General features: G+C 47.8%; 64 protein-coding genes, 1 pseudogene and 1 riboswitch (1 of these 66 running past the window's edge). Of the genes and pseudogenes, 46 read left to right on the top strand and 19 right to left on the bottom strand.

All coding sequences use genetic code 11. The features are described 5' to 3' along the window. The 7 genes from ACTL32_RS18475 to ACTL32_RS18445 all read left to right on the top strand — a co-directional run. Window positions 1-1,296: the 3' portion of a Na+/H+ antiporter NhaC family protein gene (locus tag ACTL32_RS18475; RefSeq protein ID WP_441342813.1), read on the top strand. 279 nt of this gene lie to the left of the window's left edge; 1,296 of the gene's 1,575 nt are visible here — the last part of the coding sequence; its start codon lies off the left edge, out of view; the stop codon is at window positions 1,294-1,296. Window positions 1,297-1,497: 201 nt separating this feature from the next. Continuing rightward, the gene (locus ACTL32_RS18470; protein WP_441342812.1) at window positions 1,498-3,018 is read left to right on the top strand and encodes a sodium-dependent transporter; all 1,521 of its coding nucleotides are present in this window, start codon (window positions 1,498-1,500) and stop codon (window positions 3,016-3,018) included. 14 nt (window positions 3,019-3,032) lie between these two features. Beyond that, the gene (locus tag ACTL32_RS18465; protein ID WP_204893088.1) at window positions 3,033-3,149 is read left to right on the top strand and encodes a methionine/alanine import family NSS transporter small subunit; all 117 of its coding nucleotides are present in this window, start codon (window positions 3,033-3,035) and stop codon (window positions 3,147-3,149) included. Between the two features lie 152 nt (window positions 3,150-3,301). After that, on the top strand, window positions 3,302-4,225 hold the full coding sequence (gene lipA / locus ACTL32_RS18460) for a lipoyl synthase (protein WP_441342811.1): 924 nt from the start codon (window positions 3,302-3,304) through the stop codon (window positions 4,223-4,225). 18 nt (window positions 4,226-4,243) lie between these two features. Then, the gene (locus ACTL32_RS18455; protein WP_377340051.1) at window positions 4,244-4,564 is read left to right on the top strand and encodes a YutD family protein; all 321 of its coding nucleotides are present in this window, start codon (window positions 4,244-4,246) and stop codon (window positions 4,562-4,564) included. 73 nt (window positions 4,565-4,637) lie between these two features. Further along, entirely contained in the window at window positions 4,638-5,096 is a 459-nt protein-coding gene (gene hepT / locus ACTL32_RS18450) for a type VII toxin-antitoxin system HepT family RNase toxin (protein ID WP_441342810.1), read from the top strand. Beyond that, window positions 5,083-5,847: a TIGR01457 family HAD-type hydrolase gene (locus ACTL32_RS18445; protein WP_441342809.1), complete on the top strand. Its 765-nt coding sequence runs from the start codon at window positions 5,083-5,085 to the stop codon at window positions 5,845-5,847. Before hepT ends, ACTL32_RS18445 begins: the two co-directional genes overlap by 14 nt. 37 nt (window positions 5,848-5,884) lie before the next feature. Here ACTL32_RS18445 and ACTL32_RS18440 read toward each other — a convergent pair whose 3' ends face one another. Further along, window positions 5,885-6,121: a YuzB family protein gene (locus ACTL32_RS18440; protein ID WP_204893093.1), complete on the bottom strand. Its 237-nt coding sequence runs from the start codon at window positions 6,119-6,121 to the stop codon at window positions 5,885-5,887. Window positions 6,122-6,272: 151 nt separating this feature from the next. Here ACTL32_RS18440 and ACTL32_RS18435 point away from each other — a divergent pair, with 151 nt between their 5' ends. Both ACTL32_RS18435 and ACTL32_RS18430 read left to right on the top strand, forming a co-directional pair. Beyond that, window positions 6,273-7,340, top strand: a complete 1,068-nt coding sequence (locus ACTL32_RS18435) for an NAD(P)/FAD-dependent oxidoreductase (protein WP_441342808.1) — start codon at window positions 6,273-6,275, stop codon at window positions 7,338-7,340. Between the two features lie 221 nt (window positions 7,341-7,561). After that, a complete protein-coding gene (locus tag ACTL32_RS18430) occupies window positions 7,562-7,750 on the top strand; it encodes a hypothetical protein (protein WP_441342807.1) in 189 nt (62 codons plus the stop codon). A 119-nt stretch (window positions 7,751-7,869) separates the two neighbouring features. On the opposite strand, the gene ACTL32_RS18425 is transcribed toward ACTL32_RS18430, so the two are convergent. Further along, window positions 7,870-8,196 (bottom strand): YuzD family protein, encoded by a 327-nt coding sequence (locus ACTL32_RS18425; RefSeq protein ID WP_441342806.1) that lies wholly within the window; start codon window positions 8,194-8,196, stop codon window positions 7,870-7,872. A gap of 83 nt (window positions 8,197-8,279) precedes the next feature. On the opposite strand from ACTL32_RS18425, the gene ACTL32_RS18420 reads away from it, so the two are divergent. From ACTL32_RS18420 to ACTL32_RS18405, 4 genes are all read left to right on the top strand, one after another. Further along, a complete protein-coding gene (locus ACTL32_RS18420; protein WP_204893096.1) occupies window positions 8,280-8,516 on the top strand; it encodes a NifU family protein in 237 nt (78 codons plus the stop codon). Window positions 8,517-8,621: 105 nt separating this feature from the next. Next, entirely contained in the window at window positions 8,622-8,984 is a 363-nt protein-coding gene (locus ACTL32_RS18415; protein WP_441342805.1) for a HesB/IscA family protein, read from the top strand. Between the two features lie 171 nt (window positions 8,985-9,155). After that, window positions 9,156-10,178 carry a tyrosine-type recombinase/integrase gene (locus ACTL32_RS18410; RefSeq protein WP_441342804.1) on the top strand — a complete coding sequence of 341 codons (1,023 nt, stop codon included), beginning with the start codon at window positions 9,156-9,158 and terminating at the stop codon, window positions 10,176-10,178. A gap of 105 nt (window positions 10,179-10,283) precedes the next feature. Further along, complete coding sequence (locus ACTL32_RS18405) at window positions 10,284-11,114, top strand: helix-turn-helix domain-containing protein (RefSeq protein WP_441342803.1); 831 nt, start codon at window positions 10,284-10,286, stop codon at window positions 11,112-11,114. Window positions 11,115-11,148: 34 nt separating this feature from the next. Here the strand turns inward: ACTL32_RS18405 and ACTL32_RS18400 are convergent, their stop codons facing one another. After that, entirely contained in the window at window positions 11,149-11,574 is a 426-nt protein-coding gene (locus ACTL32_RS18400; RefSeq protein WP_441342802.1) for a hypothetical protein, read from the bottom strand. A 156-nt stretch (window positions 11,575-11,730) separates the two neighbouring features. Then, window positions 11,731-11,976: an XRE family transcriptional regulator gene (locus tag ACTL32_RS18395; protein WP_441342801.1), complete on the bottom strand. Its 246-nt coding sequence runs from the start codon at window positions 11,974-11,976 to the stop codon at window positions 11,731-11,733. A gap of 326 nt (window positions 11,977-12,302) precedes the next feature. Between ACTL32_RS18395 and ACTL32_RS18390 the strand changes: the two genes are divergently transcribed. The 19 genes and pseudogenes from ACTL32_RS18390 to ACTL32_RS18300 form a co-directional block, all read left to right on the top strand. Continuing rightward, window positions 12,303-12,632, top strand: a complete 330-nt coding sequence (locus tag ACTL32_RS18390) for a hypothetical protein (protein WP_441342800.1) — start codon at window positions 12,303-12,305, stop codon at window positions 12,630-12,632. Window positions 12,633-12,738: 106 nt separating this feature from the next. Beyond that, on the top strand, window positions 12,739-12,921 hold the full coding sequence (locus tag ACTL32_RS18385) for a hypothetical protein (RefSeq protein WP_441342799.1): 183 nt from the start codon (window positions 12,739-12,741) through the stop codon (window positions 12,919-12,921). A gap of 299 nt (window positions 12,922-13,220) precedes the next feature. Beyond that, window positions 13,221-13,397, bottom strand: a riboswitch (cobalamin riboswitch). A 376-nt stretch (window positions 13,398-13,773) separates the two neighbouring features. Then, window positions 13,774-14,235 carry a hypothetical protein gene (locus ACTL32_RS18380; RefSeq protein WP_441342797.1) on the top strand — a complete coding sequence of 154 codons (462 nt, stop codon included), beginning with the start codon at window positions 13,774-13,776 and terminating at the stop codon, window positions 14,233-14,235. Between the two features lie 302 nt (window positions 14,236-14,537). Continuing rightward, the gene (locus tag ACTL32_RS18375) at window positions 14,538-15,734 is read left to right on the top strand and encodes a hypothetical protein (RefSeq protein WP_441342796.1); all 1,197 of its coding nucleotides are present in this window, start codon (window positions 14,538-14,540) and stop codon (window positions 15,732-15,734) included. A gap of 12 nt (window positions 15,735-15,746) precedes the next feature. Then, window positions 15,747-15,917 carry a hypothetical protein gene (locus ACTL32_RS18370; RefSeq protein WP_441342795.1) on the top strand — a complete coding sequence of 57 codons (171 nt, stop codon included), beginning with the start codon at window positions 15,747-15,749 and terminating at the stop codon, window positions 15,915-15,917. Window positions 15,918-15,957: 40 nt separating this feature from the next. Beyond that, a complete protein-coding gene (locus ACTL32_RS18365; RefSeq protein WP_441342794.1) occupies window positions 15,958-16,719 on the top strand; it encodes a hypothetical protein in 762 nt (253 codons plus the stop codon). 92 nt (window positions 16,720-16,811) lie between these two features. Further along, complete coding sequence (locus ACTL32_RS18360; RefSeq protein ID WP_441342793.1) at window positions 16,812-17,054, top strand: helix-turn-helix transcriptional regulator; 243 nt, start codon at window positions 16,812-16,814, stop codon at window positions 17,052-17,054. 145 nt (window positions 17,055-17,199) lie between these two features. Next, complete coding sequence (locus ACTL32_RS18355) at window positions 17,200-17,418, top strand: hypothetical protein (RefSeq protein WP_441342792.1); 219 nt, start codon at window positions 17,200-17,202, stop codon at window positions 17,416-17,418. A gap of 43 nt (window positions 17,419-17,461) precedes the next feature. Next, window positions 17,462-17,665, top strand: coding sequence for a hypothetical protein (locus ACTL32_RS18350; RefSeq protein ID WP_441342791.1), 204 nt, complete (start codon window positions 17,462-17,464; stop codon window positions 17,663-17,665). Further along, complete coding sequence (locus ACTL32_RS18345) at window positions 17,655-18,542, top strand: LPO_1073/Vpar_1526 family protein (protein ID WP_441342790.1); 888 nt, start codon at window positions 17,655-17,657, stop codon at window positions 18,540-18,542. Before ACTL32_RS18350 ends, ACTL32_RS18345 begins: the two co-directional genes overlap by 11 nt. Window positions 18,543-18,693: 151 nt before the next feature. After that, window positions 18,694-18,948 (top strand): hypothetical protein, encoded by a 255-nt coding sequence (locus ACTL32_RS18340; protein ID WP_441342789.1) that lies wholly within the window; start codon window positions 18,694-18,696, stop codon window positions 18,946-18,948. 249 nt (window positions 18,949-19,197) lie between these two features. Further along, window positions 19,198-19,569 carry a hypothetical protein gene (locus ACTL32_RS18335; RefSeq protein WP_441342788.1) on the top strand — a complete coding sequence of 124 codons (372 nt, stop codon included), beginning with the start codon at window positions 19,198-19,200 and terminating at the stop codon, window positions 19,567-19,569. Between the two features lie 80 nt (window positions 19,570-19,649). Continuing rightward, entirely contained in the window at window positions 19,650-20,291 is a 642-nt protein-coding gene (locus ACTL32_RS18330; protein ID WP_441342787.1) for a hypothetical protein, read from the top strand. Beyond that, a complete protein-coding gene (locus tag ACTL32_RS18325) occupies window positions 20,288-20,473 on the top strand; it encodes a hypothetical protein (protein WP_441342786.1) in 186 nt (61 codons plus the stop codon). The genes ACTL32_RS18330 and ACTL32_RS18325 overlap by 4 nt, the downstream gene beginning before the upstream one ends. Window positions 20,474-20,665: 192 nt before the next feature. Further along, window positions 20,666-20,959, top strand: a complete 294-nt coding sequence (locus ACTL32_RS18320; RefSeq protein ID WP_441342785.1) for a hypothetical protein — start codon at window positions 20,666-20,668, stop codon at window positions 20,957-20,959. After that, window positions 20,959-23,052: a phage tail protein gene (locus ACTL32_RS18315; RefSeq protein WP_441342784.1), complete on the top strand. Its 2,094-nt coding sequence runs from the start codon at window positions 20,959-20,961 to the stop codon at window positions 23,050-23,052. Before ACTL32_RS18320 ends, ACTL32_RS18315 begins: the two co-directional genes overlap by 1 nt. A gap of 101 nt (window positions 23,053-23,153) precedes the next feature. Continuing rightward, window positions 23,154-23,540 (top strand): phBC6A51 family helix-turn-helix protein, encoded by a 387-nt coding sequence (locus ACTL32_RS18310; RefSeq protein ID WP_441342783.1) that lies wholly within the window; start codon window positions 23,154-23,156, stop codon window positions 23,538-23,540. A 458-nt stretch (window positions 23,541-23,998) separates the two neighbouring features. Next, a complete protein-coding gene (locus tag ACTL32_RS18305; protein ID WP_441342782.1) occupies window positions 23,999-24,577 on the top strand; it encodes a recombinase family protein in 579 nt (192 codons plus the stop codon). Window positions 24,578-24,866: 289 nt separating this feature from the next. Further along, window positions 24,867-24,965 (top strand): annotated as a pseudogene (locus ACTL32_RS18300) (iron-sulfur cluster assembly accessory protein); the annotation flags it as partial. A 117-nt stretch (window positions 24,966-25,082) separates the two neighbouring features. Here the strand turns inward: ACTL32_RS18300 and ACTL32_RS18295 are convergent. Next, window positions 25,083-26,702 (bottom strand): bifunctional metallophosphatase/5'-nucleotidase, encoded by a 1,620-nt coding sequence (locus ACTL32_RS18295; protein ID WP_441342781.1) that lies wholly within the window; start codon window positions 26,700-26,702, stop codon window positions 25,083-25,085. A 485-nt stretch (window positions 26,703-27,187) separates the two neighbouring features. Here ACTL32_RS18295 and ACTL32_RS18290 point away from each other — a divergent pair, with 485 nt between their 5' ends. The 4 genes from ACTL32_RS18290 to ACTL32_RS18275 all read left to right on the top strand — a co-directional run bounded on the left by ACTL32_RS18290 (window position 27,188) and on the right by ACTL32_RS18275 (window position 29,826). Beyond that, the gene (locus ACTL32_RS18290; protein WP_204893098.1) at window positions 27,188-28,402 is read left to right on the top strand and encodes an NAD(P)/FAD-dependent oxidoreductase; all 1,215 of its coding nucleotides are present in this window, start codon (window positions 27,188-27,190) and stop codon (window positions 28,400-28,402) included. A gap of 54 nt (window positions 28,403-28,456) precedes the next feature. Next, window positions 28,457-28,954, top strand: coding sequence for an NUDIX domain-containing protein (locus ACTL32_RS18285; RefSeq protein ID WP_441342780.1), 498 nt, complete (start codon window positions 28,457-28,459; stop codon window positions 28,952-28,954). 148 nt (window positions 28,955-29,102) lie between these two features. Beyond that, window positions 29,103-29,222 carry a YuiA family protein gene (locus ACTL32_RS18280; protein ID WP_441342820.1) on the top strand — a complete coding sequence of 40 codons (120 nt, stop codon included), beginning with the start codon at window positions 29,103-29,105 and terminating at the stop codon, window positions 29,220-29,222. Window positions 29,223-29,496: 274 nt separating this feature from the next. Next, window positions 29,497-29,826 (top strand): YuiB family protein, encoded by a 330-nt coding sequence (locus tag ACTL32_RS18275; protein WP_441342779.1) that lies wholly within the window; start codon window positions 29,497-29,499, stop codon window positions 29,824-29,826. Between the two features lie 49 nt (window positions 29,827-29,875). Here ACTL32_RS18275 and ACTL32_RS18270 read toward each other — a convergent pair whose 3' ends face one another. Further along, window positions 29,876-30,349, bottom strand: coding sequence for a divergent PAP2 family protein (locus tag ACTL32_RS18270; protein ID WP_441342778.1), 474 nt, complete (start codon window positions 30,347-30,349; stop codon window positions 29,876-29,878). A 147-nt stretch (window positions 30,350-30,496) separates the two neighbouring features. Here ACTL32_RS18270 and ACTL32_RS18265 point away from each other — a divergent pair, with 147 nt between their 5' ends. Further along, complete coding sequence (locus ACTL32_RS18265) at window positions 30,497-31,990, top strand: leucyl aminopeptidase (protein ID WP_441342777.1); 1,494 nt, start codon at window positions 30,497-30,499, stop codon at window positions 31,988-31,990. A gap of 45 nt (window positions 31,991-32,035) precedes the next feature. Here ACTL32_RS18265 and mnhG read toward each other — a convergent pair whose 3' ends face one another. The 8 genes from mnhG to ACTL32_RS18225 all read right to left on the bottom strand — a co-directional run bounded on the left by mnhG (window position 32,036) and on the right by ACTL32_RS18225 (window position 39,229). After that, window positions 32,036-32,365, bottom strand: coding sequence for a monovalent cation/H(+) antiporter subunit G (gene mnhG / locus ACTL32_RS18260; protein WP_441342819.1), 330 nt, complete (start codon window positions 32,363-32,365; stop codon window positions 32,036-32,038). Between the two features lie 13 nt (window positions 32,366-32,378). Continuing rightward, entirely contained in the window at window positions 32,379-32,660 is a 282-nt protein-coding gene (locus ACTL32_RS18255) for a Na(+)/H(+) antiporter subunit F1 (RefSeq protein WP_441342776.1), read from the bottom strand. Beyond that, window positions 32,657-33,136, bottom strand: coding sequence for a Na+/H+ antiporter subunit E (locus ACTL32_RS18250; protein WP_441342775.1), 480 nt, complete (start codon window positions 33,134-33,136; stop codon window positions 32,657-32,659). The genes ACTL32_RS18255 and ACTL32_RS18250 overlap by 4 nt, the downstream gene beginning before the upstream one ends. Window positions 33,137-33,142: 6 nt before the next feature. After that, window positions 33,143-34,624, bottom strand: a complete 1,482-nt coding sequence (locus ACTL32_RS18245) for a Na+/H+ antiporter subunit D (protein WP_441342774.1) — start codon at window positions 34,622-34,624, stop codon at window positions 33,143-33,145. Continuing rightward, entirely contained in the window at window positions 34,617-34,964 is a 348-nt protein-coding gene (locus tag ACTL32_RS18240; protein ID WP_441342773.1) for a Na(+)/H(+) antiporter subunit C, read from the bottom strand. Before ACTL32_RS18240 ends, ACTL32_RS18245 begins: the two co-directional genes overlap by 8 nt. Continuing rightward, entirely contained in the window at window positions 34,964-35,386 is a 423-nt protein-coding gene (locus ACTL32_RS18235) for a Na(+)/H(+) antiporter subunit B (RefSeq protein WP_441342772.1), read from the bottom strand. Before ACTL32_RS18235 ends, ACTL32_RS18240 begins: the two co-directional genes overlap by 1 nt. Further along, window positions 35,373-37,787 (bottom strand): Na+/H+ antiporter subunit A, encoded by a 2,415-nt coding sequence (locus tag ACTL32_RS18230; protein ID WP_441342771.1) that lies wholly within the window; start codon window positions 37,785-37,787, stop codon window positions 35,373-35,375. Before ACTL32_RS18230 ends, ACTL32_RS18235 begins: the two co-directional genes overlap by 14 nt. Before the next feature lie 212 nt (window positions 37,788-37,999). Continuing rightward, a complete protein-coding gene (locus ACTL32_RS18225) occupies window positions 38,000-39,229 on the bottom strand; it encodes an MFS transporter (RefSeq protein ID WP_441342770.1) in 1,230 nt (409 codons plus the stop codon). A gap of 130 nt (window positions 39,230-39,359) precedes the next feature. Here ACTL32_RS18225 and ACTL32_RS18220 point away from each other — a divergent pair, with 130 nt between their 5' ends. Together ACTL32_RS18220 and ACTL32_RS18215 are read left to right on the top strand one after the other, a co-directional pair. Continuing rightward, the gene (locus ACTL32_RS18220; RefSeq protein WP_441342769.1) at window positions 39,360-40,076 is read left to right on the top strand and encodes a peptidylprolyl isomerase; all 717 of its coding nucleotides are present in this window, start codon (window positions 39,360-39,362) and stop codon (window positions 40,074-40,076) included. Window positions 40,077-40,226: 150 nt separating this feature from the next. Continuing rightward, a complete protein-coding gene (locus tag ACTL32_RS18215) occupies window positions 40,227-40,487 on the top strand; it encodes a DUF1871 family protein (RefSeq protein ID WP_441342768.1) in 261 nt (86 codons plus the stop codon). A 496-nt stretch (window positions 40,488-40,983) separates the two neighbouring features. Here the strand turns inward: ACTL32_RS18215 and ACTL32_RS18210 are convergent, their stop codons facing one another. Together ACTL32_RS18210 and ACTL32_RS18205 are read right to left on the bottom strand one after the other, a co-directional pair. Continuing rightward, window positions 40,984-41,199, bottom strand: a complete 216-nt coding sequence (locus tag ACTL32_RS18210) for a helix-turn-helix domain-containing protein (protein WP_204893112.1) — start codon at window positions 41,197-41,199, stop codon at window positions 40,984-40,986. A 99-nt stretch (window positions 41,200-41,298) separates the two neighbouring features. Continuing rightward, window positions 41,299-42,633, bottom strand: coding sequence for a sodium-dependent transporter (locus tag ACTL32_RS18205; RefSeq protein ID WP_204893113.1), 1,335 nt, complete (start codon window positions 42,631-42,633; stop codon window positions 41,299-41,301). 149 nt (window positions 42,634-42,782) lie between these two features. On the opposite strand from ACTL32_RS18205, the gene ACTL32_RS18200 reads away from it, so the two are divergent. Together ACTL32_RS18200 and yugI are read left to right on the top strand one after the other, a co-directional pair. Next, window positions 42,783-45,368, top strand: coding sequence for a hypothetical protein (locus ACTL32_RS18200; protein WP_441342767.1), 2,586 nt, complete (start codon window positions 42,783-42,785; stop codon window positions 45,366-45,368). 87 nt (window positions 45,369-45,455) lie between these two features. Then, entirely contained in the window at window positions 45,456-45,827 is a 372-nt protein-coding gene (yugI, locus tag ACTL32_RS18195) for a S1 domain-containing post-transcriptional regulator GSP13 (protein WP_204893115.1), read from the top strand. Between the two features lie 52 nt (window positions 45,828-45,879). Here the strand turns inward: yugI and ACTL32_RS18190 are convergent, their stop codons facing one another. Beyond that, on the bottom strand, window positions 45,880-47,193 hold the full coding sequence (locus ACTL32_RS18190) for a sigma 54-interacting transcriptional regulator (RefSeq protein WP_441342766.1): 1,314 nt from the start codon (window positions 47,191-47,193) through the stop codon (window positions 45,880-45,882). 139 nt (window positions 47,194-47,332) lie between these two features. Here ACTL32_RS18190 and pruA point away from each other — a divergent pair, with 139 nt between their 5' ends. The 4 genes from pruA to ACTL32_RS18170 all read left to right on the top strand — a co-directional run bounded on the left by pruA (window position 47,333) and on the right by ACTL32_RS18170 (window position 52,737). Next, the gene (gene pruA, locus ACTL32_RS18185; RefSeq protein ID WP_441342765.1) at window positions 47,333-48,877 is read left to right on the top strand and encodes an L-glutamate gamma-semialdehyde dehydrogenase; all 1,545 of its coding nucleotides are present in this window, start codon (window positions 47,333-47,335) and stop codon (window positions 48,875-48,877) included. A gap of 78 nt (window positions 48,878-48,955) precedes the next feature. After that, window positions 48,956-50,149, top strand: a complete 1,194-nt coding sequence (locus ACTL32_RS18180) for an ornithine--oxo-acid transaminase (protein ID WP_441342764.1) — start codon at window positions 48,956-48,958, stop codon at window positions 50,147-50,149. 84 nt (window positions 50,150-50,233) lie between these two features. Then, window positions 50,234-51,478 (top strand): Glu/Leu/Phe/Val family dehydrogenase, encoded by a 1,245-nt coding sequence (locus tag ACTL32_RS18175; RefSeq protein ID WP_204893119.1) that lies wholly within the window; start codon window positions 50,234-50,236, stop codon window positions 51,476-51,478. A 95-nt stretch (window positions 51,479-51,573) separates the two neighbouring features. Next, window positions 51,574-52,737 (top strand): iron-containing alcohol dehydrogenase, encoded by a 1,164-nt coding sequence (locus ACTL32_RS18170; RefSeq protein ID WP_441342763.1) that lies wholly within the window; start codon window positions 51,574-51,576, stop codon window positions 52,735-52,737. Window positions 52,738-52,776: 39 nt separating this feature from the next. Here the strand turns inward: ACTL32_RS18170 and ACTL32_RS18165 are convergent, their stop codons facing one another. Both ACTL32_RS18165 and ACTL32_RS18160 read right to left on the bottom strand, forming a co-directional pair. Then, a complete protein-coding gene (locus ACTL32_RS18165; protein ID WP_441342762.1) occupies window positions 52,777-53,772 on the bottom strand; it encodes a cation diffusion facilitator family transporter in 996 nt (331 codons plus the stop codon). Between the two features lie 12 nt (window positions 53,773-53,784). Next, window positions 53,785-54,516, bottom strand: coding sequence for an MgtC/SapB family protein (locus ACTL32_RS18160; protein ID WP_441342761.1), 732 nt, complete (start codon window positions 54,514-54,516; stop codon window positions 53,785-53,787). Between the two features lie 115 nt (window positions 54,517-54,631). Here ACTL32_RS18160 and ACTL32_RS18155 point away from each other — a divergent pair, with 115 nt between their 5' ends. Next, a complete protein-coding gene (locus tag ACTL32_RS18155) occupies window positions 54,632-55,534 on the top strand; it encodes a DMT family transporter (protein ID WP_441342760.1) in 903 nt (300 codons plus the stop codon). Window positions 55,535-55,727: the final 193 nt, after the last annotated feature.

Raw genomic sequence — 55,727 nt, 5'->3', positions numbered from 1 at the left:
TTCGCCGATTGGGCTTCTGCGCGCATCAAGACCCGCCGCGGCGCCAAGGTCTTGACGGTCGTGCTCGGCATGGTGATTTTCATCGATGACTATTTCAATGCATTGGCGGTTGGGCAAGTCGCACGTCCGATTACTGACCGTTATAAAGTGTCGCGGGCAAAACTGGCCTACTTCATCGATTCTACGGCAGCGCCGGTCTGCGTCATCTCACCGGTATCGAGCTGGGGAGCCGCGATCATTGGAATCGTCGCCACAATTCTTTCAGCGCAATCTTATGTTCAGATGTCGGCGCTTGAAGCGTTCATCTGGATGGCACCGATGAACTTCTACGTCATTGCGACGCTGGCCATCGTCATTTTCGTCGCCATCCGCGACGTCGACTTCGGGGCTATGAAAAAGCATGAAACGCGCGCAATCACGACTGGGGAATTATACGATGCAAACAAAACCATTCCAGGGGAAATGAAAGAAGAGTTCCCGGCGCACTCGCATGGAAAAGTGACGGATCTGCTCCTGCCGATCCTCTTGCTGATTGCCGGTACGATCGGGGCGATGGTCTGGACCGGCTACCAGAATGCCGGACAAACATGGGACGTCTGGGCGATCTTCGAGAATACGGATGTACCCACATCCTTGATGGCGGGCGGCCTTTTGGGTGCTGTCGCATCCATCCTGTTGTATGTGCGCCAATTCAAGCAAAATGAAACGGCGAAAGCATCCTGGGTCGGCAAAGGGATTGTCGAAGGACTTCGCTCAATGATCGGCGCTGTGCTGATCCTGATTTTTGCTTGGGCACTCAGCTATTTGATCGACGCATTGGAAACCGGCGCGTATCTGGCGGATGTGGTGACAAAGAATAATATTCCGACCGAAATCCTGCCGGTGCTGCTGTTTCTTTTAGCCGGAATCATGGCTTTCTCGACGGGAACTTCATGGGGCTCTTTCGGGATCCTGCTGCCGATTGCCGGCAACATCATGGGGCAGGCAGCGCCTGAACTTCTGCTGGCAACATTGTCAGCTGTTCTTGCCGGCGCTGTTTTCGGAGACCATTGCTCGCCGATTTCCGATACGACGATCCTGTCTTCTACAGGGGCAGGAAGCAACCATATGGACCACGTATTGACCCAGTTGCCATACGCTTTGACTGCAGCCGCAATCGGATCAGTGGGGTATATCGTCATAGGCTTTACCGGTTCTCTGCTATGGTCATTATTAGCAGTTGCGGTCATTTTAGCAGTATTATTTATCGCCTGGTCAAAACGTACTACAATTCTTGAAAAACAAGCAAATAACTAGCAAATATTGAAAGCAGAGGAATTTTCCCTCTGCTTTTTACTATTCTAGCAATAGTTTTTTATAAATATTTTCCGGAATTATCTTTACTTTCAAAGGCAGCATCGTTATACTATTTTTAGATTAGTCAATAATCTGAAAATAAACAAACTTCCTATTTTTCTGTAAGAAAATTGGAAGTAGACAAACAAAGGGGGAAGAAAGATGGAACGTTCGCAATGGGGTACACGCGCCGGATTTATTATGGCGGCTGTCGGCTCAGCGGTAGGTTTGGGGAACATTTGGCGTTTTCCATATGTAGCCTATGAAAATGGTGGAGGAGCATTCTTTATACCGTACTTATTCGCTCTGTTAACCGCAGGGATACCAATTCTAATTATGGAATTCACCATCGGGCACAAATACCGCGGATCGGCACCGTTGTCATTCTTCAGAATGAGTGGCAAGAAATTGGAATGGATGGGCTGGTGGGCGATATTCGTTTCGTTCGTCATATCCACGTATTATGCAGTCATTATTGCTTGGGCGATGCGCTACACGATTTTCTCAATCAACCAGGCATGGGGATCAGATACGCAAGATTTCCTCTTTAATGACTTCCTTCAATTGACTGTAACGCCAGGGCAAACCGGAGGAATTGTATGGGGCGTCTTAATTCCGTTAATCCTGGTATGGGCGATCGCCTTAGGGATTTTATTGGGCGGAGTCAAAAAAGGGATCGAAATGGCAAACCGGATTTTCATCCCGACTTTGGTCGTCATCTTCTTGATCGTCGTTATCCGTGCTGTCACGCTTGACGGAGCAGCTTTAGGATTGGATGCATTCTTCAAACCGAATTTTGATGCCATCATGGACCCACAGGTGTGGGTAGCGGCATACGGACACATTTTCTTCAGTTTGTCCATCGCATTTGCCATTATGATCACTTATGCAAGTTACCTTCCGAAAAAATCGGATATCACGAATAACGCATTCATCACAGGATTTGCGAACTCGGCATTCGAATTGCTTGCCGGTATCGGGGTGTTCGCAGCACTGGGCTTCATGGCGAACCAGCAAGGCGTTGCGGTTGCGGATGTTGCAGCAGCTGGCGTAGGTTTGGCATTCGTTGTCTTCCCGCAGATCATCAATGAGTTCCCTGGATTCAATGGCCTGTTCGGCGTCTTGTTCTTCTTGTCCTTGACGCTTGCCGGATTGACTTCATTGATTTCCATTACAGAAACATATGTTGCCGGCTTCTCTGAGAAATTCGGCATTTCGCGCAACAAAGCCGTCATTTTCGGCGGCGGGCTAGCAGCATTGATTTCCGTTCTTTTTGCCACTCAAGGCGGATTATTCTTCCTTGACGTAGCCGATTACTTCATCAACCAGTTTGGTGTTGCGGCTATCGGATTAGTGGAAGTCATCTTGATCGTTTGGGCATTCCGCAAAGTGGATGGTCTACGGGACCATGCCAATGGAATCTCGGACATCCATCTGGGCGGCTGGTGGAAGATCTGCCTGGGCTTCATTACGCCAATCGTTTTGGGCTATATGATGTTCGGTTTGTTGAAAACCAACCTTCTAAAAGAGTTTGATACCGAGACTGGAAACTATGAAGGCTACTCGGATACATTCATCATGCTGGGCGGCACTAGCGTCGCACTTGGTGCCATCGTGCTGGGAGTTCTTATGTCCCTTGGCAAATGGCATAAAGACCATGCAGAATTCGACGAACACAAATAAGGAGGGTTCACCATATGTCTATTGAAGCGATCGTTGTTATGATCATCGGAATGGTTGTTATCTGGGGTGGCCTGGGTGCAAGCATTGCACACGCTGTCAGCAAGAGCAAAGCGGCTAAAAGAGCTGCTTAATAATTGAAGGGCCCGGAAGCATCCGCTTCCGGGTTTTTCTTTGTTCTTCCTGCTGCCTGGAGGAAGGGCTTATTGTGGGCAGGTGGGCTTTATGGTACATTTGGAAAGGAAAAGAAAAACAGAGATGACCATGAAGAATGGGGATGATGCGCATGTCAACAAAACAGGAACATCTAAGAAAGCCCGATTGGTTGAAGATCAAGCTCAATACGAATGAAAACTATACCGACCTGAAGAAAATGATGCGGGAGAATAATTTGAATACCGTCTGCGAAGAAGCGCGGTGCCCGAATATCCATGAATGCTGGGGGACCCGCAGAACAGCCACTTTCATGATTCTCGGTGCCGTGTGCACGCGGGCATGCAGATTCTGTGCGGTGAAGACCGGCCTGCCGAACGAACTGGACCTGCAGGAGCCTGAACGCGTCGCCCAGTCAGTGAAACTCATGAACCTGAAGCATACCGTCATCACGGCGGTGGCACGCGATGATCTGAAAGACGGCGGATCGGCTGTTTTCGCGGAAACCGTAAGAGCCATCAAACGTGAAAATCCGTTCACAACCGTGGAAGTGCTGCCTTCCGATATGGGAGGCATCTACGAGAACCTGGAACGTCTCATGGAAGCGGAACCGGACATCCTGAACCACAACATCGAAACGGTGCGCCGTTTGACGCCGAGAGTCCGTGCCCGCGCTACTTACGACCGTTCGCTGGAATTCCTTAAGCGTGCCAAAGAGATGCGTCCGGAAATCCCGACAAAATCATCCCTGATGCTCGGATTGGGTGAGACGCATGAAGAAATCTTGGAAGTGATGGATGATCTCCGCGCCAACGATGTGGATATCATGACCATCGGACAGTATCTGCAGCCTTCCAAAAAGCATTTGAAAGTACAAAAATATTACTCGCCGAAGGAATTCAAAGAACTTTGGCAGATAGCCATGGACAAAGGGTTCTCGCATTGCCAGGCAGGTCCGTTGGTCCGCAGCAGCTACCATGCCGACGAGCAGGTGAACGCAGCGGCGAAGGAACGCCAGCGCCTTGGAGAGATAGAAGCAGCTGCCACAAACAGCTAATGGATGGTGAGAAGGAACATGATATTAGACCAATGGGAATATGAAGTGCTTATTGATTACCGGGAAGGCTTCCAAGAGGAAGCGCTGAAGGGCCGGTACAGTGAAATCCTTTCGAAGTATGACTATATCCTGGGAGACTGGGGATACGGCCAGCTGCGGTTGAAAGGCTTTTTCGAAGACACGAACCATAAAGCCACATACGATACGAAGATCAGTACGCTGCAGGATTACCTTTACGAATACTGCAATTTCGGCTGCGCTTATTTTGTAATCAAGAAAGTCGGCAAAGCACCGGCGCCGATTGAAGAACCCCAGCAAACCCCTGAAGCGGAAGCATAAGCCGCCGGGGGTTTTTTGGTGCGCATATGATATGATAGAGGATGACAGCATTCAGTTAATGGAGGGTTTTCAGATGTACTTTATTGATCGCAGAAACATAAATGAAACAGTGGATTATATGAATTCGTTATTGGAGCTTTATGAGGAAAAAACGGAGTGGGCATCATTGACCGAACAATTGGCATTGGAGCGCCTGGCCAATAATATTGTCGAATCCATCATCGATGTCGGCAATTCGATGATTGACGGGTTTATTATGCGGGATCCTGGGAGCTATGACGACATCGTCGACATTTTAGGGGATGAAAAAGTCATCACCGTAGAAATGGAAGGGCCGTTGAAAAAAGCCATCGGTTTGCGCAAGATGCTGGTACGGGAATTTATGAAAGTGGACCATAACGAAATACAGAAAGTGCTGGACGAGTGCCTGCAACAGCTGAAGGAATTCGGCCCGAAAGTCGGACATTATTTGGAGCACGAGCTGGGCCCTGTCTCCGCATTTCTTCCGGAGGCGAAAAATGAAGAGTTATAGAGCCTATTGTTTGGATCTGGACGGGACAGTCTACCGGGGCACCGAAGCTATTTCATCTGCAGCAGCATTTATCCACCGCCTGCAGCAGAAAGGCATCGAACCCTTTTATGTAACCAATAATGCATCGATGACCCAAAAGCAATTGCATAGCAAACTTCTGCGTTTCGGCATAGAAGCAGAAGAGTCCAATATCATTTCATCGGCAGTGGCAGCGGCGAAGTACATCAAGCGCTGGTATCCGGGCCAGAATGTCTATATGATCGGTTCGGACGGCCTTGAACAAGCGCTTGCGCAGGAAGGCATCGAGCGGGTTGAACAGGATGCGGAAATTGTCCTGATGGGGATCGACCCTGCCGTCAATTACGAAAAGCTTGCGACGGCTTGCCTGGAAGTAAGAAAAGGAGCGGTCTTCCTGTCGACCAACAAAGATTTGGCGTTTCCGTCCGAACGCGGATTCCTGCCCGGGAACGGGGCATTTACGACATTGGTGGCAGCTTCGACTGACGTAGACCCGGTATATATCGGAAAGCCGGAACGGCACATGCTCGAAGCGATCCTTCATGAACATGGCTTTGAGAAAAGCGAAATGGTGATGATCGGGGACAATTATGACACGGATATCCTGGCCGGCATCAATTACGGCATCGATACTATCCATGTCAACACCGGCGTGACGCCGATGGACCAGGCCATCGAGAAAGAGATACCGCCTACCCATGCATTGGAGAATCTGGATTTTTGGGAGATCTAGATTTTCGGGCAAGAAAAAAAGCCGTTTTAGCAACGGCTCAGAACAAAGGATTTTCTTCTATAAACTCATGGACCTTTTCGGTCAATTCATCCGGAGTGTCCGCTTCAACAATTTCGCCGTTCACCAGGGCGTAAAGGCCTTGGCCGCACTTGGTGCAATAGCTGAGACAGCCGTATTCCAAGACATCGAGGTTAGGATCGCGTTCAAGTTTCTCAAAAGATTCCTGCGCTCCGTTTGCGATGTTGCTGATGCAAAATTCAACAATCGGTTTCATTCAAGTCACCTCACTACACCGAAATCCTACTCTTTTTCAAGCCGATAGTCAATCATTTGATTTCATGGGAATCTATTGTGAAAGTTATCACAATCAGCTATACTACTATTTGAGAAATTAAAGGGACAGACGAATTACAAAGGAGATATTTATGCGAAAATTAGTCTTGCTCGGAGGCGGATATGGGAATATGCGGATTCTTCTCCGCTTATTGCCGAACAATTTGCCGCTTGATACCGAAATCATCCTGATCGACCGGACACCATTCCATAGCATGAAAACGGAATTTTACGCGCTTGCTGCAGGAACGGCTTCAGACCATGAAGTACGGGTGCCTTTCCCGGAAAGCGACCGGCTGAAGATCGTCAATGGAGAAATAACCGAAATCAACCTGGAAGAGAAATGTGTGTATCTCGATAACGGCGAACAGATCGGATATGACGATCTCGTCATCGGCCTTGGCTGTGAGGACAAATACCATAATGTGCCTGGTGCGGATGAATTCACTTACAGCATCCAGACCATCGGCAAATCACGGGAAACGTACAAGACATTGTTGGGCCTTCCATCTGGTGCTGTCGTTGGAGTCGTCGGCGCCGGCCTGAGCGGTATTGAGCTTGCCAGTGAATTGCGCGAAAGCCGCCAGGACCTGAACATCAAATTGTTTGACCGCAGCCCGCGCATTCTGCGTGACTTCCCGGAACGCTTGAGCAATTTCGTGAAGAAATGGTTCGATAACAACAACGTCGATGTGGTGTCGAATTCGAACATTACGAAAGTGGAACCGAACATGCTTTATAACCACGAGGAAACCATTCCTGTCGATGCAGTGGTATGGACAGCAGGCATCCAGCCGGTCAAGCCTGTCCGCGATCTTGGCGTGGAATGTGACAATACCGGACGTGTGGTCATCAACCAATACCACCAGCTGCCGAATGACGAAAATGTCTATGTAGTAGGCGACTGCGCGGCCTTGCCGATGGCACCGTCTGCACAGCTTGCTGAAGAGCAGGCAGAGCAGATTGTCAAAGTGCTGAAATCGGTTTGGAGAAATGAACCGCTGCCAGAGAAAATGCCGGAGATCCAGCTGAAAGGCTTTCTTGGCTCGCTCGGCAAGAAACAAGGCTTCGCTTATCTTGCAGACCGTACGGTCACCGGGCGCATTGCGCGCTTGATGAAGTCCGGCGTTCTGTGGATGTATAAATGGCATAACGGATGACAAAAAGCGCCCGATTCCGGGCGCTTTAAACTGTAGACAAAGTTTAATTATGATGAATAGGGATGTATAAGCCCGACGGGGCTGGCCACTTCGCTTTCCGTGGGCTCGGCTTCAGTCTCCTCGTCACTGCGTTCCTGCGGGGCCTTCAGCTCGAGCTGGTCCCACTGGAGTCTCGTGGCCAGCCCTGTCGGGAGCGTCACCTGTATCTAAAAAGTATTAAGATGCTTATCCAGCTTTGTATGGCTGGCCTTAAGCTGCTGGCTCAGGATCCGAAACGGAAGGCGGCGAGCAAATTGGCCGAAGGCAGTTCGGCCAATTTGTTTGCGACGAAGCAGCGCAGCGATGCAGGAGCACCGGTTTTGCCTGCGCGAGCCCGCGGAAAGCGTCCGCCTGAAGTGGAGGATCCGTGATAGCTTTGCCTAAATGAATCTTCTTTCTTAAAGAGGAATATATATTCTTTTGTCTACAAGCTGAAGCGCCCGATTCCGGTCGCTTTTTTTAATGGCTTTATTCATTAGTTAAGATCAGTTTATTCAGCGGCCTGGAATCCGTGCTTTTCCAGTTCCTTATAAACCGGCTTTAATTGGACATAGCCTTCTCCTACGACTTCGCCTTCTACGAGGACGAGGGGATAGAAAAACTCATCATCAAGGATGCGCTGGGCATAGTCTTTTTGGTGTTCCTCCACTTGCGGTTTCTCAATATCGATATAGGTAATTGAAAATGGCTGGTCCTGGTATTTGCGGGAAATGGCGGCTTGCAGCCACTCGTATGTGTCGACCGATGAGGGAGCGTTGACACAGCTGGCGCAGATTACATCGGTTCCGTAAACTTCTATGGAAATTTCTTTCGGCATTTTGCTAGACCTCCTGTGAATTCATTAGTGGCTTTTTCCTCTCAATCACATTATAATGATTATAATGAAAGGAGTCGATATAAATGACTGAAGCAATGATGGAAGACCAAGTAATGGAAGTCCTAGATAAATTGCGTCCATTCCTTTTGCGTGACGGCGGCGACTGTGAATTGGTCGATGTTGAAGACGGAATCGTAAAACTTCGCTTGTTGGGGGCTTGCGGCAGCTGCCCAAGTTCGACAATCACATTGAAAGCGGGAATCGAGCGCGCTCTGATTGAAGAAGTACCGGGCGTCGTGGAAGTAGAACAAGTATTTTAATGTTAAGGAACCTTCGAGGTTCCTTTTTCTGTATATCGGTTCGGGACCTAATTGCTTGTTCCGTCCGTGAAAGACTTGATATGATAATGGCAGGAGGGGATACGTATGACACAAATTGTTGAAATTACAGAAGCAGCTTCTTTCCAAGTGAAAGAGATGATGCGCCACAACGACGAAGAGGATTCGTTCCTACGAGTGGCAGTAAAAGGCGGCGGCTGCAGCGGTCTGACTTACGGCATGGGCTTTGAGAAAGAGCAGACACCGGAAGATGACGCGTACGAGCAATTCGGCATCCGCATCCTGGTGAACAAAGAAGATGCTCCCATCTTGAAAGGGACTGTAGTGGACTACAAGCAGTCATTGATGGGCGGCGGCTTTACGATTGAAAATCCGAACGCCATCGCTTCTTGCGGCTGCGGCACATCATTCCGTACCGCGCAAAAAGCAGGCACACCGGAAAACTGCTGACGTTTTACAGTCGGCATATCAAACGTTGACTTAGACGCAGGGCCGAAAACACCGCTGTTAAAATGCGTGTTTGCGGTACTGTCGCGGTATATTAGGAACCGTGTCTTAATCGAATATGGGCTGTAAACTACGACCTTCTTGGCGGAATCTAACCGCTGAGGAGGTCTTTTTTTGCGTATAAAAAAACGACGGGCTACCACGATCGAACAAGAAGCGTTAAGCATACCGAAACTTTCGTTACAGCAAGCGGCAGACATCGTTATGTCAGGAAAGCGTAACGAAGGAGTGCGCGAACGGACGTTAGAAGACTACTCGAACATGTGGCGCTACTTCACGGACTGGCTGACGACCAACTACGACGACATACAGTACGTCAGCGATCTAACGGTCGACCATTTCCGCAATTACATTAACTACATGCGCTATGACAAAGAGCGTTACGGCAATCATCCGTTTATTACGACGAAGCAACGCGTCGGCTTGTCGGATACAACCGTTAATATCAATCTCCGCTGTTTGAAGGCGCTAATGAACTACTTAGAGCGCGAGGATTACTTGCTCGTTAACCCGACGGCGAAACTGAAGTTGATTAAACAAGACGTCGACCTGACGAACTGCTTTACGGACGAAGAAGTAAAGGCGTTGTTTAAGCAGCCGAATCTGCGCGACTATGTAGGGTTCCGGGACTACGTTGCGATGAACGTGTTACTCGACACAGGCTTGCGCATCGGCGAATTGCTGTCACTGCGCATACCCGACATCGACTTTAAGACCCGCTTTATTACGATAAGTTCGGGCAACAGCAAGACTCGTACAATGCGCTTAGTGCCGGTCAGCAATCATGTCATACGCTTGTTATTACAATTAATCGAAGAGAATGCACGCCACTTTAAGACCAATCGGATCTTCTTATCGTGTTACGGCGCTAATCTAGGCGATCGTCAGTTTACAAAGCGGCTGAAGTATTACGCACACAAAGCCGGCATAGAAGCCGCAAAGGTGACGGCGCACGTTTACCGCCATACTTGGGCGCGCGCCATGATTCTGAACGGTTGCGATCCGTTTACGCTACAGAAAATAGGCGGCTGGTCAGATATTCGCACGATGCGCCGTTATATCCAAATGGACACGAACGATATGCGAAAGAGTCACGATTTACATTCGCCAGTTTCATCAATATTAAAACGAAAATAAAAAAGAGCGCCGCCCATAAGGGAAGCACTCGCATACTCCGACCGGCGCCAACCGGTTGATCGGATCATTCAACAATACCGATAGTATATCGAAAAAAGCGTGTTAATGCAACGCTTATTTGAGTATGCGTTTTTCTCCTATTATGCAAGCGGCCAAAAGGGGCCATTTACAATGACGCTAACTCTCGATAAATTTAAAACGTTCGAACATGTCGCCGATCTCAACGAAGCGATTCGCCTACACCTGCGCGAACATCAATACAAACTGAACGCCACGGCCATTAAAGTACTTGAAGTGATCAGTCGGTACGCCGTTAAGTATCCTGGCGCTGCGTGGTTGAAGGTCGACTCGCTTGCGAAGATAATCGGCAAGTCTGCGCCAACAGCGCGACGGGCACTTGCGCTACTGGAACGCCTCGGCATAATCGAGCGCGTTGTTTTCATGCGCCAAAAAGCCGGCGGTAACGGTGCCAATATCCTTCGTATTGTGCCTGCGATGTCTGTCGATGATCGGGGGGAAATGATCGGGCGCAAGCAAGACGTCGAGCCAACAGAGCGTAAGCCGGAAGAGGTAAACGTCGATAACGAAACCATATCTCTTAAAAGCTCTAAAGAATTACTACATAATACGTATAGCAAGCCGTTTACGACGTTTCTGACCACAGCAGAAGCGCTATTAGGCATGAACAGCCGTAAGCTTATCAGCCGCATGTACGGCGTTTATTTGGCGCACACATCGAAGTTGGCGATGGCATACGATACGGATACATTGCTACATACGGGTATTTGCGCTCTGCGAGTGACATTGCAGGCAACCAAGCATAGAGAGATTCGCAATGTGGCCGGGTTTTACAATGGGACGCTCGATCGAATGCTCGATAAGCTTTATTTCGCGGAAATGTCAAAAGAGTGGGGTGTTATTAATTATCAAAATTAAAAAGAATAATTTTATGGTGCTCAAGCAATGAAATTTATTCGTCAAGCACCTCTTTCATAAACGATCTAATTTTAGCGCACTTTTCCATTTCTTCGGCAGTCACGCCATATTTGTTTTGAGCATCAAGCCATTTATTCATGATTTCTGTCCATACATCTGCAAACTCATCGGCATCTAGTATGTCCGAGTTATATTTTATTATTGCTATCTTTTCTTCTGCTTCCAGTAACATATGTACATTACCGATTTCAACAGCACGTAAGATATCTTCATCATTAGAAACTAAATTTTTCTCTTTAGCTTTTTTCAACTCGTTAGTTCTTGCATTATCGTCCGATACTAAGTGCTTTTTTTCTTCTGCAGTCTTTCTCTCTAGTTGTTGATGAATGGTCATTATTATTAGCACCACAACCAAAGTAATCAGTAACGCTAGTGAAAGTCCGATTATTAGTTCACCCATTAAACTATCCCCTTAAGCTATATTTGGTAAATTATCTCATACTAAAAGGGAATTAGTAATATATTTTGTTATTAATCTCATTTAAATTTGTACCATTTTACATCGATGATTATTATTTTACATAACAAAACGCCCTAGCCAATCCGGCCGGAGCGTTTATTTTGCTTTAGGTACATATGTGAACAGATCATTCAACGTGTACACTTTGTCGATGTTGCTAGCAGCTGCCTTGGCATTGATTGCGTCAAGTATGCGTTCCATCGTGCCTAGTTCTAAACGTTTCGTGGTTCCGTTATGCATATCTAACAGCGTAGCCGGCCGCGATTTCGATTCGACGGCAATTTCATTACGTGTTGCCTTAATTTCTTCGAGTATCTTCGGCAAATTGTGGACGAATGGCATTGAAATTTCCCCCTTATATCGTCGTTAATTAAAGTATACAACGAAAACGGCAGGCGTAATACTCTTAATTTAAATTCTTTTTGAAAAAGGCTTGACGTATTACTGCAGGAGTTATACTATGTGTTTAGGAGTATTACTTCAGACGTAAAAAAGGGGGTTGGCAAAATGAAATTGATTCAACGCTTGGACGAGTATTTTATCGGAGCTGCTACGAAGGCGTCATATCGGATCGCGCCTACTTTTACGGCTTGTACGTAGTAACTGGCTCAATTACCGCGCTAACGTTAGCGAATCTAAACTAAAAAACCAATCGGAGGAATTTAATCATGAAAAAAACAAAATACAACTTAAGAGTCGTCACGGATCTCGACATGTTAGCACATTACCATAAGGAATTTCAAGAAGTTGGCCCTGTATCAGTTTTAGTCTACGACATAGGAGAAGGGGTCTACGATATCTATGCTCAGATTTATATAACTGAAAAGATCACCGTAGCCTTATACGATGACTCTCAGGAATTTGCATTTAAAAGCGAAGGGAAAGATTTGTTTAAGGTAAGTTGGAACCCGAAGACAGAATCCTTACTGCGCAACTTGAAAGGGAAATCAGCTATGGACGCATTAGTCATAATGGCGGCTCATATTGTACGGGATTGAAACAATAACTATCTCTAGTTGCCGCACACTGCCAAAAGATAAACAAGGAATAATCTGTTAATAACGCTATAATTAGGCGTATATGAGCAGAGGGGAATGAAATCGAATGGACGAACTCTACGACAAAATGCTACGCGAATTAGGTATGAAAACGCAGGTATTACTGGAAATGCACGCCGAAAATCCCGCAGAGTTTAACGCCCAGCACGTATTCGAGCGACTGGCCGGTGCCTACGTCGATATTGGCGTTAGGAATTACGGATGGCCAAGCGATGAAGACGACGAATAACTACTCCGAAATTTACCGCAAAAGAAGCCGGCAAGCTCAAATAAATAACTTCTACTCGGCGGCAACCGGGTAGTTTCCGCAATATCAGCGTCAGTCCTACGGGGCTGGCGTTTTTTTAATGGGCAAAAATAAAACCCCGCCAATGGCGAGGCAATTAAATCTATTTTTTCACGATTCTATAGTTTGAGATAAAGTGCCAAATCATGTTGGCGATAAGAATTGCGCAGACAGGTATCAATACTTGAGTCAATAGTTCTCCCGCTTCCATAGAGCTTCCCCCTTCCTAATAAATACTCACAACAAAAAATGAGTATTTGACAGGTCTCCTGGCTCATGCGTCATCCTACACTGTGGCCTTCCATCCGTTGGACAATGGATTGCCATAGTTCGTCAGCACTTACAGTTGCGGGTACAGCTCCGGTTTTCATCGGATTCCCTATTAAGCCTTCTCAGGCATCAAATATTAAGAATATTATACCGTATCTCAAGAGAAAATAAAATAATATACCTAAAAACTCCCCAAAAACGTTTGAGTGGCGACAATTTTATATACGGAAAAAATAAAACCGCGAATATTTTCGTGATTTATCCGCCAAAACGCGCCGAGCGTTGATGGTAAAGTGTACGAAAAAACTTTCAGAATTAATTCCCCAAAAAGCGTTGGCTGCAGATATTATCTTTAAAAGAAAAAATAAAATCCGCCAAAAAGCGGTCGGCATACGACAACAAAAAGAGACAGTAATAATAATTCGTAATTATTTTCACGATTTATCCCCCAAAAAGGCATCTGGCGGCTAGATAGTATTATAAGGGTTTTTCAAACACTCAAATAAACCGAAAAGGATGATTAAAATGACAAAAACAACTAACCACATTTACGAAGTACAAACTGCAGAGGGCGATGTCGTCGAAATTCTACGTTTCAGCACACCGGAAGAGGCAACGGAATTTGCGACCGACATCAACGGCGATTACTACGTTAAACCGCAAACGTTATCGGCGGAGGAACTGCTCGACATATTGCTCGATCTGCGCGAGTTTGAGCGCGAGGAAAATACGAATGAGTTTATCGGGCAGATTGGCGTTGACAGCGGACTGATCATGATTGCCGATCCATGCAGCGTTAAAGGTGCGATTACGGAAGACGGTCTGGCGGCGATGCACTGCCGAACGAACAACGAGTATAAATCGGGGCCGGCGCTAAGCGGCTTTAACCTGGCGTTCCAACCGGGAAACGGTGATGGTCTATACGATGTATATGCGAAATTCGACGACGCTGGCAATATCGCTAAAGTCGAAATTAAGACGAGTTAAGGCGCTTGTCTTTTATCGCCTGCCGTTTCTACTTAACGCTAAAAAGAAACGTAGGTCTGCGAACGTAGTGAGCAGCGGTCTTGTTTTTAAGGGCTTGCTGTTTCGCTGACGCTCAACAGGCCAACGTCTAAATAATAATGCCGCACTTCAAAAGTGCACGGAGGGTCTTACAAACGTTGATATGACGAGGTTTCTAGACGATTTCCTTAAAGGGGGTACGCTAAAAAGTGCACACGGTTTATTAACGTAATAGGGTTATATCCGACTAAATTACTCGGAATTAAAACTAGGAGGAATGCCGATTGACGAGAGTAAAAGTTATAGACGCAGTTATGGGCGCAGGTAAAACGACGTTCGCACTAAGCCACATCGACCAGGCACCGGCTGATGAAAAGTTTATCTATGTAACGCCTTTTCTGGACGAAATACAACGGGTCATCAAGACGGTGAAGAGCCGGAAATTCGTCGAACCGACCAACGCTGTAGCGGGCGGGCGCAAAATGGACGCCTTGAAACGGCAAATCGAAGACGGCGAGAACATTGCGGCCACGCACTCACTGTTCGAAATGGCCGATGACGAACTCCTGGCGCTGCTTGAAGCATCGAATTATACGCTGATCCTCGATGAAGTGATGGACGTCATCGACAAAGCCGCCGTATCGCCGTCAGACATGCGTTTGCTGCTAGATAAAGAGTATATTCGCATTGTCGACAATCAAGTAGTCTGGACGGCGCCTGAAGCCGAATACGACTACGGCCGGTTCGACGACATCAAACTACTTGCCCAAGCCGGCAACCTCTACTACCACCGTCAAAAATTCCTCATATGGGCGTTTCCCCCGAAGATATTTCAGGCGTTCGACAACATATTTGTCCTGACGTACCTCTTCAACGCACAAATCCAACGCTACTACTTCGACTTATATGACATTCAATACGAACTATGCGGAGTTTTAAACGACCAACTGACGGAATACGACAGCCGTGCCGACAACCGCAAGCAACTTTTTGCGCTAATCGACCTGTACGAAGGCGATCACAACATGCACGGCGAAGCGTCGACGTCCTTTTCGCGTGGTTGGCTGAACCGCCGGACTGCCGATGAATTAGAGGCGATAAAGAAAAGCATCTATACGTATGTGCGCCGCGTGACTAACGCCAAATCGAACGAGGTTCTCTGGACAGTCCTCAAAGATTACCGCTCGGAACTGCAAGGCAAAGGCTACAGCAAAGGCTTTCTATCGAACAACATCCGAGCCACCAACGACTTTGCCGATCGCCACGTCCTGATTTACGCCTACAGCCGTTTTATGAATCCGTACGAAAAGTCATTCTTCCAGGATCAGGGCGTCACCGTGAACGAAGAGCTGCTGGCTTTATCGGACATGGTGCAGTGGATCTGGCGCTCGAGAATACGCAATGGCGAGCCGATCCAGTTATATCTGCCGCCGAGCCGTATGCGCCGCCTATTAATCGCATGGTCAAAATACGAAATCTAAGGAGGAAAAGTTTTGAAAATCAAGTACATCGTCAGCCTAGCAATTGCGCAGGCGCTTATCCATAAAGGCTATCAAGTCGTCGAGGTGAAGCAGTCGAGCCGCGTGCCGGGCCGGCTGGTCTTCGGCTTTGAAGATTCACCAGCACTTCGCAAAGACTTCGGCCCACTCGCAATATCTAAGTAAACCGCACCAGCTAAGAAACCACTGGAAAGTAGGAGATAATTTGACGAAAGCAGAAGCACTCGTAAAGGAAGCCTTGTACGAATTATGGTTCGAACACTACACTAAGCCGATCACACTGGAGCAACGCCTCAAACTCACGCAGGACTTCGTCGACATATGGCTCGACAGCACGCAAATCAAAATCGACAAACCCTTCATCTACCACCCATCGCTACACCACAAAAACCGCTACGATCAGCCGCCGGTCACCGTCCAGGAAGTATTGGCTGACTTCATACTCCGCGCCCATATGGTCGCCGAACGAGACGAAGAATATCCCGTAACCAATCCTGAAGCCGAATTAAATACTGCAGATAAGCGCTTAAAGCGTGAAGTCGGGCTGTTTTCCGATAACATCGACGCTGAAGCTGGCGAACGTACTCCATACGGCACGCTGACGGACGCTGAAGCGATTGCACGGATGTACACACCGAGGGCGCCGGTTACGGTTAAAAAACTCACGGCCGAACTGGCCCGCGTCAAAAACTACGCTGAGTTCTATGCGACGACCTTCGCCGAAGAATACGGCTACGAAAAATTGGACGTTCTGCAGCGGATTAAGTCACTGAAGCTGGAGCGCATAAAAACGTGTGTCGTGTGCGATGGAGCGTTTTATCCGCGTAATATTCGACGTGAGGTCTGCGATCAGCAAATCGGAGTTCTGTTGGGCGGTGAAATATCGGCGGAATCAGCGTGTGAACTGGCTTTCAAGAGCAATTACAACGCTGAATATTACCAGGAAAAAGTGAAGAAAACCGGTTAAATGGGGCTTAAAAATTCCATGCTCAAGTAGAAGGGGAATTTTTCCCCGCTGCATTATTTTAGGGAGTTATTAGCAAAGGGGGTCTTTTTTATATGGGAAACAACGTGGTACGGGCAATTCGGCTGAAGCACCACCTGACGCAGCAACAATTGGCCGAAAAACTCGATGTCAGCCGCAGCTTGATTGACGCCATCGAATGCGGCCGCACTGGAGTTTCGCGCCGAACACGCGCCAAACTTGTGCAACAGTTCGAAATCGACGACGAGTTGCTGACGTTTTTATCTAATTACGACAAACTAAACGCTTTTTTAAGGGAGCCTGCCGATGGAGAATAACGAGCTTTGGTCCTTGGAGACATCCATGATCAACGGGGCCTTTGCATCGTTGTTAATCCTCTTTTGGCCCACGTCGGCACAGGAGAGTCATTAATAGCGGTACGGTATCAGTTTGATTAGAAGAGTATATTGGGAGAGTGAAGTAATGGAGAACTTTTATGATGTGCGTTCTATAGGGGTTAAGTATATTTGTGATAGCTGTAAACAAGGAGAAATGGTTATAACAGGAAAAAGCGATTGGATTGCAGACCCTCCGAAATTCGAGCATACCTGTGATAACTGCAAGGAAATAAATTTCTTTATTGAAAAATATCCCACAATAAGATTTGTAAAAAAAATTAATATAGACAAATTTAACCAGTAGCTTTAACATTAAATTCACTAGAGGTGAATTGGGGATGGTATTAATGTTTGAGTGGTTATTTGAAAATAAAGAATGGGTTTTTAGTGGGATTGGAATTCCCCTTCTTACTTTAATAATAAGGGGATTTTGGAAGAAGTCGAATGAAAAGCAGGTTCAAGCAGATATTCATGCAGGTAATTATTCGACTAACATACAGAATAGTAACAATATAAAAGTAAAGAATGGGCGTGTCGAAGATGATGAGTAAAAGGGAGATTCATGCTGGGGATGACTCTACAAATGTTCAAGATTCTGAGCACGTTACTGTAAACCATACGCATCACCATGGAGTAACTTATGCGGACGTGAGAGAGATTGCCATAGATATTTTTAAAGCGAATTTTTATGAACTCAGTGAGAACGCTAAAAATATCGCAGTTGAAAGAGCGGAACTACTAATAAATAAAATGTTAGAAAAATTACAAAGCGAGGCTCCAGAAACGCTATCGAAAATTGAAAATCCAGATGTCCAATATGCTGTTATTAACGCTCAAAAACAATATGCAAGAAGCGGAAAACCAGAAACACTTAGTTTATTAACCGATCTCTTAAAAGATCGCTTTTTAATTGATGAGGGTTCACTAAAAGCAATTGTTTTGAATGAGGCAATCGAAGTATTGCCGAAACTTACAGAAAACCAAATCAAAATTATTTGTGCTATATTTTTAGTGAAAAAAGTTAGATTATCCTCTGCAAGATTTTTAATAGAAAATGTACAAAAATTTTTGACAGACCCAGGCGATATTTCGAATGAGAGCATACCTTTATATGAGCACTTACTTTTTGTTGGTGTTGCATCACATGACAACTTAGTAACCAGTAGTCAGAACTTGGAATACTTTATTAGATCTGTTTATAAGGATGAGTTACATGAGAAAATAGAAGGTAATCAAAAGGAATTGGTTGAACCGCCTATAAGAGCCCAATACGAGATAGATGATATTAGCAGAGAAGCTTTTAGCAAATGGAATAATTCCTTGGCTAATAGATATTCTTTAACTACTGTAGGAATCGCCATAGCATTAGCGTATTTTAACGGTATATGGAAATCTGAAATAGATTTAAATATATGGATTAAAGATTAGTCCATAAGCTTGATTAGGAGTGTCCAATCGGATGCTCTTTTTTTGTGCGCCAATTTAATTAAGGAGTGTTATAAAGTGAAACCTGACAAATCCACGGCAACCTACATCAAACGAAACTGCGCTAATTACGCAGGCGACGGCCTTTGCCTACTTGAAACAACGCAAGGCAACCGACTATGCCCGTTCATACACGACATTCCAATCGTCTGCAACTACGGTATCAACTCGGTACTGGCCGGTGGTCCGGCGCTACTGGCGAAATACAAACTTGCAGTTGGCGATGCTGACGACGGAAAAGCTTGCGTTGAATGTAGCCGATCTTTTAACGCCAAGTCGAACCGCCAGGAACGTTGCGGAGAATGTGCGGCACAGCATCGGAAACGTAAACGCAGCGAATACAACTTAAACTATCAAATACGTAGGCATCGCTTAGACAGTTAAAGAACAGTTAGACGTGTAGATGGAAAATTTGTAGCGGTTTTAAGCGTGTTGAAGACGTTTGGATTTCGAGGGTAGCCTTAGACCTTCAGCACTGATTTGTGCGCTTCCAACTGTACTTAGTAAGCAAACGAAAGGAATAGTAAAAAATGTATTAATTTTGAAGGAATGATTTAACTTTTGTCGAATAATATTTTAGAAAGGCAGGTGAAATAAAATGCGAAAAATTACTACAATTACTCATTTCATGCAAGATGTATCTTTTTTGATTGATAAAGGCGTGTCTTATTCAGTCGAAGAGATTAATTCTCACATTGAAAATAGAGACATCGTTGATTGGATGGAAAGAGAATTTCCGTTTAGAAGCGAGCACGGCTTAGATTTCAGTCTTTTTAAAGAAGGCCATAGAAATTGGATTCATGAAAAATATGAATCTATTTTAGGTGGTTACGAAGGACAAGAAAGAAGAAAATGGGGCATCGAAAATAATGGTCTCTGTTTGTTAATAAGCTGGGGCACGGAAATCATTAGAGATTTGCATGGAAGAGATGGAAGTGCAAATACTCCAGAAAGTGATTGGTTAGACTAATCATTAAAAGAATTCTAAAAAAGAGCACCCAAATGGGTGCTCTTTTTTAATACTAAAACAATCAAAGGGGACTAAATAAAATGAAATCATTCAAATTATACGAAGACTACTTAATACAAAATGAGAAGCACGCGCATACATCAGCGGCTTACAAGGAAATAGTCGATCATGCACGCGCAGCAGTCGAGTCAGCGAAGTTCAAAGCAGATGAGATTATCCATTCGGAAGTAGCAAGTGGTGTCGACAAGACAACTGAGAAAGTGGCAGCTCGCAAGGCTATCGCCAAAGCTGAGGAAGCGCTGGTATACGCTATCGAAGAAGAAGCTGTAGCAATCGCGTATATGAACGGTAAGCAAGCAGAACTACAGGATGCTGACGTTGTGCAGGCGTGGTTGAACAAGTACCGACCGGCTGTACAAGCAGAACATCTGCCGAACATTCAAGAACGCGTCAAGGTCGGGCAAGAGCTGCTTCTGTCGGCGCTGTTCGACTATCAGAGCCTGAAGCGCGAATACGACGGCATTACCGAAGAAATTCAGCAGCTGAATAATACAGCGAAAAACAGCGGGCGCCAGCGCGACTACTACTCTATAGCAAACCCGTTCAACGAGGTCAGAGCGACCGGCTTTAACCCGGCGAACTTGTCGAAATTGCTGGAAGACGTTCTAAGAGGCGCCCCGCTGCCTGCTGAAATTACGCATCATAAGGAGGGTAAGCAATGAACGCAAAAGTAGTCCTGCATCAACTTCAGAAAAAACTGCAGAACGATGGTCACATCACGGAGGCCGACGTAGCCGACGCAAGAGAAGCGATTAGAGCGCTTGGAGGTACCGAGAATATGGCTTTGTACAGCTTGCTCAAACGCCGAATTGAGGTACCACCGATTGATGAAAACCTTGTTTAGGAAATAACGATAGCCTCGCGGTGGAACTGCAGCGGATTGGAAACCCGCAGACAGCAGGAGCGACACGACATAATATCCCTTACAACTGAATAATTCACCTGAAGTCCTTTGTGCAACGGCCGTGCGCAGGGGCTTTTTTTATTTACACCGATTTGATACGTAGGGATCGGAAATCAAGGAGTTGAACGGAATATGAACACACAAATCAAAAAGTACAAAACGCTGCTAAAGACCGTCGATAACACGCTGAACGCTTTAAACGGCGAACGGGTGAGCATCTTGCATATCGGCAGCCTTAAAGTGCAGCGGCAACGTTTCGCAGGAGATCCGGTAGGCGTCCAGCTAGTCGACCGCCTGTTGGAACACGTCGAGCTTTACCACAAGGAGTCGGATATTCGGATGCTGCGAGCTTCGGGCAAAAAAGTTAATGCTGCGATGGACGCCATACTGATTGCTGGGCTTCGGTCGCAAGGAGCTGATCGGTAATGGCCTATAGCTTAACGGCTGTATTAGAATTACGCGATAACATGTCGCGGAATCTTCGTGGCGCAGTGCAGAATATCAACAGTGCCGGCGACACGGTTTCTAATCTGAATAATAAAATGAACACGCTGGCCAAAGCCGGCATGGTTGCGGTTGGTGCGGGCGCCGTTGCCGCCGGTGCAGGTATCGCCGCGATGGGCAAAAACGCAATCGAAGCTGCGGCCGACAGCGCTGCAATGACGGCACAGTTCGAGCAGGTCTTCGGCGATCTTGCCCCCGCAGCGCAAAAGGCGATAGATGGAATGTCGAAAGAGTTCGATTCTGCGCCGAACCGCCTGAAGCCCGCCATGTCGCAAATGACTTCGATGTTCAAGGGACTCGGTATTGATACGGAAGAAGCAATGGCGATGGCAACCTCAGGTGTAACGATGGCCAGTGATGCGGCTGCCTTCTACGACAAATCGTTTGCGGACGCCAACTCAGCGTTAAATTCCTTTATTAAGGGGTCCTACGAAGGCGGGGAATCAATCGGCCTCTTCGGATCGGCAGCGACAATGACCGCCTATGCTTCGAAGGAACTCGGCAAGGACTTCGATAAGCTAGACGAAGCTGGAAAGCAGATCGTCCGACTGAAATTCGCGCAATCCATGCAGGAAAGAGCCGGTGCGACCGGTCAAGCCGCCAGGGAATCCGACAGCCTATCGAACCAACTTGGCAACGTTAAGCAGCTCTGGACGGACGTTATGGCGAAGCTGGGCGAGGGTATTTTGCCAATCGCTATCGGTCATATTAAAACGCTGGCCACGACGCTGAAAAACTTCGACGTGCAGCCGATCGTCAACGGCATCGACACGACGATTAACCGCTTTATCGCGCTGAAAGCCCAGGCAACGCCAGTCATCGAGGACATTATCGCCAAGGTGAAAGAATTTGCGAGCACTATTAAAACGAATTGGGAGCCGATTAAAGACGTATTGGCGGGCATTGGCGCAGCCGCGCTAACTGCCGTAGTCGCAATTAAGACGTTATCGGCCATTAACGCCGTTACCACCGCATTCAAGGCGTTCAAAGCAAGCGCATTTGCAGCGACATGGGCGACGAAGGGCTTCAGTGCCGCGCTCCTAATGAATCCGGTCGGTCTAATCGTTATCGCCTTAGTGGCGCTAGTCGGCACAATCGTATACCTTGTCAACCGCTTCGACTGGGCTAAGGACGCCATGAACACGGTATGGAGCGCCATTAAAACGGGCTTTAGCGCAGTCATGGAATGGCTCAAACCGTACGTTACAGCAACAATGGACGTTGTTATGAGCGCATTCAACGCCGTGAAGAACTACATTGGCGAAGTCATGCCGATGATTAGCACGATCATTAAATTCGTATGGTCGATTATCGGCCCGCTGATTAAGCACAACCTGACGATCATCCTGAACGTCGTGAAGCTCGCCTTCAATACGATTAAAGACGTCATCGGGTGGGCGCTTAACAACGTCCTGAACATCATTAAAACGGTATGGGGCGTTATCTCCGGCCTGTTCAAGACGGCGCTTCAACTATTGACCGGCGACTGGTCAGGCGCATGGGAAACGATGAAAGAAACGGCCGTTACCGCCTTCAGTAATCTCGGCGAACTGTTCTCGGAATGGATCGGCGGCGCACTCGACATCGGTAAAAACTTCATTACCGGAATCGTTGACGGCTTCCTGGCGGTATGGGATTCGCTGGTCGATACGGCGCGAAGCATTTGGGACTCCGTTACCGGCATCTTCGACGAGAAGAAAACGGTTAATGTCGGCGTCAACGCGCAGACGACTACCGGCGGCGTGCTTAACGGCCGTGCAGGCAATCCGCGAGTCGACGGTTCGCATTACAACGGCTTAGACAAAGTACCATATAACGGCTACGTGGCGAAGTTGCACAAAGGCGAGCGCGTCATGACAGCCGACGAGAACAAAGTGTATTCAGCCGGCGGCAATAACGTCGTCAACCTTTCGGTCGTCTACAACGGCGGCCAGAAGCTCGATCAGCAGGAAATGGACAGATTCTCGAATTACCTGGCGAAACAACTGGCACAAGCGGGTGCCGGCGGCGCATAACGCTGACATTGCAGTTCTAACGCGATTATCTTTCGCCAAACGCACGACTTACCAACAAACGGGCGGCCTAATGACGGTACGCCCAAAAGGAGCAAGCACTAATGACGAAACAACTAACGGAACAACAATACGCGGCCATCGAATGGCTGGCGCTGCCCAATCGCGGCGGTAAGACGATTAAAGAGATTGCCGACGAGGTAGGCGTGTCCGACCGCACGGTTCAACGCTGGCGCACCGACGAGCAGTTCGTTAAGGCGGTGGCCAGGCGGGTCATGATCGCGTCGCAGGATCGGCTGCCGGAACTAATGGCGAAGGCTAACGACGCTTTCCTAACGGACGGCAATGCGGCGTTGTTGCGCGTGATCCTTCAATCGTACGGCTTGCTGACGGATAAAGTCGAAGTTAAGAGCGATGCAGCCGGCGCAGGTCAGGCCGTCGACATGGCCGCTATTCGTGCGGAAATCGCTCGTATGCGCAACGACAAGTAAGACGCAGGGCGACACGCAGTAATAAACGCATCTTATATAGAAGAAACTCAACGGGCGGTCTGGCGTAAATGTCGCGCCGTCCGTATACATAGCCGCAAGGCACAACGTGATAATACCGCCATTTAACCCGCTAGACGCTATCTGCGCGCGCGGCATCAAGCGTTTTGATACGCAATTAACCTAAAGCAACTTGTGTTGAAGTGCATATCATAGTAGGAACTCGCCAGGCACTATAAAGATTACGTAAGGTTTTACTGTGTATTGCGTTATATTTACCGCAACCTCCGGCTAATCGGCGCTGGCGGCCGAGACCACTTTGAAACCGAAGGGGTGCGTCCATTAAACCACCGTATAACGGACGAAATAGAACCGTCTATATAATCAACGTTTTAGCGCTTGACATCTGTCCATAAACTCGTCTATACTAAAAGTACATAAAACGTATGGGAGTGGACGATATGATTATCGGATATGGACGGGTATCAACGATAGACCAATCGCTAGACGTACAGACGGACGCAATCGAGAAATACGCAGCGGATCACGGCGAAGAGCTAAAGCTATTTACGGAAAAGCAAAGCGGCGGCAAGCGTGACCGCCAGGCGTTGAAGCAAGCGATGGACACAGCGCGTAAAGGCGACATCTTCGTTATCTATAAGCTCGATCGGTTAGCGCGCTCAACGAAAGACCTGCTCGAAATCACCGAAGAACTGGCGCAGCGAGGCGTACAGTTCGTCAGCATCAACGATAGCCTAGATACGACTACAGCGGCAGGCAAGGCCATGTTCGGTATGCTGGCGGTATTCGCTGAGTTCGAGCGTAACATCATCCGGGAACGTACAGAAGCCGGCTTGCAAGCGGCGCGCAGACGTGGCAGAACTGGCGGCCGCCCAACGTTAGACAAGCGCATGAAGCAACAGATCAAAGCGCTGTACGATGCGAAGGAAAGCGCAACAGACATAGCGAAGTTGCTGAACGTCGGACGAAGCACCGTTTATAAAGTCTTAAAAGAATTCGAGGAAACTGCCGGGGTATAACGCCTTGGCTTTCGGGCCAGCGTCGCTCCGTACCCCAGAGCCGGGCCTCGCCTAAAGTGGATTCAGCCGTATTAACCGTCCGCACAATTTTTCTACGTTTGGGGATTACGAAGCGACAGGAAATACGTGGAAATAACGCTTGTATATCGAAATGACTTTAGGTACAATCGAGTTAGCGAAATTAACCGCCCTGAATGCCGGTGGTTTACCGTCCATATGAAGATTAACACGTCCTATATACCGTTAGAAACAGCGTCATATCAACGTTTGACTTTCCGGAGTGCCCTACGGCGGCTTTACGATTGAAAATCCGAACGCCATCGCTTCTTGCGGCTGCGGCACATCATTCCGTACCGCGCAAAAAGCAGGCACACCGGAAAACTGCTGATCATCTGTCTTTTATGCAAAAAGCCTTTCTGAAAGGGTGCCACGGCATCTTTGAGGGAACGGCTTTTTTCTATGCGCACAAAAAAGCCCTTCGCTGGTTGGCGAAAGGCTCAATGGGTTACTTCACGTTGATGCGGTCTGTAGCTGGTGCTGCAATCGGCCCAGCTTGTTTCACGATATAAGCTTCAAGAGCGTCCAAGTCGACTGGTCCGACTAGAGGGCTGGTGCCGCCTGTAAGTTTCGTGAACCCGTCTCCGCCGCCTGCAAGGAAGTTGTTGATCGTTACGGTATAGGTAGCATCTCCGGCAATTGCATTGCCGTCTGCATCTTTCAGCTCGGTGATTTTGCTGCCGATCGGAGCAGCTTGGTCAATTGTGTACGATAATCCGGAAACCTGCAGAATCGTTGTTTTTGAAGCCGTAAACTGCTGTTCAAGCACATCTTTCAGTTGTTGGCCGGTATAAGTCATGCTGACAAGCTGATTGCCGAATGGCTGGGTGGTGAACAGTTCGCCCCAAGTGATCGGTCCGGCATTCAAATCTGCACGGATGCCGCCTGGATTCATGAGGGCAAAATCTGTTGCCATCGCGTCGCGCTGGGAATCCGCAATTAGATTGCCGAGTGCTGATTCGCCGCTTGCATCCCCGGATTTCGTGATTGCTTCAGAAGCGGTGCCGACTTCACGGTCGATCAGCGGAGCGACGGTCGCCTTATATCCGTCGACCATCGCTTTGACTTCGGCATCCGGTTCAATTCCGGCATGGAAAGTCGTGACGACTTCGGCTGATTTTTGGACGATATCTTTTGTCTTCGGATCAATGACAAGGTCGATATCCGTAAAAGCTGTTCCATAGGAATAGCCTTGGACGACCAATTTATTGTCTACAATGGCATCTGAATAAGCATGGTTATGTGCGCCTAGAATGATATCCACTTCATCATGGACCGTATTGGCCAATGCAACGGATTCGCCGGTAGCTCCGGTACCATCCGAGTTGGATGCCGCGGGTGCATGCGCCAGAACCACGATCGACTCAACGCCTTTTGCTTTCAATTCGGCTACCGCTCCATCGATTGCTTGTGCAGAATCGGTCACCTCGATATTTTCCAATGCACTTGCGATGACCACTTCTTTGATATCCTTTGTGACTACACCGATGAAACCGATGTCCATGCCATTCACTTTTTCGATGTGATAGGCCGGGAGCAAGGTCTTGCCTGAATCTTTATAAACAACATTTGCGGCAACGTAAGGGAAGTCTGCGCCTTCAAAATCGCCGGTAGCTTCATGGAAGCCGCCATCAAGTAAACGCATCAGTTCAGGAACGCCCCGGTCAAATTCGTGGTTCCCCAATGTGCCGATGTCAAAGCCTAATTCATTCATGATTTCCACTGTCGGTTCGTCCATCAGAAGAGAAGAAGCTGGCGAACTGCCGCCTGTCATATCGCCGGAATGGATGAGGAGCGTGTTTTTATTTTCCGCTTCGCGCTGTTTTAAATACGCAGCAAGGTATTCTGCGCCGCCAGCTTGCTGCCCGCCGACTTTCCGGTATGTATCAATCTGTCCATGCCAGTCGTTTACGCCCAGCAATTGTACTTCAATGCCGCGGTTTGAGACATCGAAGTCCTGTCCGGGTTTTGCTTCTGCAATGCCTGGAATTGCTGTAGTTCCAACTAGGGCAAGTGCTAAAGCCGTACTCGCTGCAAACTGGAATTTCATTTTGCCGTTCTTTCTCATCGGATGATTGCTCCCTTAGTGGTTATATTTTTTTGAAACGCATAAAACTCTTTTCAATATTTCGACAAGTGAAAAATGTCTTATAATGAGAGAATATCAAATACATAATTTACATGAAATAGGAATATGGATTCATTAGAGAAGAATATTCCAGGCTTAATAGAAATTGAGAGATATGGTGCTTCTCTCGTTCGGGAGGAAGCGGAAATTCCATTGCGCTTTTCAGTAGCCGGGTGGAAAGAGGAAGGCGAAGAGGCTTGCTTGCCATAATGGATAGGCCAGCCGGCTATCTGGAGAACACAGACCATCCGCTTGCGTCAGAAGCGTGAACGAATTGTGCATAAGCCGGCACAGTTGGCATTATCCAGTTGAAATGAGGGTGTAAAAGGTCTAATATAGAGTATAGGAGTTTATTGGAATTCATATGACTCATATATTTATTTAATTCCGTTTTAAAAAATGACTTGAAGGTGGTTGCGATTGTTTTGAAAAGACCGTCAATATTAGTATTGGGCGCAGGCTACGGTGGCTTGACTACTGTAGTGAACCTGCAGAAAGTCCTTGGCACTGACGCCGCAGATATTACGCTAATCAACAAGAACGAATACCATTACGAAAGCACATGGCTCCACGAGGCGGCTGCAGGAACACTTCGCCCGGAACAAGTGCGCTACGACATCAAAGACGTGATCGACAGCGTGAAGACGAAATTCGTCCAAGCGACAGTCCAAGCGATCGATGTCCAAAACAAGAAAGTCACAACTGACAATGGCGTATTTACATACGACTATCTTGTCATCGGCCTCGGCTTCGAAGGGGAAACTTTCGGAATCACAGGCTTGGACAAATATGCGTTGTCAATTGCCAACGTTAAAGCGGCACGCTATATCCGCGAACACATCGAGTTCCAATTCGCGAATTGGTCAACAGAAGCTGTCAAAGATGACAGCCGTCTGACGATCGTTGTCGGCGGAGCAGGCTTCACAGGAATTGAATTCCTTGGTGAACTTGCGAACCGTGTACCTGAACTTTGCAAAGAGTTCGATGTGCCGCGCGAAAAAGTGCGCGTCATCTGTGTGGAAGCAGCACCGATGGTATTGCCAGGTTTCGATCCGGAATTGGTCAGCTATGCAGTAGGCCAGCTTGAAGCGAAAGGCATCGAGTTCTCTATCGGTACGCCGGTAGTGGAAGCGACTCCTGAAGGCGTCAACATCAAAAAGGGTGAAGACAAATTCGAATTCATCAAAGCCGGCACTGTCGTTTGGGCTGCAGGCGTCCGCGGCAGCAAGCTGATCGAAGAATCAGGCATTGAAAACATGCGTGCCCGCGTCAAAGTGGACAAAGATCTTCGTGCTCCTGGCTTCCACGATGTATTTATCGTCGGGGACTGCGCATTGATGATCAACGAAGAAACAAACCGTCCGTATCCTCCGACTGCACAAATTGCAATGCAGCAAGGGGAAACGATCGCGAAAAACATTAATGAACTGATCAAGGGCGGCGAAACAGTTGAATTCGTTCCGGATCTTAAAGGGACCGTTTGTTCTTTGGGCGACGACGATGCAATCGGCGTAGTCTTCGGCAAGAAAGTAACTGGCAAACGTGCTTCATTCATGAAGAAAATGATCGACAACCGTGCATTGTACATGGTTGGCGGACCATCTCTTGTCATGAAAAAAGGAAAATTCAACGTTCTATAATCAAACAACAGGGCTCCCGCTTGCGGGAGCTTTTTTTGTTCAAGGAGGAAAGTCATGGCAACTTCAAAGCGGGGGAATGTCTGGCTGGCTGCGGCCGGGCTGGTCATCAATGCGGATAAAGAATGGCTGGTGGTGAAAAAAAGGTATGGCGGCTTGCACGGAAAATGGTCCTTGCCTGCTGGATTCGTGCTGCCCACTGAAACGATTGACGAAGCTGTGGTGCGGGAAGTGCAGGAGGAAACAGGAATCAGCTGTACGGTCCAAGGGATGATCGGTTTCCGGACCGGCGTGATCCGCGAGGAAGTGAGCGACAATATGGCGATTTTCCTGCTCAAACCCCGTGATGAGTCGGAAGAGCTCCGTGTCCAATTGTCAGAGTTATATGAAGCAGCCTGGATGGCTCCTGAGCTGTTGGAGGCTGATAACGATGTATCCGCCATGCTCCATGAAATGGCAGATTATGTATTGGAAGAAGGATTCAATGTGATTGATAACGTGGACCCCGGTGCGGTTTTCGGCTATTCTGCGTATAAATTATTTTTTAAAAAATAGAGAAATAGCGAGAAAAAAAGGGCATAAGAAAGAATGGGAGGGATGTATCCGTTTACATCCCTCTTTCTTATGCTTGCATAATAAAAAAGACCGTGATATATTATCAGAATATTAAAAACAATAACAGGAGGAGGTGTTTCGAATGAAGATGTTTACTAAATCTAAGCCCGGCAATCATTGCCCGTATTGTGGAGGCAAAGGCTACTTCCAGTTGCGATTGGGTGGTTCTGAAACGTGCTCCTGCTGTTCTGGTTCTGGCAAAAAATAATGGATAAGGCATAAGAAAAGCGCTCGTGGAAAAATTTCCACGAGCGCTTTTCTTATAAACTGGCAACTAAGGGAAGAGAGAAAGGAAAACTGGCCTATGCTGGCTGTCCGAAGCGTAGAAATAGCATACTCCTATAGTTTTCCTTCAGGTTTTTCCACTATCCGGCACTGCTGCAAATGCAATAATTGACAAAGCGATGAACTCTGGCCTGACTGATTGAAAGCCGATTCCTTTTCGGGTAAACTGATGGAAGGAATATCGGAGGTTAGAATAGATGGACACTTCTTTTAGTATTGTACAATTGATCATTTCGATGCTGTTGTTTTTCGTCATGTTTTTCGGCATCGGCTTTTTGCTGAATATGCTGCTCCGCATGACATGGCTGATGGCCATCGTTTATCCGATCGTCGTTTTGCTGATTATCGATGATGTTGGCTTTTTTGATTATTTCACCCAACCGGGAGAATCGTTCTCTATGCTGGGAAATACGTTGACGTCATTGACCGGCGTCGATATTGCCGTGCTGACAGCAGGCTTTGCCGGAGCTGTCACATCAGGGTTTGTCATGAGAATCCTGCGCAAGATGGGGTACCAAATGTTCTAGAACAAAAACCGCCAAGTCCGGACCGATCCGGACTTGGCGGTTTTTTCTATTAGATCAAGCCGTAGATGGCAAACGCGAGGGCAATCCCGGTCAAAGCCCCCATGAACACTTCGCTCGGCTTGTGGCCCAAGAGCGTTTTCAGCTCCTTGATCTTCTCTTCTTCTTTTTTATGGTTCCAGTTCCGTGTTTCATTCATGAATAGGTGCAAATCTCTCCGAAGCTTGTTGATCGTCAGTGCATGCTGTCCGGCTTGGAAACGGACACCTGTGGCATCATACATCGTAATCACAGCAAACATCGTGGCAACTGCAAAAATCGTGGAATCGGCTCCGTGCTCGATGCCGACGGCTGTCGTAAGCGAAGTCACCGCAGCAGAATGGGAGCTCGGCATGCCACCCGTTGAAGTGAATAAACCCCATTTCAATTCACGGGTCACTGCATAATGGATGGGAATTTTGACGAATTGTGCAAATAGGATAGCAAAAAGTGCGATCATCAGTGGCATATTTGAGAAAATCTCCATTCGAAACAACCTTTCAGAAAATATTATTGTTTTAGTATAGCACACGCAAAGCTTCTTGAAAGTCCGAAACCGTTTCGTTTCCCGAACTACTCGGAAGCCGGAATACGTGCTACACTGAAATAGAAACCAAATCAAGGAGGAATCAGTATGGAATTCAAAACGATTTCAGATGCACAGGCTTGTGAAGCGGATATTCTCGTGGTGGGCTTGAGCCGCCATCCGGAAAATACAAAAGGATGGAATGATTTTTCAGCGCGCTTTAACGGCAAATTGGAAGACTGGACCAAACAGGACCTTTCATTTGATAAGAATGCACTTGTTACATACCCGGCCCTATCGGGATCGATTCCACGCGTATTGTTTGTCGGGCTGGAGGACCGCAAGAAATTGTCCGAAGATGATGTCCGTTCAGCTTTCGCATTGGTCGGCAAAGAGCTTTCGAAGAAGAAATTCAAACACGCAGCCGTCTATTTGGATTCATTCCAAAACGAGAAGGTCAGCGTTGAAGATGCTGCCTATTTGGCGGCTGAAGGCATAGCGATGGGAGCTTACCGCTTTGACGATTACAAGACGTCTTCAAACGAAGCTGACGCTGCTATCGAGGCCTTAACATTCTTGACGGAAGAGAATCCGGAAGAAGTGGAAGCTTCGGCATTTATCGGGCATGTTTTTGGCCAGTCGGTCAACGAAGCGCGGACATTGGTTAATATGCCGGGGAATCTGCTGACGGCGACCGCGCTTGCTGATTACGCGAAAGAGCTTGGGGAATCATACGGCTTTGAAACGGAGATTCTTGGAAAAGCGGAAATGGAAGAGCTCGGAATGGGCGCCATTCTTGCGGTCAACCAAGGTTCGGTGGAAGAACCCCGTTTGATTGTCTTGAAATACAAAGCGACAGAAGGCTTTGAAAACCCGCTGGCGTTGGTCGGAAAAGGGATCACATTCGATACGGGCGGCTATTCATTGAAGCCGAAAGACGGCATCGTCGGCATGAAAGGCGACATGGGCGGAGCCGCTGCAGTGCTCGGCGCGATGAAGATCATCGGCGAATTGCAGCCGGAGCAAAACGTCGTTGCCGTAATCGCTTCGACGGATAACATGGTATCGGGCAATGCATTCAAGCCGGATGATGTAATCACGTCGCTTAGCGGCAAAACGATTGAAATCCTCAATACCGACGCAGAAGGTCGCTTGGTGCTCGCTGACTCGGTTACTTATGCGAAACAGCTTGGCGCGGCAAAGATCATCGATGTCGCCACTTTGACAGGGGGCGTCATTGTGGCCCTCGGAAATGACAAGACCGGTGCATTGACGAACGATGAGGCATTCTTCGAAAGCTTCCTGGAAGCGGCACAGGAAACCGGTGAATTCGTTTGGCGGCTGCCGTTGACGGAAAGCGATAAAAAAAGGATCCGCAAAAGCGATGTCGCAGATTTGAACAATTCGCCCGGACGCGATGGCCACATGATTTTCGGCGGCGGCTTTGTCGGGGAATTCGCAGAAGAGACCCCATGGATCCATTTGGATATTGCCGGGACTTCGCACGCAGCAGCGGCGCATGACCTGGGGCCAAAAGGCGGCACAGGAGCAATGGTGCGCACGTTGGCCATGATGGTGGAGAGAATGGCAGAACAGCAATAAACGAAAAAGAGTCGGCAAGCGGTATTTCCGCTTGCCGACTCTTTTCTATTTGTTTTCACGTTTTTTCTCAAGCAGCACTTTCATGTCATCACGAACCGTTTCTTCAGCCAATTGGATGCCTGACATATAGGAGGCGCGGCCGATCAGATGGCCGGCAACCGGAGTGGTGATGAATAGGAACACGATCGCTATGATCAATTGCGGCGACATGATTCCTTCGATCAGCCAAAAATGCAGGAAGACGCCGGCAAGGATTCCCATGACACCGAGCGTGGAGCTCTTGGAAGCGGCGTGCGTCCGCGTATAGACATCCGGCAGCCTGACCAAGCCAAGAGCCGTAACAGCGCTGAAAATCACGCCTACGCTGACGAGAATGATGATTATGACGTTAACGATTAGGTTTTCGATCGAAAATCACACCTCTCTCAATAAACTTGGCGAATGCCGTGGTTCCGATAAATGACAGGATGCTCAAAAGCAGGATAATTTCCAGGAAAAACTCAGTGTCTAGGATCAAAGACAACAAGGCGATGATGGAGACCAATGCTACTCCCAGGGCATCCAATGCCACGACCCGGTCAGCAATTGTCGGGCCTTTGATCAGCCGGAACAGCAGGCCTGCAAAAGCACAGCTCACAATCAGCAGCGATATCCAGTAGAAAATCATCATGAGCGGCTCACCTCCAAAATCGCAAGTTCAAACGTATTTTTTATTGACGAAACCGCGTCATCGATATCTTCAAAATCTATGGCATGGATATAAAGGCGTTTTTGGTCATCGGAAATGCCGACGACCAATGTGCCTGGCGTCAAAGTGATCAAAGCCGACAGGAGCGTGATTTCCCAATCATGCTGCAATTCGGTTTCAAGTTCGAAAATAGCCGGCCGGATGCTCAGCTTCGGCTGGATGACCAGTTTGAATACAGCGAAACTCGACAAGACCAGCTCTTTCAGAAAGAGCAGGCAGAGATAAATCACTGCCCATACCCGGTAAAGGTACAGCCGGGAAGAGAAAAAGCGCCGCATCATAATGATGATGATCAAGCCAACCAAAAAGCCAATTGCAAATCCAGACGAAGTGAAGCTGTCAGTAATAAACATCCAGATGCCGGCTAAAAAGACATTCAATAAAATTTGCAGTGACATCTTTATCTACTCCTTCATAACCGCATCTATGTAGATGGATGGATTTAATAACACTTCGCCTGCATCAGTGATGAACGGCATGAACATCTCTGCGCCGACTCCGAGGACCACTGTCAGTGCAACGAGCGCGACCGTCGGAATGAACATCTGATAAAATGAAGATTTTTTCATCGGCAGGGTTTCAACCGGCTCTCCCCAGAATGCGTAGATGAAGATGCGTACGACACTCAGGAGGACAAGCAGGCTCGTAGCCAGAATCACAATGCTGCCCCAGAATTGAGGGCCCTCAAAGCCGCCCTGGACAATAAGAAGCTTGCCCGGGAAGCCGCTGAGCGGGGGAATGCCGGCAAGGCCGAACGCCGTCAGGAGATATACCCAGCCAAGGACCGGATAGGTCTTCATCAGTCCGCCCATTTCGCGGAGATTGGATGTGCCGAAAATGGCCGCGACGATGCCGACAAGGAAGAACAGGGCCGCTTTGATCAGCATGTCGTGGATCAAATAGAAAATCGATCCGTTGACGCCCGCTTCATTCAATTGGGAGACCCCGAAGAGGATGACGCCGACCGCGATGATGATGTTGTAAATGATGATCTTTTTAACATCAAAGTAGGCTAGTGCACCAACACACCCTGCAAGGATCGTCAGAATCGCAATGATTGCCAGCAATTCATGCGTGAAGGCGGTATTCATCGTAAAGAATAGCGTGTATGTTCGCATGATTGCATAAACACCGACTTTTGTCAGCAAAGCGCCGAACAAAGCAAGAATAGGGATCGGTGGTGCAAAATAAGAGCCAGGCAGCCAGAAGTAAAGCGGGAAGATGGAAGCCTTGAATCCGAAGACCACCAGCATCATTACCGCAATAACTGTCAGAATCCCGGTCTCTTCGATCTGAGGAATCTTCAGCGCCAAATCAGCCATATTCAATGTGCCTGTAACAGAGTACAAATAAGCGACACCGGCTACAAACAAAGCAGAAGAGATAATATTCACCAACAAGTACTTGATTGATTCCCGAAGCTGCGGGCGTTCGCCTCCATGCACAATCAGCATGTATGAAGACATGAGCAGCACTTCAAAGAATACGAACAAATTGAAAATATCGCCGGTGGTGAAAGCGCCATTTACGCCAGTTAGCAGAAAGAGCACAGCTGGATAATAGAAGGCACCTTCACGCGGTGCACCGATGGCCGGCATGCTGTATAAGATGACGAAAAGCGTAATCAGGGTCGCTGTGACCACCAGAAGGGCGGATAACGGATCAGAAACCATAGAGATTCCGAATGGGGCTTGCCAGCTTCCTAATGTTACAGCCTGTACGCCACTGGAATTCACTTTTGCTATTAGAAACAGCGCCGCTGCCAAAGTGGAGACAGCACCTATTACAGCAATTATACGCTGCATGCGGATATTTTTTGGAAAGAACATCATGATAGTAGCAAAAAATAAGGGAATGATAATCGGAAACAAAAGCAAATTACTCATAATCTTCAGTTCCTCTCATCATGTCCATATTGTCCGTCCCCAATTCCTGGTAAGCTCGATAGGCTAACACCAGAAAGAAGGATGTAACAGCAAACGAAATAACAATAGCTGTTAGTATCAGCGCCTGCGGAAGTGGATCGGCATAATCACCGATGGAAACACCTTCTGCCACCACTGGCGGAGCCGTTCCGCCAAGTCCGCCCATGGTTAATAACAGCAAATGGGCTCCGTGGCTAAGCAGACCGGTGCCGATGATAATCCGGATAAGGCTTTTGGATAGCATTAAGTAAACAGCTGCCATGAATAAAATCCCGATGACAACCGACATGATAATTTCCATTATTCATCCTCTCCAATCGTTTGAATAATGGTCATCGTAACTCCGACAACAACCAAATAAACTCCTAAATCGAATAACGCGGCAGAATGCAGCGAGGTTTTGCCGAACAGCGGCAAATTGAAATAATCGTATGCGTGCGTGAAGAACGGGACGTCAAAGAAAATCGAAGCGCTTGCAGTGGCCAGAGCAATCAGCAGGCCCGCAGCCGTCATGAAAACATAATTGACCGGCAGGATCTTCTTCACCGTTTGCAAATCGAACGCGAGCATTAGCAAAACGATGGCGGAGGCGGTCAGCAACCCACCGACAAAACCGCCGCCTGGCGTATAATGTCCGGCAAAAAAGATATGAACTGCAAACATAAGGATTATAAACGTTACAACTTTCGTAGCGCTCTGAAGCATAACATCATTTGTTCTCATGTTGATCCTCCTTAGTGCTCAAACGGAGTTTGATCATGGCGATAATGGCAATCCCTGCAATTCCAAGAACCGCAATTTCGAACAACGTATCAAATCCACGGTAGTCGACCAGGATGACGTTGACGATATTGCCGCCGCCAGCTTCCGTATACACCGTTTCCTTATAAAATTCGGAGATGGAAGGCAGGATCTTCTGGGAATGTGCCGATAGCGCGACGAGCGTCATCGTGACTCCGACGCCTAGCGCAATAATGGCATTCCCCAGCCGGAACCGCATCCGTTCGTTCATTTTCGTGTTTTTCGGCAGATGGTAGAAAGCCAGCAGGAAAAGCGCTACAGATATGGTCTCAATCACCAATTGGGTCAACGCCAGATCCGGTGCCCGGAAAATGACGAAGAACAACGCGACAGAATAGCCGACCGCACCCAGTGCAATGATGGACATAAGCCTTGATTTTGAAGCGACGATCGTGATGACCCCGCCGATCAATGTTGCGGCGATGATGATTTCGTAAATGCCGATCGGTGCCAGATTGCCTGTTTCAAAACGGAACGAATCGGTCATGAACAAAGCGCTCAGCGAAATCAGGATGAAAAAGCCGAACATGTAGATCAGGTAAGACCGGATAAAGCCGGTCATGTAGATGGCGGAAAAACGGTTGGCGCCTGTATCGCCGAGGTACATGCCAAAATCGTAGAGGCGGTTCAATGATACCGCTTCCGGATAGTTATCATAGATGCGCTGCCATTTGCGGAGCGTCCAGAACAGCAGGCCGCCGACCGCAAAAATTCCGAGCGTCATGAACAATTCCGGTACGAAGCCGTGCCAAGCAGTGATATGGACATCGACCTGTTCAGGTGCGCTGTACATGAATGGCTGGATGGCGATGACTGCCGGTTTGACGATCCAATCACCGACCACATTTGGAATGAAGAAGATGGCGATGACAAGAACGGCCAAGATGGCAGGGGGCACAAGCATGCCTTTCGGCGCTTCGTGCGCCTGTTTCGGCAGTTCTTCCGGTTTGTGCTTCCCGGCAAAAGTATAGAATACAAAATAAAAACTGTAGATGAAAGTGAACACACTACCAATCCACGCAATGACCGGGAAAAGGATTCCCCAGGCGTCCATGGAGAACAGATCGAATTCCATGATTGTCAGCATTGCTGTCAGGAAAGTCTCCTTGCTCAGGAAACCGCCGAATAGCGGAAGGCCGGCCATCGAGAATGAACCGATCATGGCGATCGTAAAGGAAATCGGCATGAGGCTCATCAAGCCGCCCAATTTGCGGATATCGCGCGTGCCGGTTTCATGGTCGACAATGCCGGCAACCATGAACAGGCTGCCTTTGAACACAGCGTGGTTTACAAGATGGAAAATCGCCGCGAAAGCTGCGTATTTAAAAGCCGTGCCAGCAGCGTCTTCCACATGGAAGCCCATTGCGGAAGCACCGAGCAGGCTCATAATCAAGCCGAGCTGCGAGACGGTCGAGAAAGCGAGGATCGCTTTCAGGTCTTTTTGCTTTAATGCAAACACCGAACCCCACACCATCGTGAACAGTCCAATGCCCGTCACGAGCCAGATCCAGAGGCCGGAAGCCGCGAAAATCGGGGTGAACCGCGCCACCAGGTAAAGGCCGGCTTTGACCATTGTAGCCGAATGCAGATACGCACTGACCGGAGTAGGCGCTTCCATAGCATCCGGAAGCCAGATGTAGAACGGGAACTGGGCGGACTTCGTGAAAGCTCCGAGCAAGATCAGAACGAGCGCCCATAAAAAGAATTCATGGCCGACAAGTTCCGGCGCCTGCGCCACCAGTTCTCGGATCGAGTAAGTGTTGCCCATCAAGCCGAGCAGCACAAAGCCGCCCAGCATCATCAAGCCGCCAAAGACCGTGATCATCATCGACTTCAGCGCACCAAAGCGTGAACGGTCGCGCGTATACCAGTAGCCGATCAGCAGGAAGGAAGAAATTGAAGTGAGCTCCCAGAACAAGTAAAGGCTGATCAGATGGTCGCTCTGGACGACTCCGAGCATTGCTGTCATGAACATCAGCAAGTAGACATAGAAATTATGTAGCTGCTCCCGTTTTTTATCCAGATAAAAAATGGAATAAAGAACGACCAGCGCGCCGATGCCGGTGATCAGCAGGGAGAACAGGAGGCTGAGTCCGTCCAGATAGGCGACGAAGGAAATATCCAGCGAAGGGATCCATTGGAGTTCAGAGGAACGGGTACCGCCTTCCATCGTAACGGGAAGGAGTGTTGCGTAGTAGCTGAATAAGATCAATGGAACAATCAGGACGAACCAGCCCGTATGTATGCGGGCAACTTTTTTGTACAGCAGCGGAATAAATAAGGCTGCAATTATCGGCAGAAATATTAAAAGCACGAGTGACAAATGAATCCTCCTTTCAAGCGGAAACATGATGGGTTGCTAGGGAAATTATAACGTACATGACGAGAATTTGCACCGTTCGGCTTTCGGGAAGCCGCAACAGCCGCAAGGAATCCAAGCGTTATGAAATAGGAAGAAACTCGCCCGGATCCGCTCTGAAAAATTATTCCAGGCATACTAAAAACCCTGGTTTCCACGAAGGAACCAGGGTTTGGTCAATTGGATTTCAGTTCTTCTTCAAGCAGGACATCTTCAAAATCCTGCTCGGGTTTGGCCATGGTGTATTTCAGGAACAGGAACGACACCAGGAACAGGGAGCCTGTCACGATAAAGACCGCCGGAATGCCGATAAATCCGCTGACGGCACCGCCGAACATGGGTCCGATAATATTGCCCAGGAAACGGAAGCTGGTATTATAGCCCATCACTTCCCCTTGGATATCGATCGGCGCTTCGCGTCTCATCAAAGCTGTGGTCGTCGGGATCATTCCTCCGACAGCTATCCCGAAGAGGAGGCGAAGGACCATCAATTGCCATAGCTCGCCGACAAATGCCTGAGGGATGATGAAGACAAACGCCAGGATCAACAGGAACGTCAACACCTTTTCATATCCGATCTGATCGCCCAGCCGTCCCCAGCGGCGGGCAAACAGGATATTCCCGATGCCGGTTGCACTGAATGTGATTCCCGCAAGCAAAGCGACTTGGGAGCTATCGGTAAGCTGTGCCACATACAGCGACAGCAGAGGCTGGATGCTGAAATTGCCGATTTGGATGAGGGCGGTGATAATCATCACGTTGAAAAGGAGCCGATGGTGCAGGATGCCCTGAATGATGGTTTTTCTTGCATAAACGTGCGCGTTCTTCGACTTGGTGCGTTTGATCTCTTTTAAACCGACCAGGACGATCAACGCTGCAATGCCAATAACGACAGAGGTAATAATGAATGTATAAGTGAAACCGAACGTATCTGCCATCAACCCGCCGATCACCGGACCGAACAAGGTTCCGGAAACACTGCCCATTTGCAGCGTACCGAGCGTCTTGCCTGCGGTTTCTTTCGTTGTCTGTGAACTGACGAATGCCAGGGACGTCGGGATAAAGCCGGTTACGATTCCCATGAACAGGCGGATAAAGAACAACTCAGGAACGGATTCCGCAGTCCCCATCAGGAAAATGCTGATGGCAATGCCGAATCCATTGATAATCAATATGGGTTTATAGCCGTATTTATCAGCGATTCTTCCCCAGATGGGCGACATGAACAAGGCAGCAACGAAAGTGACCCCGAATACAAGTCCGGCCCATCGTTGAACATATTCATCCGAAAAATTGCCGAGCGACTCGATATAGAGGGAGAGAAAGGGCATGATCATGGTCGTGCTGCCCGCTACCAGGAAGTTGGAGAAAATGATGATGAGGAAATTCTTTTTTTGTCTATCCATACGGATTCCCTTCTTTCTGCGATCCGTTAATCTTTCTCTATTATATAGTATTTCGTCACACGAAAAAAGCGGAGTGAATTACTGGCCAATTCGGAATATTTATATGATAAACTATAACGGGGTGAATGAGATGAAAATAAAAATGATTTTAGCATCGCTGCTTTTTGCAGTGCTGGCAGGGTGCGGCTCAGACGAACATCCGGCCCAAACGGAAACGGAGAAAACAGGCACCACTTCGGAAACTGCTTCAGAAACTGCGGAACCTGGATCTTTCCCGCAGCTCTCAGAAGAAGTTGCGGAAGAAGAAACGCTGGTAGCGATGGAAACATCGATGGGCCAGATCCAAATCAAGCTTTTCCCGGAACAGGCGCCCAAAGCGGTGGAGAATTTCCTGACCCATGCCGAAAACGGCTATTATGACGGCCTCAATTTCCATCGTGTAATTGAAGGGTTCATGCTGCAGGGCGGAGACCCAACCGGAACAGGCGGCGGCGGGGAAAGCATTTACGGCGAGCCCTTTGAAGATGAATTTTCCGATCAGCTTTACAACTTCAGAGGCGCCTTATCCATGGCAAACGCCGGCCCTGGGACCAACGGCAGCCAATTTTTCATTGTACAAGCTGATTCTGCACCAGCCGACAGCATTCCTGCTGACTATCCGGAACAAGTGAGGGAAGCATATGCGGAAAACGGCGGCACACCTTGGCTCGATGGCGCCCACACCGTATTCGGGCAAGTCATTGAAGGAATGGAAGTAGTGGATGCAATCGCTGCAGTGGAAACCGGACCAGGGGATAAACCGGTAGAAGCCGTAGTGATCAATTCAATTGAAGTCCTGGAGCAATAATAAAAAGAGGGAGGCCCGCATCCGACGGACTTCCCTCTTTTCGTGGAACAGGCCTTCTCCGGTATTGCTGCCGCAGAGCCTTTCCTTTTCTTTTCCGGGTTCTATGTTATTATTGCTTTTAATACATTGGAAATGTAAGGTGAATTGAAAATGGACACGAGTGAAATGAATCGAAGAGCTGTATGGGTGCTGGAAGAATGGGACCCATTTGCCGTCGGGGAGGATCTTTATGCCGCAGAAATCACAGAAGTGATGGCGCAATTGCATCTGCTGGACCATCCTTCCGACTTGGCAAAACAAATCCAGAGCATTTACAGATCTTCGTCCGAAAAATGGATTCCGCTTGAAAAATGCGTCGAGGTTTCCTACAAGCTTCTTGCATTGAAGTACGAAGCGAAATGCATCATCTAAAAAACGTCCAGCCATTTGGCTGGACGTTTTTTCAGACTGTAGACAAAGTCTAAGTTAAATGAATAGAAATGCATAAGCCCGACCGTGCTGGCCACTTCCCTTTCCGTGGGCTCGGCTTCAGCCGCTTCCCTCGCTTCGCTCAGTCCAGGGTCTTCAGCTCGAGCTGGCCCACAGGAGTCTCGTGGCCAGCACGGTCGGGAGCGTCACCTGCATCTAATAGATAAGATAAGATAAGTACGCTGATCCAACTTAAACCTGCTGGGAACAAGCCGCTGGCTTCAGGATCCGGAACGGAAGGCGGCGTCTCCTGCGGGAAAGCGAAGTGCCGAAATCCACTCGGACGCCAGTCCGAGTTAGTTCGGCGCGAGCCCGCGGAAAGCGTCCGCCTGAAGTGGAGGATCCAACACAGCTTCCATTAGCTTTATTCGTATAATTGAAAAATTATTCTTTTCTCTACAAGCTCAAAAAACGTCCAGCCATTTGGCTGGACGTTTTTTTATTGAACAGCTTCAGCGCCGTCTAAAAGGTTGGATGCCGGAACTTCCAATGCGTTGGACAATTTAAGGATTGTTTGAACAGAAGGAACTTCTTCCCCTGATTCGTAAGCTTTCAAGCGGGCAACCCCGATGCGTGTTTTCAATGCCAATTCGTCCAAAGACAAATTGCGTTCTTCCCGGAGGAATTTCAGTTGGGCGTGCAAATCTTTTTTCATATTCATACACTCCTTTGCATATTTCATTCTCTATCCTTAGCATACCATAAAATACCTTTCGGAGAAGGGCCATTTTATGGCGTTTTCGAAACAAATGGATTAAAAGATATCCAGGATTCCTTGGATAAATACGATGACGATGGCAGCAGGAGCCAGGTACCTGACTAGAATCCGCCAGACATTCAGCCAAAGCGTCTGGCCGGGAAGTTCAATCGCTGCTTGCTGTTTAGTAAGGACATACCCGGCAAACAATGAAGTGAACAATGCGCCGAGCGGCAAGCCGATGCGGCTCGTCAGGATATCGGCGAAATCGAAGAACGTATAGCCGAACATGAATTTCTGCGGCATGACGCCGAATGACAATGCGCTTGGAATGCCGACAAGGAAAATCAGCAAGCCATAAAGCCAAGCAACGCGAACACGGCGGTCAAACTTGTTTTTCACAACAATGGAAACGCCGATTTCGAGCATGGAGATTGATGAAGTCAGTGTAGCGAACAGCATCAGGATGAAGAAAATGATCATCAGCAATTCGCCCATGAACAATTGGTCGAAAATGGCGGGCAAGATGATGAAGACCAGTCCCGGGCCTTGGTCAGGCGTATAGCCAAGTGCGAAAACAGCAGGGAATATGATCAGGCCGGCCATGATCGAAATCAGGATGTTCAAGCCTGCCACGCTAAGGGCAGAGCGGCTCAGGTTCTCGGACTTCGTTAAATATGAAGCATAAGTCATCATCCCGGCAACGCCGACACTCAGCGAGAAAAATGCTTGTCCGAGAGCAGTCAATGCAGTTTTGAAGTTGAAGAACGACCAATCCGGCACAAACATGAACTTGACGCCTTCCATTGCGCCGTCAAGCGTCAATGAACGGATCATCAAAATCAAAAGGAAAATCAGCAATCCTGGCATCATGATTTTGCTGGCGCGTTCGATGCCACCCTTGATGCCTCCTTGGACGATCCAGATGGTCAAGAGCATAAACAATGCCTGGGCCAATATGGCTTCAAGCGGGTTTCCGATAATGCCGCCAAACAGTGCGGCGAAGTCTGCATCCCCTAAATTAGAGAGCTGAAGCAGCAAAGACCGGCCGAGGTAAGAAAGGATCCATCCGCCGACTACACTATAGAACGAAAGAATAATAAAAGAGAAGAAGAGTCCGGACCAGCCGATTAAGAACCAAGGTCGGCCGGGAGCCTGTTTTTTCAGGCCGGTCACTGCATCAGCCTGTCCTCGGCGCCCGATGACGAATTCTGCCAGGAGAATCGGCAAGCCGATTGCCAGTGTACTGATGATGAAGAGAAGGATGAAGACACTTCCGCCATTTGCACCGGTTTCGTATGGGAACTTCCAAATCGCCCCTAAACCGATGGCGCTTCCCGCTGCTGCGAGGATAAAGCCTATTTTCGATGTCCATTGATCACGCTTTTGCATTTTCTCACTCCTAATATCTATAGATTTTTTAATTCTACACGAGCGCCATAGAAAAAAATAGATAGAAATAAAACCAAGGCCTATTATCGTGTATAATAAACAGAAAAAGGAAATACTTCGAAAATTTCTGGAAAAGGAGAGCGGTTCTGATGGATTCAGAAAAAGAAACAGGAAGACTTCAATCGGACGATCAGCAAGCATTTAAAGAGTGGACGGAAAAACGGCTTCAGGCCATCGGGGTTTTTGGGTACCAGAACGGAATCTCCCAAACGGAATTTGCTCCATTTCTGTCCGCTGTTTTCGACACCTTTTATGCCCGGCTGCCAAAAGCCGGAATATGCGACGCGGAAGTCCGCCTTTTTCAGATCGCAACTGAGGCCATTCCCGGTTTCCACAGCGGAAATGATGGAACGCTGCTGAAATTCCAGGAAGACATCGAAGTACACAACCGGATCCAGGAATTGCCTATGGAACAGCGGATCCCTTTCGTGCTGCATTTCCTCCATAGCAAAGATCTGGAACAAACCGCGCGAATTGCTGACAGACCGGCGGCCATTGGCTTTCAGCTTAAGGATTCGCTTGCTTTTGTCGCCGAAGGATTGGGAGAAGATGAGCAAGGGATAATGAAGCGCCTCGAACTGGCAACCAAATCCTATTCGCGGATCCCGTTTGAAATGAATGAAGAAAAACAGATAGCGGATGAAGCGGTGCTGCCGATCGGAAATCCTGTAAAACTCTCGAAACCCGCAGCGGTCGATAAGAAGAACAAGGTTTTATTGATTGGCGCAAGCGTTTTCTTGGCTGGAGTCATCGGGGCCTCCTTTTTTCTGGATGACCCAAACGCCAATGTTGGGCAACCCCAAGCGGAAGCCGAAGAAGGCGAAACGGTAACCGCCGGCATGATCGAAGCATGGAAGGAAGAATACCAGGAAGCGAAGGCTTCTTCTCCAGAAAGACTTGGCATAGCTCAGGATGTCTTTGAAGACCTTCGCTTTGTTCAGGAAGCGGACCAGCAGTTGAAATGGACGTTCAGCAAGAACAATATTGAAAAACTGAAGGACGAACCAAAGGAGATGGAGCACCAAGTCAATCTGCTCCTGCTGAAAATTGAGACGCCGCAGACGATGCTCGCAATGCTGCCGGAAATGTATTTGCTCCACGAGGAATTTGTGCCGATGATGGAGGCTTACAGCCGAAAAACGAAGGAATTGATGTATGAAGGCAATCAGGTTCTTAGGCAGCATGAAGAGGAGCTGGCAGGGATGACCGTCAACGGAGAATTGTCTCCTGAGAAATTGATGGCGCAGAGAGAAGGAATCCCGGCAGAAGTGAAGAAGCTTGCAGGTTCGATCCGTGAAAGAGGGTTGATCATTGCCAAGCACCCTGCCAAAGAACGGTTCATTTTAAGGCATGATATGGAGAGTTTGTATTCGAATGAACTGATGAACACAATGATGTATGATTTTAACCATCTTAGGTACGAGCCCTATTTTGATGAAGAAGGCCTGCTTGTGCCGGTGATGGAAATGCCTTATGCTCTGTCGATGCTCGAGCAGTACGTAGTGCACGACGATGTTTCATCCGAGAAATTCCAGGAATACGCCTATATGTTCCAGCATTCGTTCTGGCTTCTGATGAAAGGCGACGATAACCAGCAAGTCTTTGATGAAAACGGAAAAGTGAAAGAGTCTTACCAGCGGGCATGGAAAGAACTGGGCCAACAAACGCTGAATCCGTTGATCTACGTCATGCTGCCGATCATCGAAGAGATGGAGGAAAGTGGCTGGACCGAATCAGAAAGCTATGAACAGCTGGAATATGAAAGCATCATGGAGGCAGTGGAGCTTGAAAAAGAAGGAGAGCTGGCGGCAAAACTTCCCAACGGTGATGTGAAGGTCGAGAAACAGCAGGTGCAAGCAGAAGAATTTTTTGCGCCGCCTATTGAAAACTTATATGCCGCTTTTTCAGCGGGGTACGATGGAAAGCTCTTGAAGGGGGCATCGCCGCTTGATGTCTTCCGAGTATTCCAATTCGCCAATCAGAAAAAAGATATTGAGACAATGTGGCATTTAATGGATGATCGGAAACTGCCGCTTGAAGAATACAAACTTTCGTGGCGCCAGCAGCCTTCTTTTGCCGAAGACATCCGCTGGATGGAAGTGGCGGAAGAAAACGTCAACCGCATCGGCAAGCTGCTTTTTGTTTATCCGCATATCAGCTATATCGATGAGGAGTCTATCGTGTCATATCATCCTGAACTGGTCATGGGGGGAAAGGGGATCTGGAAAGTGAAGAGCCATCTTTTTGAACGTTATGAAGAAGCCGGAGCCCTCGAAGCTTTCAAGGCGGAAGTGGAAAGGTTGTACTCTGCCTATTCTGCCGGCCTGGACAATAGGGTGATTGCTGCTGCGTCACCGGGAGAAGTCGGCGGCTTATACTTGCTCGCTGCTGAGAAGAAGAATTTCGAAATGGTGAAAGCTCTGTCGCTCGGAGAACAGGAACAAAGCTCGGAGATTATAGAAGCGCAGCTGAAAGCCAGGGGAATTGCGGGATTATCCGCCGTCGGCACACTCCACTTTTTCAACGATCCGAGCTATGTAATGGAACAGGAAATGTCGGCTGGCTCGCTCTGGTTCAGCAATACAACCGACGAGGGTGTGGGTACATACGGCAGCCAGCTCGGCATGTCCAAAACCCCTGCTGGCTGGCGTTTGGAAGACCTGAGTATGTATTGATTTTACTCTGCCGATAGATCTGTGCTATAATATACAGATGCCAATAGGTGTACAGGATAATTAGATAAGTATAGGAGCGGGTAAAACATGACAAAATTTCAAACAGGCGACACAGTAGCAGGTAAAGTAACAGGAATTCAGCCATACGGCGCATTTGTCGCATTGGACGACCAGACACAAGGATTGGTCCACATTTCAGAAATCACACACGGCTACGTAAAAGAAGTTAGCGAATACTTGGCGGTAGGCCAGGAAGTTAACGTAAAAGTTTTGGAAGTTGACGAAAAATCTAAAAAAATCAGCTTGTCAATTCGTGCATTGCAAGAGCAGCCACCAGCAGCTCAGCGCACTGAAAAACCAAAACAATCTCTTCAGTCTCACGTTAATGAAAACGATTCTGAAGGATTCAACTCGTTGAAAGACAAAATGCAAGAGTGGATCAAACGTTCAGGACAGTAAGAAAAGTGCAGTCGGCTATCTAGCCGCCAACACAAAAAACGAAGCACAGACGTCATGTCTGAGCTTCGTTTTTTTTGATTTTTCGCAGCCGGTACTGAAGGTTCTGGCGGCTCATGCCTAGAGCGGCTGCAGCTTTCGTAATATTTCCGCTATGATGGTCGAGCGCTTTTTTGAGGTAATAGGCCTCTGCTTCCTGTAAGTAATCATCCAGCGGGATCAGGTCCTTGCCGGAATGGACCAGGAAGTCTTCCGGGTTCTGGGCATCCTTGTCCAGCATCTTCGATTTGAAATGCTGGGGAAGGAGGTCTGTGGAAATCAAGGCTTCGGTCGTCAAAAGCGATGTGACATCGTCCAATAACAGTTCCAATTCCTTCAAATTGCCTGGCCAGTCATATGCCAGGAACAACTCCGCCACTTCCGGCGTCAGCCCCTCCACTACAGAACCAAAACGCATCCGGTGGCGGGACAAGTAGTCCGCGACAAACGGCATGATGTCTTCTTTCCGGTTCCGGAGAGGCTCGATTTGGATCGTGATGGCTGAAAAGAAATAATATAGCTCTTTCATCAGCTTCTTGGAAGCAATCAATTCCACGGGGTCTTCCCCGACGCTTGCGATAAAATATGTATCGCTCATCGAGCCTTCCTTCACCATTTCCAATAGCCGTGCCTGGAGCGGCCAAGGCAGCAGGTCAATGCGCTCGCAAAAGACTGTAGCCCCTTGTTTGCCTGCCAAGTCCTCCTGCATCCGGTTGATCAAGTCGCCGTCTGTCCCGTGGCAGTACAAGGTATAGAACAAATCGTTCGAAGAAGAAGCCCAGTGGATCGATTCCGCAATCAGCTCTTTTCCGGTGCCGGACTCGCCGATGAGCAGCACCGGCAGCTTCATCGTCGCGGCTTTCTCGGCGGTGCCGATGACCCGTTTCATGCTGGCGGAAATAGCCGTAATGCTCGAGAACGTAATCGGCTCTTCGTATTTTTTCAATGGCTGGTAGACGACTTTTTCAAGCGTCGTGACGTCCTGCGACATTTCGATTGCGCCGATTAAATTTCCATCTGAAAAGACCGGATACGTATCATTGATAGTGGTAATCTCCTGGCCTTTGCGGTTCCAGTAGGTCTGCTTGACGTTCAGGACAGCTTTCCCTGACTGCAGAACCTGCAGCAAGGTGCTTTCATGGTGCTCAAAACGGAACATTTCCAACAAAGAACGGTCGACCAGCTCTTCATAATCGAACCCTTCAATCTCTTTCATTTTCTGGTTGTATAATATCGTTTTTCCTTTTATATCGATGGCATGGATGCCCACGGCTGCATACTCTGCAGCAAATTTATAAAAAGGGAGCAGGTCCGTTCCAATGGTATTCAAACAATCACCCCAAAATTATTTTTGCGTTTTTGATGGAAAGTACTTGATTAATGCAATAATCTTTTGCATTATTATATATGTAATCACTTTATAAGTGCAAATTTTTTTTGCGCTCATTTAAAATTCGAGGAGGATTCAGATGATTCCCTACAAACACGAACCATTTACAGACTTTTCAATTGAAAAGAACCGCAATGCTTTCCTAGCGGGCCTTAAGACAGTTGAAGCTTACCTAGGCCAGGACTATCCATTGGTTATTGGCGGAGAGCGCATTACAACTGAAGACAAAATCGTTTCATTCAACCCAGCTGATAAAGAAGAAATCATCGGCCGCGTTTCGAAATCAAATAAAGAATTAGCTGAAAAAGCGATGCAATCCGCTCTTGAAGCATTTAAAACTTGGAAAAAAGTGAAGCCGGAAGTGCGCGCTGATGTTTTATTCAAAGCAGCAGCTATCGTTCGCCGCCGCAAGCACGAGTTTTCTGCACTTTTGACTAAAGAAGCAGGCAAGCCATGGAACGAAGCAGATGCTGATACAGCTGAAGCGATCGACTTCCTGGAATATTACGGCCGCCAAATGCTTAAGATGAAAGACGGCATGCCAGTCGAAAGCCGTCCAGGCGAAGACAACCGCTATGATTACATTCCATTGGGTGTCGGCGTTGTCATCTCACCTTGGAACTTCGCTTTTGCAATCATGGCAGGAACAACTGTTGCCGCAATGGTTACAGGAAATACAGTTCTATTGAAGCCAGCTTCAACAACTCCAGTTGTTGCTTATAAATTCATCGAAGTTCTTGAAGAAGCGGGCATGCCGGCAGGCGTTGTCAACTTTATCCCGGGACCTGGTTCTGAAGTAGGCGACTACTTGGTAGATCACCCGAAAACTCGCTTTATCTCTTTCACTGGTTCAAAAGAAGTCGGCCTTCGCATCGCTGACCGTTCTGCAAAAGTGAACGAAGGGCAAATTTGGATGAAACGCCTGATTGCTGAAATGGGCGGGAAAAACACAATGGTCGTTGACAAAGAAGGCGATTTAGAGCTTGCTGCACAATCCATCGTTAAATCTGCATTCGGTTTCAGCGGACAGAAATGTTCTGCAGGATCACGTGCGGTTATCGTAGAAGACGTGTATGACGAAGTTCTTGAACGCGTCATCGAATTGACGAACGAATTGACTATCGGCGACCCGACTGAACAGTCCAACTACATGGGGCCGGTCATCGATTCAAATTCTTACAAAAAAATCATGAGCTATATCGAAATCGGCAAAGAAGAAGGCCGCGTAGTTGCAGGCGGAACTGGCGACGATTCAAAAGGATTCTTCGTGAACCCGACTGTCATTGCGGATCTTTCACCGACTGACCGCGTAATGCAGGAAGAAATCTTCGGACCGGTTGTCGGCTTCACAAAAGCGAAAGACTTCAAAGAAGCGATCGATATCGCTAACAACACAGAATACGGTTTGACTGGCGGAGTCATCACGAACAACCGTGAGCACCTTGAATATGCACGTGAAGAGTTCCACGTTGGAAACTTGTATTTCAACCGCGGATGCACAGGCGCAATCGTCGGCTATCAGTCATTTGGCGGATTCAACATGTCCGGAACTGACTCAAAAGCAGGCGGGCCGGATTACCTGGTTCTTCACATGCAAGCAAAAACAACTTCTGAAATGTATTAAGAAACAATAAGTGGTATAATTATTCATCAAAAGGTAGACTTTCTAGTCTGCCTTTTTTTAAAAAAAGGAGGAATTTCAATGACTAAAACAGCGCAAATTATCGAGCAAACAGAAAAATTCGGTGCACCGAACTACCATCCACTGCCGATTGTTATTACAGAAGCAGAAGGCGTATGGGTTAAAGATCCAGAAGGCAATAAATTCATGGATATGCTTTCCGCATACTCTGCAGTAAACCAGGGACACCGCCATCCGAAAATCATTCAAGCGCTTAAAGACCAAGCAGACCGTGTGACATTGACTTCACGTGCATTCCACAATGACAAGCTTGCACCGTGGTATGAAATGATTTGCGAAATCTCCGGAAAAGAAATGGCTTTGCCGATGAACACTGGCGCTGAAGCAGTTGAAACTGCATTTAAAGCTGCACGCCGCTGGGCATATGATGTAAAAGGCGTAGAAGAAGGAAAAGCAGAAGTCATTGCTTGCGAAGGCAACTTCCACGGCAGAACAATGACAGCGGTATCATTATCTTCTGATCCTGATTACAGAAGAGGATTCGGACCAATGCTGCCAGGCATCAAAATCATTCCTTACAGCGACTTGGAAGCGTTGAAAAATGCTATCACTCCGAACACTGCCGCATTCCTGATCGAGCCAATCCAGGGCGAAGCCGGAATCGTTATGCCGGAAGAAGGCTTCTTGAAAGCAGCAAGAGAACTTTGCCGCGAAAACAACGTCCTATTCATTGCGGATGAAATCCAGTGCGGTCTTGCACGTACCGGCAAGATGTTTGCATGTGAATGGGAAGACGTGGAGCCGGATATGTACATATTGGGCAAAGCGCTTGGAGGCGGAGTATTCCCAATCTCTTGCGTCGTAGCCGACCACGAAATCCTTGGGGTTTTCAACCCGGGTTCACACGGTTCTACATTCGGCGGAAACCCACTGGCCTGTGCTGTATCAATCGCTTCTTTGGAAGTGCTGAAAGACGAAAAGCTTGCTGACCGTTCATTGGAGCTTGGCGAATACTTCATTGGGAAATTGCGTGAAATCCAACATCCTTCTATTAAAGAAGTGCGCGGACGCGGATTGTTCATCGGCATGGAATTGACTGAAGCTGCACGCCCGTATTGCGAAAAGCTGAAAGAATTGGGCTTGCTGTGCAAAGAAACCCATGACACGGTCATCCGATTTGCACCGCCGCTCGTCATTTCAAAAGAAGAGCTGGACTGGGCAATCGAACGCATCCAAAAAGTATTTGCTAAATAAGGACTTTCTCACACATAAAGTTGGAGTTATGTTACACTAATTGCGGAGTAATTTACTATAAATATAAAGAGGCGAATTAAAACAATGGCTGAAAACTTGAACTTGTTGACGTCAACTCAGAATGTTATCAAAACTGCGTTGGACAAACTCGGATATGAAGACTCGATGTATGAACTTTTAAAAGAACCTATGCGGATCATGGAAGTGCGTATACCGGTCCGAATGGATGATGGGAAGACAAAAGTGTTTACTGGCTTCCGTGCCCAGCACAATGATGCAGTAGGACCGACCAAAGGCGGCGTGCGTTTCCACCCGGACGTAAACCGTGAAGAAGTCATGGCTTTGTCCATGTGGATGACGCTGAAATGCGGAATCGTGGACCTTCCATACGGCGGCGGTAAAGGCGGCATCATTTGTGATCCACGGGAAATGTCGATGCATGAAATTGAGAAATTGAGCCGCGGGTATGTGCGGGCCATCAGCCAGATCGTTGGGCCGAACAAAGACATTCCGGCTCCGGACGTATTCACCAACTCTCAAATCATGGCTTGGATGTTTGATGAATACAGCAAAATTGACGAATTCAATTCGCCTGGCTTTATCACAGGTAAACCGATTGTCCTCGGCGGTTCACAAGGCCGGGATAAAGCGACTGCTCAAGGTGTAACCATTGTTATTAATGAAGCTGCCAAAAAACGCGGTTTGGACGTCAAAGGCGCACGCGTTGTCATCCAAGGTTTCGGCAATGCCGGCAGTTTCTTGGCGAAATTCCTGCATGACGCAGGAGCGAAAGTAGTCGGAATTTCCGATGCTTACGGAGCTTTGCACGATCCGGACGGCTTGGATATCGAGTACTTGCTTGACCGCCGGGATAGCTTCGGAACAGTGACGACTTTGTTCGACAACACCATTACAAACAAGGAATTGTTTGAATTGGATTGCGACATCTTAGTGCCAGCTGCCATCGCTAACCAGATTACAGAAGAAAATGCCCATGATATCAAAGCTTCTATCGTCGTTGAAGCGGCTAACGGGCCGACAACTGCAGAAGCAACGAAAATCCTGACAGACCGCGGCATCCTATTGGTTCCGGATGTACTTGCCAGCTCAGGCGGCGTTACCGTTTCTTATTTCGAATGGGTGCAGAATAACCAAGGCTATTACTGGACGCAGGAAGAAGTCGACGAAAAGTTGACGAAGAAATTGGTGGACGCTTTCGAAAATGTCTACAATGTCGCGACAACGCGCAATATCGACATGCGTTTGGCCGCCTATATGGTCGGTGCACGCAGAACAGCAGAAGCAGCTCGCTTCCGCGGTTGGGTTTAGGAAAAAAATAAACCGTTCGGGATCTTTCCCGAGCGGTTTTTTTGCGTTTTGATAGGGGAATCTACATAATAGAAAAAGAATAGGAGGATGATTAGATGAATGCATTTTCATTTTACAACCCGGTTAAATTGATTTTTGGCAAGGGACAGCTAAAAGAAGTCAAAAAAGAATTGCCTAAATTTGGCAAAAAAATCTTAATGGTATACGGTGGAGGCAGCATCAAGAAAAACGGCCTCTATGATGAAGTAATGACGGTTCTGGAAGAAGCAGGGCTGGAAGTTTTCGAACTATCGGGCGTTGAACCGAATCCGCGGATTTCAACAGCCAGAAAAGGCATTGAAATCTGTAAGAACGAAGGCATCGATATGCTTTTGGCAGTCGGCGGCGGCTCAGTTATCGATTGCACTAAACTCATTGCTTGCGGCGCTACATATGAAGGCGATGCATGGGATCTCGTATCCCGCAAAGCCCAGCCGGAGGGAGCTTTGCCATTCGGCACGGTTCTAACCTTGGCTGCTACCGGTTCAGAAATGAATGCCGGATCGGTCATAACAAATGAAGAAACACAAGAAAAGTATGGATGGGGAAGCCCGTATTCATTCCCGAAATTCTCGATCCTGGACCCGACTTATACGTTATCTGTTCCGAGAGACCATACCGTATACGGGATCGTGGACATGATGTCCCATATCTTTGAGCAGTACTTTAATGATGCAACGAACACGCCTGTACAAGACCGCATGTGTGAAGGGGTGCTAAAAGCAGTCATTGAAACAGCGCCGAAATTGCTGGAAGACCTGCAGAGCTATGAGCACCGGGAGACAATTCTATTCGCAGGTACTATGGGATTGAATAAATTCTTGGAAATGGGTTATCGGGGAGACTGGGCTACGCATAATATCGAGCATGCCGTCTCAGCTGTTTACGATATCCCGCATGCCGGCGGTCTGGCCATCCTGTTCCCGCAGTGGATGCGCCATAATGTCCATGTGAATCCGTCGCGCTTTGCCCAAATGGCAGTCCGTGTCTTTGATGTCGATCCGGAAGGCAAGACAGATGAAGAAGTTGCGCTTGAAGGCATCGACCGCTTGAGTGCATTCTGGACTTCGCTTGGCGCACCGACCAGACTTGCAGATTACGATATCGATGATTCACAAATCGAAGTCATGACCGAGAAGGCAATGGTCTACGGAGCATTCGGCAACTTCAATAAATTGCAGAACGAAGATGTAAAAGAGATTTTGCAAGCTTCCCTATAAAAAAGAAAAAAGCTTGAGCGGACTCGCTCAAGCTTTTTTTTATTCAGTTGGCAAAGTAGTTAGGGATTCAGGCCGTTTGCTGACGTGCGTCCAATGCGTTTCGCCGTCGTCTGCATCAAGTGAGACAATAACATCATCCACACTTGGCTGGCTCAGCAAAATTTCTGCTAAACGTTCTTGTAGTTGGTCGGCTTCCGCTACTGTCAATGTCGGATCGACTTCTACGAGTGTTTCCACATGGAGATATTCGCCTTCTTTAATGACATCGAGTTTTTTAATGTCTTTGACGGAAGGGTGGTCCGTCAACAAGTGGGCGATGTGATTGACCATTTGTTGGTCGGATTCGCCGATAGCGCCGCGTGCATTGTCCATGAACACTTTCGTGACTACATAGAACATCATCAAACCGATTGCGATGGATGCGGCTCCTTCGATTGCCAGGAAGCCTGTGTAATGGGCGATCAGTACCGCAATCAGAGCCAGTATGCCGCCGGAAGTCGCGACCAAGTCTTCCAGGAAGACCAATTTCGTTGCGGGTTTCGCGCGGTTCAGGTGGGCGAAGCTCGTCGTAAGTGGGGCAAGTGCGCCTCCTTTAACGCCGGCTTCATGCAGTACTTCTTTCCCTGCTTTGTAAAGAACGAAAAATTCCAGAAGAATAGCAATGGAAAGGACCACAACACTAATAATGAAACCTTCCGCTTCAATCGGGTGCGTCATTTGGTGCCAGCCTTCGATAATCGTTTCATATGCCATGATGCCGACAATCAATACCGCACCTAGCAGTACAATGTTTAGAAGGCGGCCAAAGCCGTTCGGGAATCTTTTTGTCGGCGCTTTTTTAGACAGCGCCGAACCGATGAAGACAAAATATTGGTTCGCCGCATCCCCGATCGAGTGCATCGTTTCCGCAAACATGGCGACGTTGCCTGTGAAAAAGAACGCCACTCCTTTCATTATTGCGATAAAAGTGTTGATGATCGCTGCATAGAGCGAAGGCTTGTTGCCGCCTTTTAACAATCCAAAAAATTCTTTCATCCAATTTCCTCCTTAGTTGATCAATTCCATATCAACTTCCTCCACATACTTACTTCTGGAGATTTCCTGATACAGGCTGATCGTTTCTTTGCTGGCGTCAAAAGACGCCCGTATGGCAACTTTGTGCCGGATTTTTCCGTCGCTGCCTTCGCGATGGAAAATTGAAAGAGCTTCAATGATCACATCGCTAGATTTAATTTCGTCGATTACCTCCGGGATTGAATCGGTTTCAGTCACCACGACAGTGATGTTGGCTTCTAGCATGCGAAGGCGATTTGGTCCGTATTTGAATAGAAGAGGGGGAAGTATTTCTATTCCAAATAAAATGATCAGAACGGATATAAAGGCTTCAATGTAAAAGCCGGCTGCCACAGCAATACCGATACCGCCTGCGCCCCAGATCATCGCGGCGGTCGTAAGCCCTGAAATGGAATCGTTGCCGCGCTTCAAAATTACGCCGGCTCCTAGGAAACCGATGCCTGAAACGATTTGAGCGGCCAAACGCAGCGGGTCCATCGTGATATTAACGCCCTCATACTGGCTGCCTTCCGCCAAATAGGCAGTCTCGATCGAAATGATCGTAAGCAAGCAGCTGAACGTCGCAATGACAACGCTGGTCTTTAAACCCACCGGTTTTCTTTTCAATTCCCTCTCCAAGCCTATGACTAAACTTAAAAGTGCTGCGATAAATAACTTCAGAAAAGTCTCAAAAGAGGAAATGTGGAGGGCGTCCAAAAAATCCATGATTTTTTCCTCCTTTCTAATCGAACATTGATAATGGACTTTGAACCTGTCAAACTAATAGGAGTGCAAATCAATATGTATTCTTACATAATACCAGAAGCAGAGGAGCAGCATCATGGAAAAACCAGCAGTTCATCCTTTCATTCCAATCATCATCGGCGTTTTTTCTGTGGCCCTGTCAGCCATCTTTGTAAAAATGACAACAGCTGATTCGGGGGTAACCGCATTTTATCGAATGCTTTTTTCGATACTCATCATGAGCCCCGTCTTCTTTATGAAATATACCCAGGAAATAAAAGTGCTAAGCAGAAGAGACTGGGTATTCACATCAATCGCCGGAATCTTTTTGGCATTTCATTTCATCTTATGGTTTGAATCTCTGAACTATACTTCGGTAGCGAGTTCTACGGTGTTGGTAACCCTTCAACCATTATTCGCTTTTGCCGGCACTTACTTCTTCTTTAAAGAACGCCTATCAGCCAAAACGCTGATTTCAGGAGCAATCGCTGTGTTAGGGAGCGTCCTGATCGGATATGGGGACTTTAAAATCAGCGGCATGGCATTGTATGGGGATATACTTGCATTGATCGCCTGTGCATTGATCACAGCATATCTCTTATTCGGCCAAGATGTTAGAAAGCGGATTTCGCTTGTGACATATACTTTTGTCGTTTATGGCGTAAGCACAATAACGTTATTCTTCTATATTTTATTTAAGGGCGAATCATTCGGGCCTTATCCGGCATCGGAATGGATGTGGTTCCTGCTTTTGGCGATCATCCCGAATCTCCTGGGCCACACACTTTTCAATTGGTCCCTAAAGTGGGTAAGCACGAACGTGATTTCGATTGCGATTCTTTTTGAACCAGTGGGAGCGGCAATTCTGGCGTATTATATCCTTGGAGAAATGCTCACTGCTTCACAAATCATCGGAGGAAGTGTTGTGCTGGCAGGGATTATCTTCTTTGTCGCTGACTTCAAGAAAATAAAAAAACGCTTTTTTTCGAAAAGGGGTTGATTTTGTTCGCTGTACGGTTTATATTAATACATGTCCTTAAGACGACCGGAAAAAATATTTTGAAATAGTATTGACTCGGTAGCGTTGATGAGGTATATTAATAAAGTCGCCGATGAGCGAACAACATGAACCTTGAAAACTGAACAGCAAAACGTCAACGAAAGACGTCACGAGCGCCGAGGCGCGAGAACGG

Source organism: Planococcus sp. FY231025, assembly GCF_052078085.1.
Taxonomy (GTDB): Bacteria; Bacillota; Bacilli; order Bacillales_A; family Planococcaceae; genus Planococcus.
Note: the sequence above shows the minus strand (reverse complement) of the source record. Positions and strands in the feature narration are given on the sequence as shown.

Excerpts from the sequence above, each read along its gene's own strand:
- ACTL32_RS18470 (WP_441342812.1), top strand. The coding sequence starts at position 1,498 with ATGGAACGTTCGCAATGGGGTACACGCGCCGGATTTATTATGGCGGCT.
- ACTL32_RS18465 (WP_204893088.1), top strand. The coding sequence starts at position 3,033 with ATGTCTATTGAAGCGATCGTTGTTATGATCATCGGAATGGTTGTTATC.
- lipA (WP_441342811.1), top strand. The coding sequence starts at position 3,302 with ATGTCAACAAAACAGGAACATCTAAGAAAGCCCGATTGGTTGAAGATC.
- ACTL32_RS18455 (WP_377340051.1), top strand. The coding sequence starts at position 4,244 with ATGATATTAGACCAATGGGAATATGAAGTGCTTATTGATTACCGGGAA.
- hepT (WP_441342810.1), top strand. The coding sequence starts at position 4,638 with ATGTACTTTATTGATCGCAGAAACATAAATGAAACAGTGGATTATATG.
- ACTL32_RS18445 (WP_441342809.1), top strand. The coding sequence starts at position 5,083 with ATGAAGAGTTATAGAGCCTATTGTTTGGATCTGGACGGGACAGTCTAC.
- ACTL32_RS18440 (WP_204893093.1), bottom strand. The coding sequence starts at position 6,121 with ATGAAACCGATTGTTGAATTTTGCATCAGCAACATCGCAAACGGAGCG.
- ACTL32_RS18435 (WP_441342808.1), top strand. The coding sequence starts at position 6,273 with ATGCGAAAATTAGTCTTGCTCGGAGGCGGATATGGGAATATGCGGATT.
- ACTL32_RS18430 (WP_441342807.1), top strand. The coding sequence starts at position 7,562 with ATGCTTATCCAGCTTTGTATGGCTGGCCTTAAGCTGCTGGCTCAGGAT.
- ACTL32_RS18425 (WP_441342806.1), bottom strand. The coding sequence starts at position 8,196 with ATGCCGAAAGAAATTTCCATAGAAGTTTACGGAACCGATGTAATCTGC.
- ACTL32_RS18420 (WP_204893096.1), top strand. The coding sequence starts at position 8,280 with ATGACTGAAGCAATGATGGAAGACCAAGTAATGGAAGTCCTAGATAAA.
- ACTL32_RS18415 (WP_441342805.1), top strand. The coding sequence starts at position 8,622 with ATGACACAAATTGTTGAAATTACAGAAGCAGCTTCTTTCCAAGTGAAA.
- ACTL32_RS18405 (WP_441342803.1), top strand. The coding sequence starts at position 10,284 with ATGCAACGCTTATTTGAGTATGCGTTTTTCTCCTATTATGCAAGCGGC.
- ACTL32_RS18400 (WP_441342802.1), bottom strand. The coding sequence starts at position 11,574 with ATGGGTGAACTAATAATCGGACTTTCACTAGCGTTACTGATTACTTTG.
- ACTL32_RS18395 (WP_441342801.1), bottom strand. The coding sequence starts at position 11,976 with ATGCCATTCGTCCACAATTTGCCGAAGATACTCGAAGAAATTAAGGCA.
- ACTL32_RS18390 (WP_441342800.1), top strand. The coding sequence starts at position 12,303 with ATGAAAAAAACAAAATACAACTTAAGAGTCGTCACGGATCTCGACATG.
- ACTL32_RS18385 (WP_441342799.1), top strand. The coding sequence starts at position 12,739 with ATGGACGAACTCTACGACAAAATGCTACGCGAATTAGGTATGAAAACG.
- ACTL32_RS18380 (WP_441342797.1), top strand. The coding sequence starts at position 13,774 with ATGACAAAAACAACTAACCACATTTACGAAGTACAAACTGCAGAGGGC.
- ACTL32_RS18360 (WP_441342793.1), top strand. The coding sequence starts at position 16,812 with ATGGGAAACAACGTGGTACGGGCAATTCGGCTGAAGCACCACCTGACG.
- ACTL32_RS18355 (WP_441342792.1), top strand. The coding sequence starts at position 17,200 with ATGGAGAACTTTTATGATGTGCGTTCTATAGGGGTTAAGTATATTTGT.
- ACTL32_RS18350 (WP_441342791.1), top strand. The coding sequence starts at position 17,462 with ATGTTTGAGTGGTTATTTGAAAATAAAGAATGGGTTTTTAGTGGGATT.
- ACTL32_RS18345 (WP_441342790.1), top strand. The coding sequence starts at position 17,655 with ATGATGAGTAAAAGGGAGATTCATGCTGGGGATGACTCTACAAATGTT.
- ACTL32_RS18335 (WP_441342788.1), top strand. The coding sequence starts at position 19,198 with ATGCGAAAAATTACTACAATTACTCATTTCATGCAAGATGTATCTTTT.
- ACTL32_RS18330 (WP_441342787.1), top strand. The coding sequence starts at position 19,650 with ATGAAATCATTCAAATTATACGAAGACTACTTAATACAAAATGAGAAG.
- ACTL32_RS18325 (WP_441342786.1), top strand. The coding sequence starts at position 20,288 with ATGAACGCAAAAGTAGTCCTGCATCAACTTCAGAAAAAACTGCAGAAC.
- ACTL32_RS18320 (WP_441342785.1), top strand. The coding sequence starts at position 20,666 with ATGAACACACAAATCAAAAAGTACAAAACGCTGCTAAAGACCGTCGAT.
- ACTL32_RS18315 (WP_441342784.1), top strand. The coding sequence starts at position 20,959 with ATGGCCTATAGCTTAACGGCTGTATTAGAATTACGCGATAACATGTCG.
- ACTL32_RS18310 (WP_441342783.1), top strand. The coding sequence starts at position 23,154 with ATGACGAAACAACTAACGGAACAACAATACGCGGCCATCGAATGGCTG.
- ACTL32_RS18305 (WP_441342782.1), top strand. The coding sequence starts at position 23,999 with ATGATTATCGGATATGGACGGGTATCAACGATAGACCAATCGCTAGAC.
- ACTL32_RS18295 (WP_441342781.1), bottom strand. The coding sequence starts at position 26,702 with ATGAGAAAGAACGGCAAAATGAAATTCCAGTTTGCAGCGAGTACGGCT.
- ACTL32_RS18285 (WP_441342780.1), top strand. The coding sequence starts at position 28,457 with ATGGCAACTTCAAAGCGGGGGAATGTCTGGCTGGCTGCGGCCGGGCTG.
- ACTL32_RS18280 (WP_441342820.1), top strand. The coding sequence starts at position 29,103 with ATGTTTACTAAATCTAAGCCCGGCAATCATTGCCCGTATTGTGGAGGC.
- ACTL32_RS18275 (WP_441342779.1), top strand. The coding sequence starts at position 29,497 with ATGGACACTTCTTTTAGTATTGTACAATTGATCATTTCGATGCTGTTG.
- ACTL32_RS18270 (WP_441342778.1), bottom strand. The coding sequence starts at position 30,349 with ATGGAGATTTTCTCAAATATGCCACTGATGATCGCACTTTTTGCTATC.
- ACTL32_RS18265 (WP_441342777.1), top strand. The coding sequence starts at position 30,497 with ATGGAATTCAAAACGATTTCAGATGCACAGGCTTGTGAAGCGGATATT.
- ACTL32_RS18255 (WP_441342776.1), bottom strand. The coding sequence starts at position 32,660 with ATGATGATTTTCTACTGGATATCGCTGCTGATTGTGAGCTGTGCTTTT.
- ACTL32_RS18250 (WP_441342775.1), bottom strand. The coding sequence starts at position 33,136 with ATGTCACTGCAAATTTTATTGAATGTCTTTTTAGCCGGCATCTGGATG.
- ACTL32_RS18245 (WP_441342774.1), bottom strand. The coding sequence starts at position 34,624 with ATGAGTAATTTGCTTTTGTTTCCGATTATCATTCCCTTATTTTTTGCT.
- ACTL32_RS18240 (WP_441342773.1), bottom strand. The coding sequence starts at position 34,964 with ATGGAAATTATCATGTCGGTTGTCATCGGGATTTTATTCATGGCAGCT.
- ACTL32_RS18235 (WP_441342772.1), bottom strand. The coding sequence starts at position 35,386 with ATGAGAACAAATGATGTTATGCTTCAGAGCGCTACGAAAGTTGTAACG.
- ACTL32_RS18225 (WP_441342770.1), bottom strand. The coding sequence starts at position 39,229 with ATGGATAGACAAAAAAAGAATTTCCTCATCATCATTTTCTCCAACTTC.
- ACTL32_RS18220 (WP_441342769.1), top strand. The coding sequence starts at position 39,360 with ATGAAAATAAAAATGATTTTAGCATCGCTGCTTTTTGCAGTGCTGGCA.
- ACTL32_RS18215 (WP_441342768.1), top strand. The coding sequence starts at position 40,227 with ATGGACACGAGTGAAATGAATCGAAGAGCTGTATGGGTGCTGGAAGAA.
- ACTL32_RS18210 (WP_204893112.1), bottom strand. The coding sequence starts at position 41,199 with ATGAAAAAAGATTTGCACGCCCAACTGAAATTCCTCCGGGAAGAACGC.
- ACTL32_RS18205 (WP_204893113.1), bottom strand. The coding sequence starts at position 42,633 with ATGCAAAAGCGTGATCAATGGACATCGAAAATAGGCTTTATCCTCGCA.
- ACTL32_RS18200 (WP_441342767.1), top strand. The coding sequence starts at position 42,783 with ATGGATTCAGAAAAAGAAACAGGAAGACTTCAATCGGACGATCAGCAA.
- yugI (WP_204893115.1), top strand. The coding sequence starts at position 45,456 with ATGACAAAATTTCAAACAGGCGACACAGTAGCAGGTAAAGTAACAGGA.
- pruA (WP_441342765.1), top strand. The coding sequence starts at position 47,333 with ATGATTCCCTACAAACACGAACCATTTACAGACTTTTCAATTGAAAAG.
- ACTL32_RS18180 (WP_441342764.1), top strand. The coding sequence starts at position 48,956 with ATGACTAAAACAGCGCAAATTATCGAGCAAACAGAAAAATTCGGTGCA.
- ACTL32_RS18175 (WP_204893119.1), top strand. The coding sequence starts at position 50,234 with ATGGCTGAAAACTTGAACTTGTTGACGTCAACTCAGAATGTTATCAAA.
- ACTL32_RS18170 (WP_441342763.1), top strand. The coding sequence starts at position 51,574 with ATGAATGCATTTTCATTTTACAACCCGGTTAAATTGATTTTTGGCAAG.
- ACTL32_RS18165 (WP_441342762.1), bottom strand. The coding sequence starts at position 53,772 with ATGAAAGAATTTTTTGGATTGTTAAAAGGCGGCAACAAGCCTTCGCTC.
- ACTL32_RS18160 (WP_441342761.1), bottom strand. The coding sequence starts at position 54,516 with ATGGATTTTTTGGACGCCCTCCACATTTCCTCTTTTGAGACTTTTCTG.
- ACTL32_RS18155 (WP_441342760.1), top strand. The coding sequence starts at position 54,632 with ATGGAAAAACCAGCAGTTCATCCTTTCATTCCAATCATCATCGGCGTT.